The sequence below is a fragment of the Micromonospora sp. DT53 genome, assembly GCF_049841535.1.
GTDB lineage: Bacteria > Actinomycetota > Actinomycetes > Mycobacteriales > Micromonosporaceae > Micromonospora.
This window is the reverse complement of sequence record NZ_JBNCKM010000012.1, coordinates 69,112-110,724: the sequence shown is the minus strand read 5'-3', so window position 1 is coordinate 110,724 and position 41,613 is coordinate 69,112. Positions and strand designations below refer to the sequence as shown.

Sequence of the window (41,613 nt, the reverse complement as noted above, 5' to 3'; positions counted from 1 at the left end):
CCGTACCCCCTGACGCGCGGGTGTCGTCCCGGTGGGGGAGCCCCGCCACCCAGCACCGGCAGACATTGATGACCGTGCGCGCCAAAACTGGTTCGGATGTCGGTTGGTGTGACGGTGGCTGTCCACCAGCGTGTCAGAGGTGTTGCGGCCATGTGGCCGATCAAGATCGGTAAATCCGGGCGAATCCAAGCCTTGTCAATGATCTTAAGGATGTGAATACTTCACTCTCATCCGGCAGGTTTCCCCAGATCGGCCGGGTTGCCCTCGGGTCAGCCGCCCCCGGCCAGACCCGCTCCCCCGCCCAGGAGGTTGTTACATGCGACCCACGAGGTCCTCATTCCGTGTTGCGGCTACAGTCGCCGTTTCCGGAACCCTGGTCGTCGGCTCGCTGATCGGCGCGCCCGCTCAGGCCGCTCCCGCCGCGTCGCCCGACACCGCCGCCGCGATCTCCGCGGAACTCGGCGACCGCTCCGCCGGCTCGTACATCGACGCCAGCGGCAAATCCGTCGTCACGGTGACCGACGCGGCCGCCGCCAGCAAGGCGAGCAAGGCCGGCGCCGCCGTCCGCTACGTCACCCGCGGCGCCGCCGAGCTCAACCGGGCCACGGCCGACCTGGAGCGCTCCGCGAAGATCCCGGGCACCGCCTGGTGGAGCGACCCGGTCACCAACCAGGTCGTCGTCTCCGTCGACAGCACCGTCACCGGGGCCAAGCTGGAGCGGGTCAAGGCCGCCGCCGCGCGGGCCAACGGCGCGGTCCGGGTCGAGGCCGAGGCGGGCGTGCTGAGCACCCGGATCTCGGGCGGCCAGGCCATCTACGCCGGTGGGGGCGGGCGATGCTCGCTCGGCTTCAACGTGCGCAGTGGCAGCACCTACTACTTCCTGACGGCCGGGCACTGCACCAACATCTCGGCCAGCTGGTACTCGAACTCCGCCCAGACCGCGCTGCTCGGCACCCGTACCGGCACCAGCTTCCCGGGCAACGACTACGGCATCGTGCGGCACAACAACTCGGCCAACGCCGCCGGCAACGTCTACCTCTACAACGGCAGCTACCGGGACATCACCGGCGCCGGCAACGCCTCCGTCGGCCAGTCGGTGCAGCGTTCCGGCAGCACCACCGGCCTGCACGGCGGCACGGTGAACGCGACAAACGCCACGGTGAACTACGCCGAGGGCTCGGTCTCCGGTCTGATCCGCACCAACGTCTGCGCCGAGCCGGGCGACAGCGGCGGCTCGCTCTTCGCCGGCGGCACCGCCCTGGGCATGACCTCCGGTGGTAGCGGCAACTGCCGCACCGGTGGCACGACCTACTTCCAGCCGGTCACCGAGGCGCTCAGCCGCTACGGCGTCAGCGTCTTCTGATCCCCGCACCGCTCGCGGGCCGCCGGAACTCCGGCGGCCCGCGTCGCGTTGACGGCCACCGAACGCCGACACCTGGTGAAGCCGACGGCGGTCAGCCGGGACCAGACGGTCTCGGCCGCACCCAGGAAACCAGGACGGCCCCCAGCGGTACGCCCGCCTCGGCGGCCGCCGCCAGCCGCTCTGTCAGCCCGATCCAGGTCCCGTCGGTGACGAGCTCGACGGCGAACCAGCCGACCAGCCCGAGGAGGAGCGCCGCCGCCGCGAGCGCCACCCGGCGTACGGGAGCGGGCGGGTGGCGGTGCTCCCGGTCGAGGGACGGCACCGCTCGACGGGGCACCGCCAGGGCCGGCCAGACGGCCAACGCCCCGAACGCCACACCGGCGGCCACGGCGTGTGTCGTCGAGTCACCGGCCGGGTTCTGCGGGAACGCGACCAGAACCACTGTCGCCAGCCCGCCCAGCGCGAGCAGGGCTCGGCCCGCCGGCGCGGCGCTGACCAGGCCGAGCGCGGTCGTCAGGTGACACAGGCCCAGGCCAGCCAGCCCGATCGTCATGATCCAACGATGGTCCGCACCCGTGGCGGCGAGCGCGCTGATGGTCTGCCGCACCGGGTCGAACCCGTCGGGCTGCGCGGCCTGCGCCAGCGTCCAGCCGCCGATGAGGAACAGCGGTGCGCCACCTGCCGACAGCAGGGCCCAACGGGGAACGGCGGACATCGGGCGATGGTAGCGGTGCGACGAGCGCGGTTCCCGGGCGACAACTCACGGCAGCCGGTCGGGTCGTCCGGGAGCGGGCCCACTCGGTGGTCCGAGGGGATCCGGGGGTACGACGCCGATGGTCGGCAGGTCCGGGCCGACGCGTACGGTGCCGGCGGTCGACCAGGCGAGGTGCGCCCGCCGTGCGGAAAGGACCGCCAGTAGGGGCCAGAGGGAGACCGCCACCGCCGTCACCCGCTCGGCCAGCCCGGTGCGGGACCCACTGGTCACCTCGAACGCGCACCAGCCGAAGAGCGCGAGCAGCACGAGCGTGGTGCTCAGCCCCACCGCCCGGCGGAACGCCCAGGGCGGCTCCGGTCGGCTGGGGTGCTCGGTGTCGTGGCCGCGCGGCAGCCGCAGCGCCGAGCCGGCCGGCCAGAGCACCAGGGCGAGGACGGCCACCGTGGCCGCGATCCCGTGGCTGAGCGAGCCGCCGACCGGCGGCCGGGGGAAGGCGACAAGCGCGATGGTGGCCACGCCACCGATCGCGAGCAGGAAGCGGCTGGGCAGCCCGGCCGCGTGCAGGACGGCGGCGACCGACAGGTAACAGCAGCCGAGCAGCACCAGGGCCACCACCATGATCCACGCGTCGGTGGCGTCCTGCCCCGCCAACTCGCTGATGGTGTCCCGGACCGGGTCGTACCCGACGGGTTGTCGGGCCTCCGCCACCGTCCAGCCGGCCACCAGCAGCACGGGCGCCGCCGCCGCCGTGGCGACGGCCCAGTTCGGTACGGCGCGCATTTCGCCACGTTAACCGGCGTGGCTGCCGGGGGAGTCGGGTTCGCCGGTCCACCCCACCAGCGAATCGTGCCGGCCTGCCGGGTGCCCCGGAGGCGGGGCGGCCACCCCTGACAGAATGCCGGTGAGGACTGTTCCACGATGAGGAGTTGCCAGCCGTGATCCGTACCCACAATGCCGGAAGCCTGCGCGCCGCGGACGCCGGCTCGACGGTGACGCTCGCCGGCTGGGTGGCCCGCCGCCGTGACCACGGCGGGGTCATCTTCGTCGACCTGCGCGACGGCTCCGGTGTTGTCCAGGTGGTGTTCCGTGAGGAAGACGCGCACGCGCTGCGCAACGAGTTCTGCGTGAAGGTCGTCGGCGAGGTGACCCGCCGGCCGGCCGGCAACGAGAACCACGAGCTGCCCACCGGTGAGGTCGAGGTGACAGTCGTCGAGCTGGAGGTGCTCTCCGAGGCGGCGCCGCTGCCGCTGCCGGTGGACGACCAGGTCGAGGCCGGCGACGACATCCGCCTGCGCTACCGCTACCTGGACCTGCGCCGCAGTGGCCCGGCGAACGCGCTGCGGCTGCGTTCGCGCGCCAGTCAGCTCGCCCGGGGCGTGCTGCACGAGCGGGACTTCCTGGAGATCGAGACGCCGACGCTGACCCGCTCGACGCCGGAGGGCGCCCGCGACTTCCTGGTGCCGGTGCGCCTGCAGCCCGGCAGCTGGTACGCGCTGCCGCAGTCGCCGCAGCTGTTCAAGCAGCTGCTGATGGTCGGCGGCATGGAGCGGTACTACCAGATCGCCCGCTGCTACCGCGACGAGGACTTCCGCGCCGACCGGCAGCCGGAGTTCACCCAGCTCGACATCGAGATGTCGTTCGTCACCGAGGACGACGTGATCGACCTCGGTGAGGCGATCGTCTCGACGCTGTGGAAGGACCTGGCCGGGCACGAGATCTCCGGGCCGATCCCGCGGATCACCTGGCACGACGCGATGGCCCGGTACGGCTCGGACAAGCCGGACCTGCGCTACGGCGTCGAGCTGACCGAGCTGACCGAGTACCTGCGCGGCACCGAGTTCCGGGTCTTCGCCGGGGCGATCGACGCGGGCGGTTACGTCGGCGCGGTGGTGATGCCGGGCGGCGCGGCGCAGAGCCGCAAGGAGTTGGACGGCTGGCAGGACTGGGCGAAGGCGCGTGGCGCCCGCGGTCTGGCCTACGTGGTGCTGGACGCCGAGACCGGCGAGGCGCGCGGCCCGGTGGCGAAGAACCTCTCCGCGGAGCATTTGGCCGGGCTCGCCGACACGGTCGGCGCCAAGCCGGGTGACGCGGTGTTCTTCGCCGCGAGCGCCACCACGCGGGAGGCGCAGGAGCTGCTCGGGGCGGCCCGCGTCGAGATCGCCAAGCGGTCCGGCCTGATCGACGAGAGCACCTGGGCGTTCTGCTGGGTGGTCGACGCGCCGATGTTCGAACGCACGGACGAGGGCGGTTGGACGGCCGTGCACCACCCGTTCACCTCGCCGAACGCGGAGTGGGTCGACCGGTTCGAGGAGGCTCCGGACCGGGCCCTGGCGTACGCGTACGACATCGTCTGCAACGGCAACGAGATCGGCGGCGGGTCGATCCGTATCCACCGGGGTGACGTGCAGAAGCGGGTCTTCGACCTGCTCGGCATCACTCCCGAGGAGGCGCAGGACAAGTTCGGCTTCCTGCTGGAGGCGTTCAAGTACGGCGCGCCGCCGCACGGCGGCATCGCGTTCGGCTGGGACCGGGTGTGCATGCTGCTCGCCGGTGCCGACTCCATCCGTGAGGTCATCGCCTTCCCGAAGACCCGGGGCGGCTTCGACCCGCTGACCAGCGCCCCCACCCCGATCACCGCCCAGCAGCGCACCGAGGCCGGCATCGACGCCAAGCCCAAGCCAGCGCCCGCCGCTCACACCGGCACGGCGGGCCCCGCAGCCCCGGTAGCAGACCCGGTCTGACCCCACGCCCCGCCCTTGCTTGGTTGATCAAGAGGTTTGCGTCATCATCGCCCCGCGAGATGACGCAAACCTCTTGATCAATGGTGGGGGAGTGGGCTGGGATGCGGGTTCTTGTTGTCGGGGGTAGTGGGTTACTGGGGCGGGAGGTTTGTCGGCGGGGCGTGAGCGCCGGCTGGTCAGTTGTCGGGACGTTCCACTCCGGTGAGATCGCCGTGCCGGGTGTCGTGGCACGGCGGTTGGACGTGACCGACCGGGCCGCCGTGCGCGCGCTGGTCGGCGAGGTGCGGCCGGACGCCGTGGTCGGCACCCCCTATCGGTACGACGACTGGGCGGTCACCGCCGACGGGGCCGCGTACGTGGCGGTCGCCGCCGCCGAGGTGGGCGCCCGGCTGGTGCACGTGTCCAGTGACGCGCTGCACGCCGGACGGCCCGTGCCGTACGCCGACGACGAACCACCCACACCTGTGCACGCCTACGGTGCCGCCAAGGCCGCCGCCGAGACCGCCGTGCGGGCGATCGACCCGGGCGCGGCCCTGGTGCGGACCTCCCTGATCGTGGGGGAGGGCAGCAAGCAGATCCAGCTCTGCCGGGATGCGCTCGCCGGCCGGGCCACCCTGTTCAGCGACGAACTGCGCTGCCCGATCGACGTCGCCGACCTGGCCGACGCCGTGCTGGAGTTGGTCGCCTCGTCGTACGCCGGTCTGCTCAACGTGGCCGGCCCGGACGCGGTCAGCCGGGCGGAGCTGGGCCTGCTGGTCGCCGAGCGGTACGGCCTGGACGCGGCCGGGCTGAAGACCACGACCAGCGCGGCGAGCGGCCTGGTCCGCCCGCTGGACGTCCGCCTCGACTCCACCCGTGCCGCAGGCCTGCTGCGCACCCGGCTGCGCGGAGTCCGCGAGGTCCTCGCCCCCTGAACGGGCGCGTGCACACTTTCTATGCACAACTATTGTGCATAGAAAGTGTGCAGAGATAGTGTGCAGTCATGGTGAACGACGAAGGCGTCTCGCGGCCGGTGCTGCGTGAAGTGCGGATCGACAAACGGCAGGTCCGGGTGCTGGCGCATCCGCTGCGAATGCGGCTGGTCGGAGCGCTGCGCGTGAAGGGGCCCGCTACCGCGACCACCCTCGCCGAACTGCTCGGCACCAACACCGGCGCAACCAGCTACCACCTGCGACAGCTCGCCGAGGTCGGGCTGGTCATTGAGGATCCCGAACGGGGCAGCGGGCGGCAGCGCTGGTGGCAGGCCGCCCACGACGTCACCAACTGGGAGCCGTCTGACTTCGACGACGACCCCGACGCCCGGGCCGCGATCGAGTGGATCCAGGGCGACCAGGTGCGTCTCCTCGCGGAAACCGCCGACCGCTGGTTCGCCACCCAGCACGAGTGGTCGGCCGCCTGGCGGGACGGATTCGGCATGGGCGACATCTTCATGACCATTCCGCCGGCCCGGCTGGAAGAACTCAAGGCGGAGGTGTGGCAGGTGCTGGAGCGGTACCACCGCGAGGCCGAGCCCGCCGCCTCCACCGACCCGGAGGCCCGCCCGGTGCAGGTGTTCCTGGCTGCCTACCCGTTGCGCGAGGGCCTCCAGTGAGGGCGAGGAGTGAGCCGGGGTTGCGAGCCCCGCAGTCGCGAACCGAGGTGTCGTCGTGAGCGCGAGGAGTGAGCCGGGTTTGCGAGCCCCGCAGTCGCGAACCGAGGTGTCGTCGTGAGCGCGAGGAGTGAGCGGGGTTTGCGAGCCCCGCAGTCGCGAACCGAGGTGTCGTCGTGAGCGCGAGGAGTGAGCGGGGTTTGCGAGCCCCGCAGTCGCGAACGGAGGTGGTGTCGTGAGCGCGCTGACCGTACGCCAGGTTCGCCGTCGTTACCTCACGCTGTACGGCCTGCGCTGGCTGCCCACGGGTCTGATGATCCCGGTGATGATCCTGCTGATGCAGGAGCGCGGCCTGTCGTTGCCGCAGATCGGCCTGGTCTTCACCGCGCAAGGGCTGCTGGTGCTCGCGCTGGAGTTGCCCACCGGCGGGCTCGCCGACGCCCTCGGCCGCCGGCCGGTGCTGCTCGTCGCCGGGGTGCTCAGCCTCGTCTCGCTGACGCTGTTCGCGGTGGCCAACTCGTTCTGGGTGTTCTTCCTGGTCTATGCGGTGCAGGGGATCTACCGGGCACTGGACAGCGGCCCGCTGGAGTCGTGGTACGTCGACGCGACCCTGGCCGCCGACTCGGAGGCCGAGTATGAACGCGGCCTCGGGCACGCCGGGGCCGTCAGCGGCGGGGCCATCGGCGCCGGCGCGCTGCTCAGCGGTGGCCTGGTCGCCCTGGGTTCGATCGGGCCGGTCAGCGCGCTCACAGTGCCCGTGCTGGCCGCGATCGTCGCGCAGGCGGGGGCGCTCGTCGCGCTTGTCGTGCTGCTTGTCGAGGAGCGGCCGGCCACCGGGGTGGCGGCGCTGCGGGCCTCGGTGGTCCAGGCGCCCCGGATGGTCAGCCAGGCGTTCGGGCTGCTGCGCCGTTCCCGGGTGTTGCTGGCGCTGGTGTCGGTGGAACTGTTCTGGGGCTTCGGCATGATCACCTTCGAGTCGCTGCTGCCGGTTCGGCTCGCCGAGGTGATCGGCAACCCGGAACGGGCCGCCGCGCTGCTCGGGCCGGCCAGTTCGGCCGCCTGGCTCGCCTCGGCGGCGGGCGCGGCACTGACCCCCCTGCTGCTGCGCTGGTTCGGCGCCGCGCCGGGCGCGGCCCTGCTGCGTGTCCTCCAGGGCGTGACGGTGGTCGGCATGGGGCTGTTCGCCGGACCGGTCGGCGTGCTGGTGGCCTACCTGGCCTGCTACGCCGTGCACGGTGCGTCCAACCCGCTGCACAGTGGGCTGCTGCACCGGCAGGTCGACGGTCCGTACCGGACCAGCGTGCTCTCGCTGAACTCGATGATGGCGCAGCCGGCCGCCGCGCTCGGTGGGGTGGTGCTCACCGCGCTCGCCGCCGCCACCAGCGTCAGCACCGCGATGGTGGTCGGCGCTGTGGTGTTGGCCGTCGCCGCACCGCTCTACCTGCCCGCCTGGCTGGCCGGCCGCCGAGCCGTCCCGGCCGTCGAGCCGACCGCCGTTCCGGTGCCCGCCGCCGACCGTTGAGGGAAGGCCCCTCGCCTGACTGGCAGCCGGCCGGTCAGGCGAGGCGGATCGAGCTGAGCGGGAGGGTGTTGGTGTAGCCGAGCCGACGGTAGAGCCGCGCCGCACCGACGTTGTGTGTATAGACGCCGAGCGCCACCATGTCGTGGCGGGTCAGCAGCGCCCGGGTCATCCCGGCGGTCAGGGACGCGCCCAGCCCTCGACCGCGCTGGTCGGGGGCGACGGTCAGACCGGCGACGAAGCCGAGTTCACCCTGGCTGCGGTCCGCGCCGCACGCCACCAACCGGTCGCCGGCCCGGATGCCGTACCAGTCGACCACCCGTGGGTCGCCCGGGCGGGAGGTGCTGCTGGGGAACGACTCCTCGACAAGCGCTGCCAGCGCCGGCTGGTCGGCGGCGGTGAGGCGTACCACCTGCTGCTCGTCGCGCTGCTGCGGCGGCGACGTGTCCGTCCAGTGGAAGTCCCAGTCGGTGTGCTCGGCCACCGCCAGCCGGTCGACCAGCAGACCACGATCGTGTCGAGGCAGGTGCACCCGCTGTCCGGGCTGGAGCATCCCGTCGGCGGCGAGCGCGACGCAGATCTCCAGCGCCGGTTCGACCGGGCCGATCGCGCAGCCGGCCGGTCCGAACTCGGGCGGAACCATCCACAGCACGGCGCCGTCGCGCCGGTACCCGCGCGCCGGCGCGGCCCGCCCGAGCGCGTGCCGGGCGAACGGGTGCTGGCCGGCGGCGGCCAGGATGGCGTCCCGGTCCTGGAGCACCTGGTCGTTGATGATCATGCTGTTCAGCCTAGGAGCCGGGGAGCGAACAAGCGCGTCGGGGCCGCCGCGGTGCGGCACCTCTCCACCGTGGAGATTGGCGAGTCGACCGATTGGGTACATCACGCGCCGACCTACTGGGAACCCCCACCGGAGGACCGACATGCTCGCCATTCTCGCGGCCATCGTCTTTGGCTTTGCCCTGCTGCTCGACCTGCTCGACACCAACTTCGGCGCACCCGACCTGTTCAACTGGAACACCCTCGTGCTCATCGGGCTGCTCCTGCTCTCCCTCTACCTGGCCGGCGTGGGCAGCGGCCCGCGCGGCGGTGGCGGCGGCCGTTGGTACCGGGGCCGTCGCCCCGGGCGTGGCTGACCGGAACCGATCACCGGTGGCGGGCCCGCGGCGCGATTCCGGCGTCGTGGGCCCGGCCCGGTACTGTCTTCGTGATGGAGTCCGACGCCCTCTTCTCCCTCGGTGAACCCGCCGGGTCGCGCAGCGCGCCCGCCGGTCCCGCCGGTGTCGACGGCTTCACCGCGGTGGCCGACGATTCGCCCCTGCCCGTCCGGATGCGCCCGGTGACCCTCGACGAGCTGGTCGGGCAGGAGCACCTGCTCGCCCCCGGCGCACCCCTGCGGCAACTGGTCTCCGGCGGGGCTCCGATGTCGGTGATCCTCTGGGGCCCACCGGGCAGCGGCAAGACCACCATCGCGCACCTGGTCGCCGGTGCGACCGACCGCCGTTTCGTCGCCATGTCGGCGCTCTCCGCCGGCGTGAAGGACGTCCGGGCGGTGATCGAGGCGGCTCGCCGCCAGCGCCGGTCCGGCGGCCCACAGACCGTGCTCTTCATCGACGAGGTGCACCGGTTCAGCAAGACCCAACAGGATTCGCTGCTCGCCGCCGTCGAGGACCGTACGGTCACCCTGCTGGCGGCGACCACCGAGAACCCGTACTTCTCGGTCATCTCACCGCTGCTGTCGCGGTGCGTGCTGCTCACCCTGCAACCGTTGGACGACGAGGCGGTGCGGGGCCTGCTGCGCCGCGCGGTCGCCGACAAGCGTGGCCTGGACGGCGCGCTCGCCCTGACCACCGAGGCCGAGGACCACCTGGTCCGGCTGGCCGCCGGTGACGTCCGTAAGGCACTCACCGCCCTGGAGGCGGCGGCGGCCTCCGCCACGGCCCTCGGCGGCGGGCGGATCGACCTGGCCACCGCCGAGCAGGCGGTCGACGTGGCGGCGGTGCGTTACGACCGCGACGGCGACGCCCACTACGACGTGGTCAGCGCCTTCATCAAGAGCATGCGTGGCTCGGACGTGGACGCGGCCGTGCACTGGCTGGCCCGCATGCTGGTCGCCGGTGAGGACGCCCGGTTCATCGCGCGTCGTCTGGTCATCTTCGCCAGCGAGGACGTCGGCATGGCCGATCCCGGGGCGCTCAGCGTCGCGACCGCCGCCGCGCACGCGGTCGAGTACGTCGGGCTGCCCGAGGCGCAGCTCAACCTCGCCCAGGCGGTGATCCACCTGGCCACCGCGCCCAAGTCGAACTCGGCCACCACCGCCATCGGCGCCGCGATCGCCGACGTCCGGGCCGGCCGCGGTGGGTCGGTGCCGCGAGGACTGCGCGACGCGCACTACGCCGGCGCCCGAGGGTTGGGCCACGGGACCGGCTACCGCTACCCGCACGACGACCAGCGCGGCGTGGTCACCCAGCAGTACGTCCCGGACGACCTGGTGGGCACCGACTACTACCAGCCCAGCCCGCACGGCGCGGAGCGGTCGGTGGCCAGCCGGCTGCCGCTGCTACGTCGGATCGTGCGGGGTCTGCCGGCCCCGGCCGCCCGTCCGGAGACGTCGACATCCGGGCCGTCCGTAACGGCGCAGACCGCGCCAACGCTATCCCCGGGGGCCGTCCGGCCGACGACGGGCACGGGTGCCTCCGGCACGATGCAGGACAGCGGCACCGACGCCGCAGGAGAGGGTCAACAGTGAGATCGCGTGGTGGGGACCGCCCGGACGACGAGGGCCCGGACGAGCGGCGCGATCCCCGCGCCAAGACCCGCCGTTGGGGTCGCGGCCGGGCGGCTGAGCCCGAGCCGGCTGAGCCGGTCGCCGGCGAGGAGTTCGGCTGGATCGACGACCTGCGCTCGGCCAAGGAGCAACGTACCGAGCTGGGCCCGGACGGCGCACCCGCGGAGCCGAACCGGCCCCGCGGGGGCATGCCGCCGGCAGACCCCTCCGGGCCGCCGGCACAGCCCACCCCGCGGACGCCGGCAGAGCCGGCAGGTGCGCGCGGCAGTGCGCCGGAGTCCTCGGCGCCGCCGGCCCCGCGCCAGGGGGACCCGGGCGCCGCCGCCCGTCGACAGGTGGACGGTCCCTGGCCGGGGGAGACGCCGCCAGCGGGCCGCCGCCCGGATGACCGGCCACCCGCCGCCGGTCCCGCCGCACCCGGGCAGCCGCCGCGCCGCGGCGTGCAACAGGTGCCCGGCGCCCGTGCTGCCGTACCACAGTCGCCACCCTCCGCTCGCCCGGGCGGGGGTGACCCGGCCGGCCCGCAGGGGCCTCGCCCGGCACCCGAGGCGCCCGGTGGCCCGGCCCGTTCTCGCGGTGCGGCGGCCCCTCCCGGCCCACCCTCGGGCCCTCCGACCACAGGCGCCCCGGCCGGTCGTCGCCCGGACGCCTCCGCTGCGCCGGGCCGTCGTCCGGACGTCGCTGTTCCGCCGGGCCGTCATCAGGACCCCGCCGCACCCGCTGGGCATCCCGACGCGATGCCGCCGCTGCGCCGTCCGGACGCTGGTCCGTCGGGCCGCCGACCCGGCCCGGAGCAGCCGGTCGAGCCCGGCCGTGCCCGGCCGCCCGCCGACGGCACGCCCGCGGGTCGACGCGCCGTCGGCCCGACATCCGACCCGGCGCGGGCCGCCGGAGCAGCGGCCGCCCCCGGGCCGGCCCGCTTCGACGGCGCGCCGGCTGGCGTCGTGCCGCCGGCCGAGGACGGCCTGCGGCCCGACCCCGCCATCGATCGTGACCCGCGTACCGCCCGGCGTCGTCCGGGCCCGGCCGACCCCGGTGCTCCCGAGCCCAGCGGGCGGCGCGACGCCGAGCGTGCCCGTCCGGCAGCCGGCGGGCGTCGCCGCGCCGCCGAGCCGGACGAGCCGGTGGTGCCCCGTTCGGGCAACGCGCCACCCGTGCCCCGCTCGGGCAACGCGCCACCCGTGCCCCGCTCGGGCAACGCGCCACCCATGCCCCGCTCGGGCAACGCGTCGTCGGTGCCCGAGGCGACCGGCGCGCACAGCGGCGCACTGCCCACTGCCGGCCCCACCGCCGGCCCCACCGCGGGCCCCGCCGACGGCACCGGTCGCCGCCGGGTCGTCTCGGGTGAACCGGAACGCCGAACGCCACCCGCCGGCGAGCCCCGCCTGGACCGTCCGGACCGTCCGGAGCGGCCCGCGGACTGGCTCCGCCAGGCCGGCCGCCTGCCACACACCGACCCCGGCCTGCCGGTGGTCGACCGCCGAGACGGCAGCCCGCCGGCCGGGGGTCGCCACCCGGCGCCGGCCACCGGGCCGGCGGACCTCGCCGACCAGGCGTCCGGTCGGCTCGCCGTACCGGACCCGGCTGCGGAGCGCACCGCCGCCCACCGGCCCGCCGGCCCACCGGTCGACCCGGGCGCGGACGCGCCGACCGGTCGTCGCGCCGTCCGGCCCGACGGGTCGGGATCCACCGGCGAGCAGGCACTGCCCTATCCGCCGGCGCCCGGTGAACGGCCCACCCGTGGGCGGGGCGCGGCGGCAGTACCGACTCCGGACCCCACCGGTCGGCGCGGCCGTGCCGTGGCGGGGCCCGGCCCGGACGCACCGCCCACCTCGGACCCGGCCGGCCGCCGACGTCGAACCGAGCCCGGCCAGGAGGGTACGGCCGGCCCCGGTCGACCCGGGCCCGCCGGAGACCAGGGCGACGACCCCTACGCCGGTGGGCGACCCGCCGCCGGTCCCGCGGCTCGGGGCGCGGCCCGCTCCGCCCCACCCGGCCGGGCCCGACCCATCCCCGGCGACGCGCCGGCATCCGGCACCGTGCGCCGTGGCGTTGACGGCCCACCGCGCCCCGGCCCAGGTGTCGACGCGGCACCCCGGGACGCGACGCGTCCGGACGCCCGGGACGCGACCCGCCCGGACGCCCGGGACGCGACGCGTCCGGACGCCCGGGACGCGACGCGTCCGGACGCCCGGGACGCGACGCGTTCGGACGCCCGGGACGCGACGCGTCCGGACGCCCGGGACGCGACGCGTTCGGACGGTCCGGCGCGTGCGGCTGTCCCGCCAGGTGTGGATGGTCCGCCACGTTCACGTCCGGACGGTCCGGCGCGTGCCGCCGTCCGCCCGCCCGGCGCACAGCCACCCACCGACGACCGGACGGTCGGTGAGCCGGGCCCGGCCGGCCCGGCCCGTGGTGGTGCGCCGGTCGGCCGATCGGCGCCGGCAGACCGTGCCGCCGGACGTGCCCTGCCCCCGCATCGCGAGCCCGGTCGTGCCGAGCCCAGCGGTGTCGCGCCCGTGCCGCCACCCGGACGCCCCACCGAGCCCGTTGGCGTGGCTCGCGCCGCCGCCGTGGTGCCCGCCGCGTCCGGCCCGGTCGACAGGTCGGCGCCGGAGCCCTCCGACGGACCGGCGCTGCGTGCGGCCGGTCAGGACGCGTCGGACGACGACGCCGCGCCGGGTGCCCGTTCCGAGGAACGCCGGCAGACCCGTGAACGGCGCCGCCTGCGCGCCGCGGTACTGGTGCTGGTCAGCGTGGTGCTGCTCGGCGCGCTGCCGCTCTTCTTCGGCATCCGGACGCTGAGCCGTGACCCGGTCTTCGACAACCTGGACCAGCTCGGCGTGCCCGGCTGGGCGGCCGCGAAGACTGTCGACGACGTCAGCGGCAGCCGATGGTGCCTGCTCGACTGCCGGCTGCGTGAGCGCACCGTGACCTCGGAGAAGGCGCCCAAGGAGACGGCGCAGGTCTACGAGGACGCGCTGCGCCAGGACGGGTGGCGGCCGTGGAAGGTGAGCCGCTGCCCGGAGCAGCAGACGAAGGGCAGCTACACCTGCTGGCGTCGCGACGAGCTGACCCTGGACCTGTGGGTGCGCGAGCCGACCTGTGTGCCACCGCCGGTCGACGGGGAGCCGGCAGTCACGCCGTCGGCCGACCCGTCCGCCGACCCGTCGGCCGCTGCGACCGAGTGCACCGGCTCGTTGGTGTCGGTGAAGGTGCGCAACGCGATCGACGACGAGCGGACCAGGCCGCAGCCGACCACCGACCCGTCACTGACCGGTGAGGATCCGTTCCCGACGGTCAGCGCGGACCCGCTGGGTGAGCTGACACCCTCACCGTCCTGAGCCGGTCTCCATCACGGACGGTAGGGTCTGGGGCTGGCGGGCACGCCCGCTACCGGTGACAGCCGCCGACTCGGCGACCGGTACGGGTGCCATGGTTGTGCGTTCCGGGGACGTCGGGTCCTGCGGAACTCTGTTTGAGGAGGACAGGCGTGGGCGACATTGGAGCGATCGCGGCGCTGATCGCTGCATCCGCTTTCGCGGTGCTGGTGCTCATCCTGACGCTGCCCATCCTGCGGCTGCGGCACACGGTTGACGCCACCACCCGCATGATCAACGACCTCAACGATCGGACCGCACCGCTGCTCGGCGACGTGAACACCACTGTGAAGAACGTCAACACCGCGCTGGAGCAGGTGCAGACCTCGCTCGACGGTGTGAACCTCCAGCTGGCGAAGGTCGACACCATGACCAGCCACGCGCAGAACGTCACCGCCAACGTCGCCAACCTGGCCACCGTCGTCTCCGCGGCGGCCGCCAACCCGTTGGTCAAGGTGGCCGCGTTCGGCTACGGCGTGCGGAAGGCCGCCGCCGGCCGCCGGCACGCCGAAACCGAGCGCGAGGTACGCGACACCATCAAGCAGCAGCGACGGGCCGCGCGACGCGGCAACAGCTGACCGACCGGCGCACCAGGAGGTAGCGGGACATGAGGCGCTTGTTCTGGCTCGGTATCGGGGTGGCCGTCGGTGTGGTCGTGGTCCGCAAGGCGACCCGGACCGCCCAGTCGTACACGCCGGCGGGCATCGCCAGCTCGCTGACGGAATCCGCTGGCGGGCTCGTCGAGTCGCTGCGTAGTTTCGTGGAGGACGTCCGGGTCGGGATGGCCGAACGCGAGCAGGAGATCCACCACGCGTTCGCCCAGGGCGAGGCGTTCGACGACAAGTTCGCCGACCTGCGGGAAGACCCGCGGATCGGCGATCGAGAAATCTTTCCGGAGGAACACCAGCGATGAAGACGGCGGAGATCAAGCGGCGGTACCTCGCGCACTTCGAGGCGAATGGCCACACCGTGGTGCCGTCCGCTCCGCTGCCCGCCATCAGCGACCCGAACCTGCTGTTCGTCAACGCCGGCATGGTGCAGTTCGTCCCGTACTTCCTGGGTCAGCAGACTCCGGCGTACCAGCGGGCGGTAAGCGTGCAGAAGTGCCTGCGCACCCCGGACATCGACGAGGTCGGCAAGACCAGCCGGCACGGCACGTTCTTCCAGATGAACGGCAACTTCTCCTTCGGCGACTACTTCAAGGCCGGCGCGATCCCGCTGGCCTGGGAGTTGTCCACGAAGCCGATCGCCGAGGGTGGTTACGGGCTGGATCCGGAGCGGATCTGGCCGACGATCTACCTCGACGACGACGAGGCGTACGAGATCTGGCGGTCGGTGGGGGTGCCGGCCGAGCGGATCGTCCGCCGGGGCAAGGCGGACAACTTCTGGTCGATGGGCATTCCCGGGCCGTGCGGTCCGTCGTCGGAGCTGTTCTACGACCGGGGCCCGGAGTACGGCCGCGAGGGCGGCCCGGCGGTCGACGAGGACCGCTACATGGAGTACTGGAACCTTGTCTTCATGCAGTTCGAACGGGGTCCGGGCACGACCAAGGAGGACTACCCGATCCTGGGTGACCTGCCGGCGAAGAACATCGACACCGGCATGGGCCTGGAGCGGATGGCCTCGATCCTGCAGGGTGTGGACAACCTGTACGAGATCGACGAGGTCCGGCCGATCCTGGCCCGGGCGGCCGAGTTGACAGGCAAGCGGTACGGCGCGCACTCCGGGCACGTGGCGAGCGAGTCGCACCCGGACGACGTCCGGCTGCGGGTGATCGCGGATCACGTGCGGACCGCGCTGATGCTGATCGGCGACGGGGTGACCCCGTCCAACGAGGGCCGCGGGTACGTGCTGCGCCGGATCATGCGCCGGGCGATCCGGTCGATCCGGCTGTTGGGCTGGCAGGACCGGGCGTTGCCGGAGTTGCTGCCGGTGGCCCGGGACTGCATGGCGCCGTCGTACCCGGAGCTGGCGACCGACTTCGACCGGATCGCGGATTACGCGTACGCGGAGGAGGAGGCGTTCCTGTCCACCCTGCGGGCCGGCACCACGATCCTGGACACCGCGATCGCGGAGACCCGCACGGCGGGCGGCTCCGCGCTGTCCGGGGCGAAGGCGTTCCAGTTGCACGACACGTACGGCTTCCCGATCGACCTGACCCTGGAGATCGCCGCGGAGCAGGGCCTCACGGTCGACGACGAGGGTTTCCGGCGGCTGATGGCCGACCAGCGGACCCGGGCGAAGGCCGACGCGCAGGCCCGCAAGACGGGGCACACCGACCTGTCGGCGTACCGGTCGGTGCTGGACGCGGGTGGGCCGGTGACGTTCACCGGGTACAGCGAGGTGTCCCGCGAGTCGACGGTGCGGGCGCTGCTCGGCGCCGACGGCCCGCGTCAGGCGGCGACCGAGGGCGACACCATCGAGCTGGTGCTGGACACCACCCCGTTCTACGCCGAGGGCGGTGGTCAGCAGCCCGACCAGGGCATGATCACGGTCGGTGGCGGGCAGGTCGAGGTGCTCGACGTGCAGCAGCCGGTGCCGGGCCTGATCGTGCACCGCGCCCGGGTGATCCGGGGTGAGGTACGCGCCGGTGAGGCCGGCTTCGCCGAGATCGACACGACCCGGCGTCGGGCGATCTCCCGGTCGCACACCGCCACGCACCTGGTGCACCAGACCATGCGGAACTTCCTCGGCGAGTCGGCCACGCAGGCCGGGTCGCTGAACGCCCCGGGTCGGCTCCGGTTCGACTTCAACACCCCGACCGGGGTGTCGCCGAGCGTCCTGCGCGACGTGGAGCAGCAGGTCAACGAGGTGCTCCTGGCCGACCTGGAGGTGCACGCCTTCATCACCTCGTTGGAGGAGGCGCGGCGGATCGGCGCGATGGCGCTCTTCGGCGAGAAGTACGGCGAGGAGGTGCGGGTCGTCGAGGTGGGTGACTACGCCCGGGAGCTGTGTGGCGGCACGCACGTTGCCCGCTCGGCCCAACTCGGCCTCGTGAAGATCCTCTCCGAGTCGTCGATCGGCTCCGGTGTCCGCCGGGTCGAGGCGCTTGTCGGCATGGACGCCTTCGGCTTCCTGGCCAAGGAGCATCTGCTGGTCTCCCGGCTGGCCGAGCTGTACCGGGTGCCCAACGATCAGGTCGCCGACCGGGTGGAGCAGACCGTCACCCAGCTTCGGGACGCCGAGAAGGAGCTGGAGAAGCTGCGCGCCCAGCTGGTGCTGGGTGGCGCCGGGGCGCTCGCGGCGCAGGCCAAGGACGTGCGCGGGGTCGCGTACGTGGGCACCGAGGCGCCGGAGGGCGCGGCCGGCAACGATGTGCGCACCCTGGCCCAGGAGATCCGCGGCAAGATCGACCCGGCGCGGCCGGCGGTCGTGGCGGTGGCGGCGCGGTCGAACGGCAAGGCGTCCCTGGTGGTGGCGGTCAACGCGGCGGCGCGCGGTCGCGGCCTGGCCGCTTCGGATCTGGTGAAGGCGGCGTTCTCCGGGCGTGGCGGTGGCAGCCCCGACCTGGCCCAGGGTGGCGGTCTGCCCGCGGCCGAGGCGCCGAACCTGCTGCTCACCGTCGAGAAGGCGATCGCTGACGCGTGATAGATCATTACTGTGAGTCAGGGCGGGCCATTCGGTCCGCCCTGGTTCGTACCCGACCGGTGGTGACCGTCGGTGGCTGAGTTGACGCGCGGTGTGCGGATCGGTGTGGATGTCGGTCAGGTGCGGGTGGGGATCTCCCGCTCGGATCCGGACGGGATCTTGGCGACGCCGCTTGTCACCCTGGCGCGTGATCTCTCGGCGGCTCCGGACGCGGTGCCGAGCGACCTCGCCGAGCTGGCCGCGTTGGTGGCCGAGCACGAGGCCGTCGGGGTTGTCGTCGGTCTTCCGGTCAATCTCGCCGGCAAGCACGGCCCTGCGGCCGTCCATGTGAAGGCGTACGCTGACCGACTGGTCGATGTGATAGCGCCTGTCCCGGTAACGCTCACTGACGAGAGGATGTCGACCGTGGTCGCTTCTCGTAGGCTTGCCGAGCGTGGCGTCCGAGGTAAACGTCAACGTGCGGTTGTCGATCAGGCGGCCGCGGTGGAGATCCTGCAGAGCTGGCTGGACGCGCAGCGGAGGCGGACGTAATGATCGACGATCTAGATCTTGGGTTCGACGAGCCGGAGCGGGGGGAGAAGGGTCGGCACCGGCGCGGCTTCCGCAAGCGCAAGAGTGGGTCCGGCGGCAGCAGCCGGGGCAAGACATTCCTGGCCCTGCTGATGGCCCTGATCCTGTTGGGTGGCATCGGGGGCGTCGCGTTCTACGGCTTCGACCGCATCCAGAACTACTTCGTCACCCCCGACTACGACGGCAGTGGGGCCGGTGAGATCACCGTCGAGATCAAGAGCGGTGCGCTGATCGCCGACATGGCCGACGCCCTGGTGGCGGCCGACGTGGTGAAGAGCCAGAAGGCCTTCATCGAGGCGGCCGAGGCCAACTCGCGCAGCAAGAACATCCAGCCGGGCACGTACAAGCTGCGTAAGCAGATGAGCGGCGCGAACGCCGTGACGGCGATGCTCGACCTGAAGAACAAGATCGTCAACGGGCTGACCATCCCCGAGGGCCGCACGAGCTTCAACATCTACAAGCTGCTCTCGGAGAAGACCAAGATCCCGGTGAAGGACTTCCAGGCTGCCGCCAAGGACCCGGAAGGGCTCGGCATCCCGGACTGGTGGTTCAAGCGCGACGACGGCAAGAAGGTCGTCAAGTCTGTCGAGGGCTTCCTCTTCCCGGACACCTACGAGATTCCACCGAAGTCCACGGCCGAGAGCATCCTCAAGCTGATGGTGAACCGTTTCCTCTCGGTGAGCGGTGAGATGAAGTTCGCCGACCGGGTGCAGGAGGAGCGCAAGGTCAGTCCGTACGAGGCGCTGATCGTTGCCTCGCTGGCCCAGGCCGAGGCCGGCAACAAGGACGACCTCGGCAAGGTCGCCCGGGTGGCCTACAACCGGGTGTACGGCGAGTTCAACTGCAACTGCCTGGAGATGGACGTCACGGTCAACTACTACCTGGAGTCGATCGGCAAGCCGACCAAGTCGTCCAAGCAGATGACGGCGGCCGAGTTGGACGACCAGAAGAACCCGTACAACCGCAAGCTGCGCGGCATGATCCCCACCCCGATCAACAACCCGGGCAAGCAGGCCCTGGAAGGCGCGATGGACCCGCCGCCGGGCAAGTGGCTCTACTTCGTGGCGATCGACAAGCAGGGCCACTCTGCCTTCGCCGAGACGTACGAGGACCAGAAGCGCAACGAGAACAAGGCCAAGGAGGCCGGCATCATCTGACCGGCTGGGTGCCGCGTGAAGGCTTCCCTCCCATTGCTGGTCAGGGTCGATCCCGACGTGTGGGGGAGAGCGGAGAAATGATGTCGGCCTTGACCGGCGGTGATCGTGTCGACGCGTAGGGCCGCGGTGCTGGGCAAGCCGATCGCGCACTCCCTCTCCCCGGTGATCCACACCGCGGGTTACGTCGCCGCCGGGCTGACCGGGTGGTCGTACACCCGGATCGAGTGCGCGGCGGCGGAGCTGCCGGATCTGGTCGCCGGCCTGGGCCCGGAGTGGGCCGGGTTGTCGGTGACCATGCCGGGCAAGGAGGCGGCGCTCGCCGTGGCCGACGCCGCGTCGCCGGTCGCCGCCGCCGTCGGCGCGGCCAACACGTTGGTACGCCGTCCGGACGGCTCCTGGTACGCGGACAACACCGACGTCGCCGGCATGGTGCGGGTGCTCACCGACGCCGGTGTGACCGCCGGTGCCGCCGTGACGGTGCTCGGTGCCGGCGGGACGGCCCGCGCCGCGCTGGCCGCCGCCGCGCAGCTGGCCTGCTCGTCGGTGACGGTGGTGGCCCGGCGACCGGAGGCGGTCGAGGAGCTGCGCCCGGTGGCGCACGCGGTGGATGTGGCGCTGACGGCCGCCCGATGGGCCGACGCGCCCCGGCAGTTCTCCACCGCCGACGTGGTCGTCTCCACGGTGCCGAAGGGGGTTGCCGACCCGCTGGCCGACGCGGTGGTCTGGCGGTCGGGCGCGGTGTTCTTCGACGCGCTCTACGACCCGTGGCCGACACCGTTGGCGACCGCCGCCGAAGCGGCCGGCTGCCGGATCGTCTCCGGTCTGGATCTGCTGCTGGCTCAGGCGGTCGGGCAGTTCGAGCAGTTCACCGGGGTTGCCGCGCCGAGGGCGGCGATGGCCGCCGCGCTGGCTGCCGCTCGCGCCGGCTGACCTGCCGGACGGGCGGTCCAGAGAAGACCGAGCTCGACCGGGCGACGCGGTGACCGCGGACGGGATCCCGCTGGCCGTCCGACGCGGTCGCATGTAGCGCCGTTGACTCCGCGTACGCCTGCCCGGCATCGTGTACGACACCCCAGCGGGTGCCCCGGCACGGCTTTCTTAGCTGACGGTTAAGACGCGCTTACGGGAAACTGTCCTACCCACGATGTGCCCTGGTCATCGATACGCTGCTCACCGTTATGGACGCAGACACAGGGAGTTTCCTTGACCAGGCACGGACTGCACCGCATCACCCGGTTCCGTTCCGGACCCCGGCGTAAGGCGATTGCCATCGGCGTGCTCGGCGGCTCGGTGGTGGCCGGCATCGTGGCCACCATGATGCCGCTGCTGGCCAGCGACGACCTGTCGATCCGGGCGGCGGCGGACACCACCGCGACAGTCGTGTCGCAGGACGGTGACAACGCGACCAAGAGCACGCTGGCCACCTGTGCGACGCGCTGCGACGGCAACCCGCGCGGTGGCCGCGAGGCGGTCATCGAGTTCGCGGTGACCACGGTGCCGGCCGCCGCCGTCAACATTCGGGCGACGCTGCGGGTGCACGCCTGGCAGCAGTTCGCGGCCACGGTGACGGCGCACGCCTCGCCGCTGAGCGCCCGCGAGTCGCGACCTCCCCTGACGTCGGCCGGTGCCGCGTTGGACAGGGTGACAAGTGTGTCCAAGGGCGTCAACGAGTGGGACGTCTCCAAGCTGGTCACCGGCAACGGCACCTGGACGGTCTCGCTGGCGCAGAGCGGCCTGGAGAGCAGGATCTACTGGGCGTCGGTCGAGAACCGTAACCCGGACCTGCGGCCCAGCCTGCTGATCACCTACGACCTCGGGGCCCGGCCGTCGCCGGTGACGACCACCCGGTCGGCGCCGCCGCCGTCGCCCAGTGCGTCGCCGACCACCGCCGCGCCGAAGCCGTCGCCGACCATCGCCCCGACCCGGACGGCGACGCCGAGCGCCAGCGGCACGCTGCCGTCCGGCAAGTGTGGGTCCGTCTCGAACAAGCTCGTCCCGTCCTGTGGCGCCTGGTGGGGCATGTACTCGCCCGCCGGGGCGGCCGGGGGTTGGGACCACGGCAAGGCCGTCACCGACGTGGAGGCGCAGGTCGGGCGCAAGTTCGACATCGTGCACCGCTACCACGACTTCTCCAACTCCGGCAGTAACGGCGCCTTCCCCGACGCCTACGAGTCGCAGCAGATGCGCGAAGGCCGGCTGATGTTCTTCGCCTGGGAGTCCCGTGACTTCTCCGCCGGCACCACCCTCAAGTGGTCCGATGTCTACGGTGGCAAGCAGGACGAGACCATCGACGCGGTCGCGGGCCGGATCCGGGCCGCCGGCGTGCCGGTGTTCATCGGCTTCGACCACGAGCCGGAGGACGAGCCGAACAAGGGCAGCGACGCCGACTTCGTCCGCGCCTGGCGTTACGTGCACGAGCGGTTCGTCAGCGCCGGCGCGACAAACGCGGTCTGGGTCTGGACGATGATGGGCTGGTCCGGGCACTACTCCCGGTACGCCGGCCTGTACCCCGGTGACCAGTACGTCGATTGGGTCGCCTACGACCCGTACAACTTCCACGTCTGCAACGGCAGCACGGTGTGGAAGAGCCCGAGCACGACTGTCGGTGGCTTCTACGGGTGGTTGGACGACAACGGCATCGGCGCCGGCAAGCCCCGGATGCTCGCCGAGTTCGGCACCAACTTCGACTCCGCGGACCCGGGCGCGAAGCAGCGCTGGTTCCAGGAGTTCCCGGCGGCGCTGAAGGCGCACCCGAAGATCAAGGCGGCGATCTACTTCAACTCGGCCGGCATGACCAGCCGCACGTCGACCTGCGACATGACGATGAACCACGACGCCTCGGCGGTGGCCGGCTTCGCGCAGGCTGGCAAGGACCCGTACCTGCGGCAGCCCACCGGGGGTAGCCGCTGACGACCCAAATGAACTGACAAAACGGCGTTCGCCGGGGGTCGGACAACCGATCCTTCGGCGTTCTGTCGGCTTGCGGATTCATGCACCGCCCAATCGGCGGATTTTGTTAACCAGGCTGGACGAGGCACGCTACCTCGGGTTCTCATCCAATCTGGAGGCGCAGCGTGCCCAAACTCTCGCACTTGTGGCGTTCCGCAGGACGACGTCGTACTCGGGCGGGGATGGTCGCGTTGACGATCATCGCCGCCGCTCTGGGTGTGCCCACGACCGCGTCGGCCGCGGTCGTACCGGTCCCGGTGACGGCGACCCTGGTGTCGGCGAACCCCGCCGACGCGACCCCGCACGCGCGAGACGGTGAGACCCGTGCTTTCGCGCAGGTGGGCAACACGGTCTTCGTCGGCGGCAGCTTCACCCAGCTCCGGCAGACCGCCAGCTCCGCGTGGGTCACGCAGCGTTATCTCTTCGCGTACGACCGGACCACCGGCACCATGTCGACCACCTTCCTGCCGGTGCTCGACGGCGCGGTCAACACGCTGGTCGCCGGCCCCGGCGGCACGCTTATCGTCGGCGGCACCTTCAAGAACGTCAACGGTGTCTCCCGGAAGAACCTGGTGGCGCTCAACCCGTCCACCGGCGCGATCGTCGACAGCTGGGTCGGGCGCTCCGACGGCGGCACGGTCCGTGACCTGGCTCTGGACGGCAACTGGCTGTACGTGGCCGGCGCGTTCAACTGGCTCAACGGCACCGCGCACTCCGGTCTCGGCCGACTCAACGCGACCACCGGCGCGATCGACCCGAGCTTCAGCATCGACGCGACCGTGGGGCGGCACAGCACCACGTCGTACGTCTGGACCATCGACGTGGCGCCGGACGGCGACACCCTGGTCGTCGGCGGCAACTTCACGCTCGTCAACGACCTGCCGCGTAACCAGATCGCGTTGGTCGACGTCTCCGGCACGCCGACGGTGCTCGACTGGAGCACCGACAAGTTCGTCGCGCCGTGCGCGGCGCCGACGACCTTCGTGCACTACGTGCAGGACGTGAAGTTCGGTGGCGACGGCAGTTGGTTCGTGGTCGGCAGCAACGGCGGCGCCGGCTGGCCGACCGCGTACTGCGACGCCCTGGTCCGCTTCGAGACCGCCGCCCGGGGCACCGGCCTGCTCGCCACCTGGGTCGACTTCACCGGGAACGACACCATCACCGCGGTCGAGGTGGCGGACAACGTCATCTACCTGGGCGGGCACTTCCGTTGGGTCAACAACCCGAACGCCAGCGACGCAGCCGGTCCGGGCGCGGTCGACCGGCTCGGCATCGCCGCGGTGAGTCCGGCGACCGGCATGCCGGTGAACTGGAACCCGCGCCGTAGCGGCAGCGCCTCGATGCCGTCGGGCACCAGCAACTGGGGTTCGGCGGTGCCGGTGCTCTGGCGTGGCTCGGACGGCCTCTACTTCGGGCACAACTCCGACGGCATGGGCGAGGAGTACCACGGCCGGCTCGGTATGTTCCCGCTCGCCGGCGGACGCACCTTCACCCCGAAGAACCCGCCGTCGGCCACCACCGGCAACCTCTACCTGGGCACCGCCTCGGGCACCGTGGCGAAGGTGCCGTTCGACGGCACCACGTTGGGCACCGCGGCCAGCGTCAGCCAGCCCGCGTACACGGCGGCCGGCGCGACCTGGCGGGTGGACGACCGGATCTACTGGTCGCACACGGTGGCCGGCACGCCCACCGGTAGCCGGATCGACGTCTCGCTCTTCAACGGGGGCGCGATCGGCTCGCCGTGGGAGGCGTCCGGCTACAACGACTGGTACAACCCGGCGTTGTTGACCGGCGCGTTCTTCCTCGACGGCCGGCTCTACTACACCCGTACCGGTGCCAACAGCCTGTATTACCGCTACTTCGAGATCGACGGCAGCTACCTGGGCGCCACCGAGTTCGCTCTGCCGACCACGGGTGTGACCTGGTCCGCGGTGCGGGGCATGGCCTGGGTGGGTGGCCAGATCGTCTACGGCTCCACCGACGGCGCTCTGCGGAGTGTGCCGTTCGACCCGACGGCCGCGCCGGGCACGGTGGTCAACGGCACCTCGGCGACCGTCATCAGCAGCGCGACGCCCGAGTTGTCCTGGTCTACCCCATCGACGTTCTTCTCCGTACAGTAAGAGTCAACCGTTCGTAACGGAGCATCGGTAGATTGTTCACGTTGGGCCGGTGGCGGGCACCACCGCCGCCGGCCCGCGACGGTGGGGGAGGATCGTTGCTCGGCGCCGCTGGCATCCGAACGAGACGCGTGGCGCGTCTGGTCTTCGCGGTCAAACGCGGCTGGTACAAGCTCCGTTACCGACGGTTGACGCTCGGTCGGGACGTGGAGATCCGTGGTCGGATCCGACTGCGGCGCGGCGTGCGGGTGACCATCGGTGACCGCACCCGTCTGAACAAGCTCGTCCGCTTCGCGGGCCCCGGCGAGGTCCGCGTCGGCGCGGACTGTCTGCTCAACGCCACCTGGATCGGCACCTGGACGTCGGTGACGGTGGGGGACAGGTGCCTCCTGTCGGACTGCGAGCTGCTCGACAACGACTTCCACAACCTGCCCCCCGAGCAGCGGCACGCACCGCCCAGCCCGCTCACCCGGGCCCCGATCGTCCTGGAGGACAACGTCTGGGTCGGTGCGCACGCCCTGGTCCTGAAGGGCGTGCGGGTCGGCCGGGACAGCGTCGTCGGCGCGGCGACGGTGGTCCGCACGGACGTACCACCCGGCGTCGTGGTCGTCGGCAATCCTCAACAGACGGTGAAGAAGTTCCATGACTGATGCAGCGCCCGCCCCCTGGCCCACGGACGGGCCGTCCTCCGGCACCTCGCGTGCCGTGACACTGACCGACCTGCTGCGGGTGCCGCTGCACCGGTTGCGGTTGGTGGCGGCGGTCGCCCTGGTCGGTCTGCTGCTCGCGCTCGGCTACGTGCTGCTGGTGCCGGCGGCGCTGAGCGCGAGCGCCGTGGTCGCGGTCCGGCCGGTGGTGACCGACGCCTTCACCCCCAGCGGCGCGGGCGCCGACCGCGCGGTCAACATGAACGTGGAGAGTGGCATCGCCACCGGCACCGAGGTGGTGCAGCGGCTCGCCGACTCGGCCGGCGGTGACCCGCGGGACATCCGCGACGCGCTCGAGGTCGAGGTGCCCACCGGCGGGCAGATCCTGCGCTTCACCTACCAGGCGGGCGACGCGCACCGGGCCGTGCAGAGCGCCAACATGGCCGCCGAGGCCTACCTGAACGTGCGCCGGACCATGTACGAGCAGCAGCGCGCCGAGATGCTGCGCTCCTACGACGCCAGCATCACCAAGGTCGTCGCCCAGCAGGTCGCGTTGCAGAAGCGGGCGAACACCGCCAAGGACACCGCCGCCGGTGACGCGTTGGTGGCCGAGCTGGCCGGAATCAACAACCAGCTCACCCAGCTCAACGCCGCCCGTACCGAGATCGCGGCGGTCGACGTCAACCCCGGCTGGGTCACCCAGACCGCCGAGAAGGCGCTTGTCACCTCCGCCGGGCACCGGCCGCTCTACCTGGTCGCCGGCCTGCTCGGTGGCGCGCTGGTCGGCGTCGTGCTGGCGTACCTCTGGGAGTCGACCGACCGGCGCGTCCGCTCGGTGGCCGACGGTCGGGAGGCGTCCGGCCTTCCGCTGCTCGGCACGGTGCGTCGACCGGCGTTCCGCGGCAGCCCTCGGGCGGTCGACGCCGACGTCCGGTACGTGGCGATGGCGGTCGCCGAGCGGGTCCGGCAGCCTGCCCGGGTGGCGTTGGTCACCGCTCGGGAGGACGCCACCGCGCTCACCGCCGGGCTCGCGGTGGCGCTCGCCGTCGACGGCCGGGAGGTGTTCGTCGCCGACGACAGCGGCCGGATCGAGCGGCTGCGTGCCATCGTGCTCGCCGACCGGGGGCGGTTGCCCATCGACCCGTCCCGGCCGCTGGTGCCCAAGCCCCGGCCGGCGACCGGCAGCACACCGGCCGCCGGCGCCGCCACGGACGGCACGGCCGCCCGCCGGCCCTCCCCGCACCCGCCCGGCGCCCGCCCGTCCACCGACCCGGACGCCACGCTGACGCTGCCGCGGGTGGCGTCAGCCCGCCCGGAGAACAGTCGCGTCGTCACCCCGGACGAGGTCGTCGTGGGCGTGGGCACCGTCCGGTTCGGCACCTGGCGGCAGGGCGCGGATCACGGGCTGGTCCTGTTCAACGCACCTCCGGCGGAGTCCGACGAGCGTGGCGTGGCCGTGGCCCGGCAGGGCGGCGCGGTGGTGGTCGTCGAACGGGACCGCACCCGGCAGAGCGACCTGCGACGCCTGGTGGAGCGGCTGCGCGCCGCCGGGGTCACCCCGCTGGGCTTCGTGCTCACCCGAAACGGCCGGGCCTGAGCGTGTCGGTGACCCGCGCCCCGGCGACCGAACCACCGCCCGGAGGCGCTCCGCAGGAGGTCGCGCCGGTGCCGGCGTCCGCGCCGCCGCACCTGCCGCTCTGGCCGCTGTCGATGATGTTCGGCCTGGTGCCGCTCTGGTGGCTGTTCGGTGCGTTCTACCTCGGCTGGCCGCTGCTGGGTGCGCTGCTGTTCGCGTTGCTGCTCACCCGGGGGCGCGTGCCGCTGCCACCGGCGGCCGGCATCTGGCTGCTCTTCCTCGCCATCGTGGTGGTCAGCGCCACCCAGCTGTCGTCGCCCGCGTCGCTGCTCACGTTCGCCCTGCGACTGGCGTTCTACCTGACCGCGCTGGTGGTCGGCGTCTACGTCTACGCCGCCGCCCGGGAACGCGCCAGCCTGGTGGCGGTGCTCACCCCGCTGTGCGCGTTCTGGTTCGGGCTGGTGGCGCTGGGCTGGCTCGGGGTGCTGGTGCCCCGGCTGGCCATGACGACCCCGATGGAGGTGCTGCTGCCCGGCGGGGTGGCCGGCACCCCGTTCATCCAGGACATGGTGCACCTCACCACCGCTGAGTACAGCGCCCGTTCGCTCAACCCGATCTACCGCCCGGCCGCGCCGTTCGCGTACACCAACAACTACGGCAGCGCGTACGCCATGACCCTGCCCTGCGTGGTGGCCTTCGCGATGCTGCGCCGGCAGGGTCTGCTGCGCTGGGCGCTGCTGGCGTCGCTGCCGCTGTCGCTGGCGCCGGCGTTCCTCACCCTCAACCGGGCGATGTTCCTCAGCCTCGGCGCCGGGCTGGCGGTGCTCGGGGTACGGGCCAGCCTGCGTGGCAACGTCCGGGTGGCCGCGTCCATCGTCGGGGTGGTGGTGATCGGCGCGTTGGCCACCCTGTTCATTCCGATCACCGAGCTGATCAGCAGACGGGTGGACTCCAGCGACACCAACACCGACCGGCTCTCGCTCTACACCGAGGTGATCCGCCGGGTGCAGGAGTCGCCGTGGTTGGGCTACGGCGCTCCGGTGAACGTCGACACCGTGTCGGCGGCCGCCCCGATCGGCACCCAGGGGCAGTTGTGGATGGTGCTGTTCAGCCATGGCGTACCCGCGCTCATCTGTTTCGTGGCGTGGTTCGTCGCCGCCGCGGTGATCTGCGCGCGGGCGACCTCGGCGGCCGGGCAGTGGCTGGCGGTGGTGCCGGTGGTGTGCCTCGTGCAGATCCCGTTCTACGGCATGGCGAATCAGAACCTGGCTGTCGCGTTCTTCGCGGTCGCCTTCGCGATGGCGTTGACCGAACGCGAACGGCTGACCCGGTTGGCCGGGTCGCCGCCGAAGCCCGCGCGGAAGGCACCGGTGTCCGCGTGACCGCCGCCACCCGACCGCCGGCTGGCGCCGACGAGGGCCGGTCGACGCCCGCCTCCGTCGAGGCCGAGGCCACGCCCTCGCCCGCCGGGGACGCCGGCTCGGCCGAGACCCGCCGCAGCGCGCGTAGCGGCGTGGCCGGACTGCTCGGCGCGGCCACCAGTGGGTTGTTCGGGTTCGTACTGGCCGTCGTGATCACCCGGGGGTATGGCACGGTCGGCGCGGGCGCGTTCTTCGCCGCGATCGGGGTCGTCACCGTGGCCACCGCGATCTGCACGCTCGGCGCGGAGACCGGTCTGATGTGGGCGCTGCCCCGCCGCAGCGTCGGGGTGCGCGGTGACGCGGCCCGGGTGCTCCCGGTGGCGCTGATCCCGCCGCTGCTGACCGGGCTGCTGGTCGCCGGCGTGGGCGTGCTGGCCGCCGACACGCTCGCGCCCCGGCTGTTGCGCGGCTCCGGCGCGAACGGCGACGCGCTGCTCACCGTCACGTTCGCCGCGGTGCCGGTGGTGGTCGCGATGACCCTGCTGCTGGCCGCGCTGCGCTGCGTGCGGCCCATCCGGGCGTACGTCGGGGTGCAGTTCCTGTTGCTGCCGGTTGCCCGCCCGGTGCTGGTCGGTGCCGCCGCGCTGGCGGGTGGTGGCCTGCTCGCCGGCATGACCGGCTGGTTGGTGCCGGCGGCGTTGGCGTTGCTGGCCTGCCTCACCCTCGTCGCCGGCCCGCTCGGGCTGGGCCGGGGCGCGACGCTGCGTCCGCGCCGGGCGGACTGGTCGACGTTCTGGCGCTTCGCGTTGCCCCGGGCCGCCTCGGCGGCCATCGACGCCGGCAGCATGTGGGTGGGCGTGCTGCTCACCTCGGTGCTGGCCGGGCCGGCGGACGCCGGTGTGTTCGGCGCCGTCGGCCGGTACGTGCTGGCCGGTCAGTTGGCCATGCAGGGGCTGCGGGTGGCGGTGTCTCCGCAGCTGTCCCGGCTGCTGGGGCGGGGCGAGCGGGCCGCGGCGGCGGCCGTGCACCGGCAGTTGACCACCTGGGGGCTGGTGCTGTCCTGGCCGGTGTACCTGCTGCTGGCGGTCTTCGCGCTGGCCTTCCTCCAACTGTTCGGGCCGGAGTTCGCCGCCGGTGTGCCGGCGATGACCGTGCTCGCGCTGGCGATGTTGGTCAACACCGGTGTGGGCAACGTGCAGAGCCTGCTGCTGATGGGCGGGCGCAGCGGACTGCACCTGGTCGCCACCGTGGCCGGGTTGACGGTGACCGTCTCGCTGGGCCTCTGGCTGATCCCCCGCTACGGCGCGACGGGCGCGGCGGTGGCCTGGGCGGCCGGTATCGCCACCGAGAACCTCACCGCCGCCGGGTTCGCCCGATCGGTGGTCCGGGAGCCGCTGTTCGACGCCGCGATGGTGCGTGCCGCGGCGACCACGATCGCCGGTGTGGGTGTGGCCGCCGGCGCCGGCGTGCTGGTGGGCGGTCGCGGCCTGCCCGGCCTCGCGGTGGCGCTCGTGGTGCTGCTGGCCGGCTGCGTCGGCATGTTGACGTTGCCCCGGGTGCGCGCCGCCGTCCGGGGGACCATGAGGCAGATCCGTGGGGGGAACGACGCGGCCCCGGCCGCCGAGCCCACCTCGGCATCGACGAGAGGCAGGTGAGGTTCGACGTGGTGTCCATCCGTGACCGGGTCAAGCAGTTGGTTCCGACCCAGGTGACCACCCGGGTGAAGGAGTCGCTTGTCGACTACGGCGTTCGCACCAGCGATCGCCGGCCGCTGCCGGACTTCCTGATCATCGGGACCAAACGGGGTGGCACCACCTCCCTGTGGAACTACCTCATCCAGCACCCGCTGGTGCCCCGGCTGTTCCCCGCCTGGAACACCAAGTCGGCGCACTACTTCGAGGAGCACTGGGGTCGCGGCGAATCCTGGTACCGCTCACACTTCCCGACCGAGCGGCACCGCGAGGCCCTGGCCAAGCGGCACGGCGGGCCGGTCCGCGTCGGTGAGGCCGCGCCGCTGTACATGTTCCACCCACTCGCCGCGCAGCGCGTCGCCGCGCTGATGCCGACGGTGAAACTCATCGTGCTGCTGCGCGACCCGGTGGAGCGGGCGTACTCGCACTGGAAGGAACGCCGCACCCACGGCATCGAACCACTGGACTTCGCCGCCGCGCTGGCGGCCGAGCCGGAGCGCACGGCGGGGGAGCGGGAGCGGTTGATCGCCGAACCGGAGTCGTTCAGCGAGCCGTACGACTGGTACACGTACCGGGCCCGGGGGCGCTATCTGGAGCACCTGGAGCCGTGGCTGGAGCGCTTCGACCGCAAGCAGATCCTCTTCCTGCCCAGCGAGGACCTGTACCGCGACTCCCGCGCGACCTACCGGCGCACCCTGGACTTCCTCGGTCTGCCGGCGTACGACCTGCCCGACTTCAAGGTCTACAACGATCGGCGTTCGGCACCACTGGAGCCGGCGGTGCGCGCCGAGCTGACCGACTACTACCGGCCGTACAACGACGCGTTGCGCCAGCGGCTCGGGCTGGACCTCGACTGGGCGGACCGGGCGGCGTGACGACCCGGGTGGGCCCGGCCGCCGACCCGCGTTCCCGGGTGGACGGCCTGGGTTGGGTGAGTCGTGCGGTGTTCCCGGACGACCGGGTCGGCCTGACCGTGGACGGCGCCCCGCCGGCCGGTCACCAGGCGGTGGCCCGGTATGCGGTGGTGCCGTCGGTCGCCCGGGCCCGCTTCCTGGTGCCGTTGGGCGCGCGCCGGGCCGGGGCGGCGTCCCTGTTGGCGTACAACGCCCTGCGGCCACCGAAGGTGCGCGCGCTGCGGGCGGTGCTCGGCGGGTTGGCCCGGTTCGGTCGGGTGGGGCTCGCGCCCTTTCCGACGTTGACCGTCTCGGTGCCGGCCGGGGTGCCGGCCGCGGAGCTGTTGCTGAGCGAGCGGCTCTCCGCCGACCTGGGCGACACGCCGCTGCTGGCCGCGTTCGGGGTCCGTCCACCCGACCCGAACGGCAAGCCCACCCTGCAACTCTTCAGCGCCGACGGGCGCCCGCGTGGCTACGCGAAGATCGGCTGGAACGACGCGACACGTGCGTTGGTCAGCGCGGAGGCGGCGGCGCTGCGGGCGTTGCGCGCGGTGGTCGGCGTCGCCGACCACCCGACGCCGCCGAGGCTGCTCACCGAGACGTCGTGGGCGGGCCAGGTGGTCGCGGTGATCGAGCCGTTGCCCCCGGGTGTACGCGGTGTGCCGGTGGACGATCCACCACGGATCGCGGCGCTGCTCGCGGTCGCCCGGCGTGGCGGTCCGGCGGGAGCACCTCGACCGCTTGTCGACTCGACATTCCTGCTCCGGCTGGCTGAGCAGGCCGGCCGGGCGGCCGCGACCGAGCCGGCCGGTGCGCGGGCGGTCGCCGCGGTCTCCGCGCTGGCCCGCCGGCACGGCGACACCAGCGTCGAGTTTGGTCACTGGCATGGTGACTGGGTGCCCTGGAACCTGGGCTGGCACGCCGGCCGGTTGGTCGCCTGGGACTGGGAGCACAGCGGGCCGGACGTGCCGGTCGGCTTCGACCTGGCACACGACGCGTTCCAGCGGGCGCTCGTGCTGCGGGGGGAGCCGGCCGACGTCGCCGCGTCGGCAGTCGACGGGTATCTGAGCCGGCACGGCGATCGGCTCGGCCTCGACGCGGCACAGCGCCGGCTCGTCGCCGACGCGTACCTGGTGGAGATGTGGTTGCGGACGTGGCGGCTGGCCGACGCGGGCGCGGGCTGGAACGCCGCGCTGCATCCCGCACTCTTGGATGTCATCGAGAAAAGACATAGCGGTTGATCGGGAGGAATCGCGGCGGCGACGGCGTGCCGCAGAGTAACCACAAAATCGCAGGTGGTGATGACGATCGATGGACCTCGGACGTTCGGCGCACCGATCCGCCTGCTGCGGAGATCGCCACCTCGGCCGGTCGCGCTATTCAACGACCGGGAATCGTGTGATCTGCTTCTGCCTGGCGTGAACCGAAATTCCAAGCGAACTTGTGGGGAGTCGCGTGGACACGAACAACGACGACAGTGGGGCGCCGGTGCTGCTGCTGGTCGGCTCCAGCGGCGGCCATCTGGCCCAACTACTGGCCCTGCGGCCCTGGTACGAACAGTGGCGGCGCTGCTGGGTCACCTTCGACACCCCGGAGGCGGTGTCGCTGCTGGCCGGCGAGGACCTGGTGCCGGCGCACCACCCGACCACCCGTAACGTGCCGAACCTGCTGCGCAACGCGCTGCTGGCCTGGCGGGTGCTGCGGGCACGGCGGGTCGCCGCCGTGGTCACCACCGGCGCCGGGGTGGCGGTGCCGTTCGTGGTGCTGGCCCGGCTCCGGCGCATCCCGACCGTCTACATCGAGGTGTACGACCGGATCGACACCCCGACGTTGACCGCTCGGCTCTGCCGGCCGTTCCTGTCCGCGATGCTGGTGCAGTGGGACGAGCAGCGCCGGCAGTACCCCGAGGCGACAGTCGTCGGGACGCTGCTGTGACCGGGGAGACGGGCACCGCCCGACGTCCGCAACCCGGGCCGGGCACCGAGGCGGCCCGCCTGCCTCGCCAGCGCGACAGCTCGGCGGTCGCCCAGCTCCGACTGCTGGTCGCGGTGGGCACCGACAAACACCCCTTCGACCGGCTCGTCGACTGGTTGACGCAGTGGCACGCGCAGGCCGCCGGCCCGATCGGGCTGACCCTGCAGCACGGGCACACGAACGCGCCCCAGCTGCCCGGCGCGGTGCCGTTCCTCGGTCACGACGCGTTGCAACAGGCGATGATCGATGCGGACCTGGTGGTCTGCCACGGCGGTCCGGCGACCATCCTGGAGGCCCGCCGGCACGGCCACCTGCCGATCGTGGTGCCCCGCGATCCGGCGCGCGGCGAGCACGTCGACAACCATCAGCTCCTCTTCGCCCGCCGGCTCGGCGCCGCCGGGCTGGTGGCGCTCTGCGAGACCCGGGAGGCGCTGCACGACGCGTTGGCCGCCGGGGTGGCCGACCCCTCCCGGTACGCGGTGGCCGCCGACCCGGAGGCACACGAGGCACGACGGGCGGCGGTGGCCCGGGTCGGGCAGATCGTCGACGACCTGGTGGCCCGTTCGACCCCGCGCCCACCCCGGTGGCGGGCCTGGTCCCGGCCGCGTCCGGGTATGAAGGAGACTCGATGACCGAGCAGCCGAGCGTCAGCGTCGTGGTGCCCACCCGGGACCGCCCCGAGCTGCTGCGGGCCGCGGTGCGCGCGATCCTGGCCCAGGACTACCCGGGCCCGATCGAGGTCGTCGTGGTGTTCGACCAGTCCGAGCCGGACGAGTCGCTGACCGAGCTGGGCAGCGGCCCGACCCGCGCGGTACGGGTGGTCAGCAACGTCCGTACCGCCGGGTTGGCCGGTGCCCGCAACAGCGGCACCCTCGCGGCGGAGGGTGAGCTTGTCGCGTTCTGCGACGACGACGACGAGTGGCTGCCCGGCAAGCTGGCCCCCCAGGTCGACGCGCTGGCCGCCGACCCGGCCGCCGAGTTCGTCTGCTGCGGCATCCGCGTCACCTACGACGGGCACAGCGTCGACCGGGTGCTCGACAAGGACCGGATCACCCTGGACGACCTGCTTCGCGACCGGATGACCGAGCTGCACCCGTCGACCTTCCTGATCCGTGCCAGCGCTCTGCGCAACGGGTTCGGGTTGGTCGACGAGGAGATCCCGGGCAGCTACGCGGAGGACTACGAGTTCCTGCTCCGGGCCGCGCGCAGCGCGCCGCTGATCAATCTGCGGACGCCGTCGGTGCTGGTCCGTTGGCACAAGCGCTCGTACTTCGCGCAGCGCTGGGACACCATCTCCGAGGCGTTGCAGTGGTTGTTGCGGCGCTATCCGGAGTTCGCCAGCCAACCGGCCGGCGAGGCTCGGGTGGCCGGGCAGATCGCGTTCGCCCAGGCCGCCTCCGGTGACCGTCGGGGCGCGCTGCGCTGGGCCCGGCGCACCCTGCGGAGCAACCCCCGCGAGCCGCGCGCCTACCTGGCCCTCGCCGTCGCCGGTCGGGTGGTCCGGGCCGACGCGGTGCTGCGCACCCTGCACAAGCGCGGTCGAGGGATCTGAGCCGCCGCCCGCGCGAGCGGGCGGCGGCGTCCGCTGGGCGGGACGCCCCGGGGAGCGCGCCGGGTCGGTGGCCCGCCGTGACAGACTGATCGCTGTGTTGCGTTGGCTGACTGCAGGTGAATCGCACGGTCCCGCCCTCGTCGCGATGTTGGAGGGGGTGCCGGCCGGCATCGAGGTGACCACCACCGAGATCGCCGACGAGCTGGCCCGTCGGCGGCTGGGCTATGGCCGGGGCGCCCGGATGGCGTTCGAACGGGACGAGGTCGAGCTGCTCGGCGGCCTGCGGCACGGTGTCACCCTGGGCAGCCCGGTGGCGATCCGGGTCGGCAACTCCGAGTGGCCGAAGTGGCAGACCGTGATGGCCGCCGATCCGGTCGACCCCGACGAGCTGGCCCGGCAGGCCCGCAACGCCCCGCTGACCCGTCCCCGCCCGGGCCACGCGGATCTGGCCGGCATGCAGAAGTACGGCCACACCGACGCCCGGCCGATCCTGGAACGTGCCAGCGCACGGGAGACCGCCGCCCGGGTGGCCGTCGGCACGGTCGCCAAGGCGTTGATCCGTCAGGCGCTCGGCATCGAGATCGTCTCGCACGTCATCGAGTTGGGCCCGGTGGCCGCGAAGCCCGGGCTGCGTCCGACGCCGTCCGACGCGGCCCGGATCGACGCCGACCCGCTGCGCTGCCTCGACCCGGAGGCCAGCGCCCTGATGGTCGCCGAGGTCGACGCCGCGAAGAAGGCCGCGGACACCCTCGGTGGCGTGGTCGAGGTGCTGGCGTACGGGGTGCCGCCGGGGCTGGGCAGCCACGTGCAGTGGGACCGCAAGCTCGACGCCCGTCTGGCCACCGCGCTGATGTCCATTCAGGCGATCAAGGGCGTGGAGATCGGCGACGGTTGGCAGCAGGCCCGGTCCCGCGGCTCGGAGGCGCACGACGAGATCATCCCGTCGGCGACAGGCGTCCGTCGGGTCACCGACCGGGCCGGTGGGCTGGAGGGTGGCATCACCACAGGTGAGCCGCTGCGGGTCCGCGCCGCGATGAAGCCGATCTCCTCGCTGAACCGGGCGCTGGCCACCGTGGACGTCACCACCGGCGAGGCGGCCACCGCGATCAACCAGCGCTCCGACGTCTGCGCGGTGCCCGCCGCGGCGGTGGTCGCCGAGGCGATGGTGGCGCTGGTGCTCGCCGAGGCGGCCACCGAGAAGTTCGGCGGGGACTCGATCGCCGAGATCCGCCGCAACCTGGCCGGCTACCTCGATGCGCTGGTCATCCGCTGATGGCACCTGTCGTCGTGCTGGTCGGCGCGCCCGGCTGCGGCAAGACCACTGTCGGGCGGGCGCTCGCCGCCACCCTCGGTGTGGAGTTCCGCGACACCGATGCCGACATCGAGCAGATGGCCGGGAAGCCGATCCCGGAGATCTTCATCGACGAGGGTGAGCCGCACTTCCGTACCCTGGAGCGGGCGGCCGTGGCCGCGGCGCTGGCCGCCGGCACGGGCGTGCTCGCCCTCGGCGGCGGCGCGGTGCTGGCCGAGGAGACCCGGGCCGCCCTGATCGGGCACCGGGTGGTGCACCTGTCGGTCGAGCTGCCCGACGCGGTGCGGCGGGTCGGGCTCGGCGCCGGCCGGCCGCTGCTGGCGATCAACCCGCGGGCCACCCTCAAGCATCTGCTGGACCAGCGCCGGCCGCTCTACGCCGAGGTGGCCACCGAGACGGTGGTCACCGACGGCCGGGCCCCGGCGCAGGTCGTCGCCGACATCGCCGCCCTGCTGCCGCGCTGACGCCGCCACCCTGCCGCGCCGATCCTGCACCTGCTGCCCCGGCCTCAGGGGCGCTCGGCAACCGGAACCGCAAGATCGGCGCAGTGGGGTGGGCGTCAGCCGCGGGCGATCAGGTCCAGGACGTCGGTCAGCGCCTTCGGTTCGCTGAGCATCGGCCAGTGCCCGGTGGGCAGCTCGTGCAGTTGGCCGTCGGCCAGTCCGGTGAAGAACGGATGCTCCTCACTGATCATCTGCCGCACCACGCTGAGGGGGAAGGTGCTGGCGACCAGGGCGGTCGGCGCCGGGCGACCACCGGTGCGTCGGACCGGGTCGGTGGCGGCCCGCAGCGGCTGCGGGGTGGCCCGGGCGCGCAGCAGCGCGAGCGTCGGCTCGTCCAGGCCGGCCAGGTTGGTCGGGTCGGCGGCCGGGTCCCAGGCCGGCGGTGGCAGGAGGTGCCCGGTGCCGATGGCGGCGCGCAGCCGTTGCTGCTCCTCCGGCGGCACCGTGTCGAACTGCGCCGTGCCGTCCGGCAACGGCCCACTCTCCACGTAGACGACCCGGGCGATCCGATCCGGAACGCGGTCCGCCGCCTGGGCGACGGGCATGCCGCCGCCCGAGTGCCCGACCAGCAGCACGTCGCGCAGGTCCTCGACCTCGAGCAGCCGGACGATGTCGGTGGTGTGCGTGTCCAGGCTGACGTCCGGCCCGGCCAGGTGGTCGCGCTCGGCCACCCCGGTCAGTGTCATCGGATAGACCTCGTGCCCCTGCGACCGCAGCGCGACAGTCACGTCCCGCCACGCCCAGGCACCCAGCCAGAATCCCGGCACCAGCACGAATGTCGCCATCTGTCGCTCCTTCTCTCGGTTACCGACAGACCGTACGATCGAATCCGGGCAGGATCCGCCCGGTTTGGAGGAGTGGCCCGTGTCACATCCCGCGGGCCGGGTGCTGGCTCTGCTCGAACTGCTGCAGACCCGGCACCGGTCGACCGCCGCCGACCTCGCCGGCCAACTCGGGGTGGACGAGCGGACCGTGCGCCGATACGCGAGCACGCTCGTCGAGCTGGGCATCCCCGTCACCGCCGACCGGGGCCGCTACGGCGGCTACCGGCTGCACTCCGGTTACAAGCTGCCGCCGTTGATGCTCACCGACGACGAGGCGGTGGCCGTGCTGCTCGGCCTCGTCGTCGCCGAACGGGTCGGGCTCGCCACCGAGCAACCCGCCACCGCCACCGCGCTGGCGAAGATCCGCCGAGTGCTGCCGGCGGCGCTCGCCGACCGGCTCGCCGCCGTCCAGGAGCATCTGGGCTTCACCCTGCGTCGCGCCGATCCGGAACGCGGACCGGCGTCGGGCACCCTGCTCGCGCTGGCCTCGGCCACCCGGCACCGGCAGCGGGTGGCACTGGACTACCGCTCCTGGCGGGGCGAGCAGTCGCACCGCGAGCTCGACCCGTACGGCCTGGTCTTCCACTCCGGCCGTTGGTACGTCACCGGCCACGACCACCGGCGCGGAGAGGTCCGCACCTTTCGACTGGACCGGATCGGCGCGGTGACGCCCGGGGTGGCGACGTTCACCGTGCCGGACGGCTTCGAGGCGGTGGCCTGGGTGACCCGGTCGTTGGCCGGCGTGCCGTACGCGCACGAGGTGGAGGTCGTACTGGAGACCGACCTGGTCGCCGCCCGCCGCCGCATCCCGCCCAGCGTGGCCGATTTGACCGCCACCTCCGACGGGGTGCTGCTGCGGGCCCGAGCGGAGAGCCTGCCCGGTATGGCGGCGCTGCTCGCCGGGCTGGGCTGTCCCTTCACCGTGCGCCATCCGGACGCGCTGCGCGTCGCGGTGGCCGAGCACGCCCGCCGGTTGGCGGGATGGGCTACCCGGCCAGCAGGTGGACAGCCGCCCTCGCCGCGCCTTCCGCTGGACTAGGCTGCCGGCGATGGACGAGGTGACCCGGATTCCGGTCGGCGGCGAGCGGCCGTACGACGTCTTGGTGGGACGTGACCTGCTGGGCGCGCTGCCTGGCCTGCTGCCCGGCGCGACCCGGGTGGCGGTGCTGCACGCGCCTCCGCTCAAGGCCCTCGCGGACGCGCTCGGTGAGCGCCTGCGCGCCGCCGGCGTCGAGCCACTGCCGATCGAGGTGCCCGACGCCGAGTCGGGCAAGCACATCGACGTGGCCTCCGCCTGCTGGGACCGGCTCGGGGCGGCGGGCTTCACCCGTACCGACGCGGTGGTCGGGGTGGGCGGCGGCGCGGTGACCGACCTGGCCGGCTTCGTCGCGGCCTGCTGGTTGCGGGGGGTGCGCTGGGTGCCGGTGGCGACCTCGCTGCTGGGCATGGTCGACGCCGCGGTGGGCGGCAAGACGGGCATCAACACGGCCGCCGGCAAGAACCTGGTGGGCGCGTTCCACCCGCCGGTCGGGGTGTTGGCCGACCTGGCCACTCTGGACAGCCTGCCCGCGGTCGACCTGGCGGCCGGCCTGGCCGAGGTCGTGAAGTGCGGTTTCATCGCCGACCCGACGATCCTGGATCTCGTCGAGGACGACCCGCGGGCCGCCACCGACCCTCGTGGGCCGGTGAGCCGGGAGCTGATCGAGCGGGCGATCCGGGTCAAGGCCGACGTGGTCTCCGGCGACCTGCGCGAGTCGGGCGTGCGGGAGGTGCTCAACTACGGTCACACCCTGGCCCACGCCATCGAGCAGAACGAGGGCTACCGCTGGCGGCACGGCCACGCCGTGGCGGTCGGTCTGGTGTACGCGGCCACGCTGGCCCGCCTCGCCGGGCGACTGGACGCGTCGACCGCCGAGCGGCACCGGGTCACGTTGAGCGCGCTGGGCCTGCCGGTGAGCTACCCGGCCGACGCCTGGCCGCAGTTGTTGGCCGCGATGCGGGTGGACAAGAAGGCCCGGGGCAGCCGGCTGCGCTTCGTGGTGCTCGACGGGCTGGCCCGCCCGGCGATGCTGGAGGGCCCGAACGACGCGGTGTTGGAGGCCGCCTACCGCGAGGTGGCCAGCCCGTGAAGGTCTACGTCCTGAACGGGCCGAACCTGGGTCGGCTGGGCACCCGCGAGCCCGACGTGTACGGCGCGACCACCTACGCGGACCTGGTGGCCCTCTGTGAGACCACAGGTCGCGAGCTGGGGCTGGAGGTGACGGTCCGGCAGACCGACGCGGAGCACGAGCTGCTCGGTTGGCTGCACACGGCGGCCGACGAGGGTGCCGCGGTGGTGCTCAACCCGGCCGCCTGGTCGCACTACTCGTACGCGGTGCGGGACGCCTGCGCCATGCTGAGGGGGCCGCTGGTGGAGGTGCACATCTCCAACATCCACACCCGCGAGGAGTTCCGGCACCATTCGGTGGTGTCGGCGGTGGCGACCGGGGTGATCTGCGGTTTGGGCATCGATGGGTATCGTCTCGCTCTGCACCACCTGGCCGCCCGAGGCGGCTGACCAACGCCTCCGCGCTTCGGCTACCTCGCGCCGCAGTGGGCCTGTCCACACGGCAATCTGTGGTAACTCACTGAACGTAATCATAAACTCCGGTCACTGATCGTTACCCAGCGACTCTCGCGGCGGTGGAGCATGCGGCCTGGTCGCAACCTTTGCTCTGCTTCAACGGGCGCAACAGTGTGGTGAGCTGCGGCTATGTGCGCCGTACCGAATCGGGGTTGCTGTCAGCCCGACACGGTGCGTGACTGTTGCGTGGGTTGAAGCAGAGCAAAGGGCCCGAGCAGGGGGTCGGCGGCGACCTGGACGTGACGGTCCGTTACTGTTGTGGGTGTCGATGCCGTCGTCGCCGGCCCCGCCGAAGTAGGGCGGTCAGCAGGTCTCGGCGCAGCTAGTAGACTCGTAAGGTCTGTCCGCCAATTGATGATCAAGGCAGGAAATGGCCTCCACCAACGACCTCAAAAACGGCCTGGTACTCAACCTGGACGGCGAGCTTTGGGCCGTCGTCGAGTTCCAGCACGTCAAGCCCGGTAAGGGTGGTGCCTTCGTGCGCACCACGCTGAAGAACGTGCTGTCCGGGAAGGTGGTCGACAAGACCTTCAACGCGGGCACCAAGGTCGAAACCGCGACCGTTGACAAGCGCACGATGCAATACCTGTACGCCGACGGCGAGGACTTCGTCTTCATGGATCTGGAGACCTTCGACCAGATCACCGTGCCCGGTGGCACCGTCGGTGAGGCAGCCAACTACCTGCTGCCGGAGGCGGAGGCGACAGTCGCCCAGCACGAGGGTGTGCCGCTCTACATCGAGTTGCCCACCAGCGTCGTGCTGGAGGTCACCTACACCGAGCCGGGCCTGCAGGGCGACCGTTCGACCGGCGGCACCAAGCCGGCGACCGTGGAGACCGGCGCCACCGTGCCGGTCCCACTGTTCATCACCACCGGCGAGAAGATCAAGGTCGACACCCGCGACGGCCGTTACCTCGGCCGCGCCTGATGGCTGAGGGTTCCAAGCAGCAGATGCCGGCGCGCCGTAAGGCGCGCAAGCGGGCGCTGGATGTCCTTTACGAGGCCGACCTACGGGACAAGCCTCCGGTGGAGGTGCTCGCTGGCTACGTGCAGCGCATCGAGCAGCCCCGACCGGAGCATCTGGGCTACGCGGTGGGCCTGGTCGAGGGTGTCGCCGAGCACCTCGACCGGATCGACGAGCTGATCGCCAGCTACGCCGAGGGTTGGACGTTGGAGCGGATGCCGGTCGTCGACCGTAATCTGGCCCGGATCGCCGTCTACGAGTTGCTCTACGTCGACGAGATCGACGACGCGGTGGCGATCAGCGAGGCCGTGGAGCTGGCCCGGCAGATGTCGACAGACGATTCGCCGCGCTTCCTCAACGGGGTGCTCGGCCGGATCGCCGAGTACGCCACCCGCTGAGCGTCCCCACCGAACGCCGCAACACGATAGGGCCCGTGCCGGTTGGCACGGGCCCTTTCGGTGAGGCGGTGGATCAGGTGAAGCGGCAGATCAGGAGGCGAAGAACGCCCGGGGGTCGGCCACCAGCACGCCGTGCTCGGTGAGCCGCTCGATCAGACCCGACGGTGAGGCGTCGTAGACGATCGCGAGCGCCCGCAGGTCGTCGGCGCGGATGGAGAGCACCCGGCCGTTGTAGTCGCCGCGCTGCTGCTGAATGGCGCGGGCGTAGCGGGCGACGTAGGCCAGGTCCTCGGAGGCCTCGTCGTAGAGCCGCTCCAGGTCCAGGACAATCTTGCTGGTGGGCTCGTGACGGACGCCACTGCCGTCAGGCAGCAGCTCCGAGACGGGTACGCGGTAGAACTCGGCCAACTCGGCCAGACGGGACACCGTCACGGCCCGGTCGCCACGCTCGTACGAGCCGACCACCACGGCCTTCCACCGCCCGTTCGACTTCTCCTCCACACCCTGCAGGGAGAGACCCTGCTGCTGGCGGATGGAGCGCAGGCGGGCGCCCAGAGACTTGGCGTATTCAGAGGGCATTCGGACACTCCCAGTGCTGCTCGGGGTTCTCCCGTCGATCGCTACGGAGCGTGACGGTACGGGGAATGGGACACGTGGTCAAGTGGTCGTGACCCTACCGTTGGGGAGCGTCCGGGAAGTTATCCCCTTTTCCGGTGCCTGATCGGGTGGTCAGCGGCCGCCGTCCATCGGCCCGGTGACCACTGGTAACGTGGCGGAAGCCCCGGCCCAGGTCCGCTGCGCGGTCCGGCCGGAGGTGCCCGAC

At 72.5% G+C, this 41,613-nt stretch carries 37 protein-coding genes; 32 read left to right on the top strand and 5 right to left on the bottom strand.

Translation table 11 applies throughout. The annotated features are described in order from the left end of the window. Positions 1-316: 316 nt before the first annotated feature. Positions 317-1,363: a S1 family peptidase gene (locus tag ACLQ3B_RS30250; RefSeq protein WP_425784087.1), complete on the top strand. Its 1,047-nt coding sequence runs from the start codon at positions 317-319 to the stop codon at positions 1,361-1,363. 91 nt (positions 1,364-1,454) lie between these two features. Here ACLQ3B_RS30250 and ACLQ3B_RS30245 read toward each other — a convergent pair whose 3' ends face one another. Together ACLQ3B_RS30245 and ACLQ3B_RS30240 are read right to left on the bottom strand one after the other, a co-directional pair. Continuing rightward, positions 1,455-2,078: a DUF998 domain-containing protein gene (locus tag ACLQ3B_RS30245; protein ID WP_425784086.1), complete on the bottom strand. Its 624-nt coding sequence runs from the start codon at positions 2,076-2,078 to the stop codon at positions 1,455-1,457. 45 nt (positions 2,079-2,123) lie between these two features. Further along, complete coding sequence (locus ACLQ3B_RS30240; protein WP_425784085.1) at positions 2,124-2,858, bottom strand: DUF998 domain-containing protein; 735 nt, start codon at positions 2,856-2,858, stop codon at positions 2,124-2,126. A 155-nt stretch (positions 2,859-3,013) separates the two neighbouring features. On the opposite strand from ACLQ3B_RS30240, the gene aspS reads away from it, so the two are divergent. The 4 genes from aspS (at position 3,014) to ACLQ3B_RS30220 (ending at position 7,929) form a co-directional block, all read left to right on the top strand. Further along, the gene (aspS, locus tag ACLQ3B_RS30235) at positions 3,014-4,819 is read left to right on the top strand and encodes an aspartate--tRNA ligase (protein WP_425784084.1); all 1,806 of its coding nucleotides are present in this window, start codon (positions 3,014-3,016) and stop codon (positions 4,817-4,819) included. 101 nt (positions 4,820-4,920) lie between these two features. Further along, a complete protein-coding gene (locus ACLQ3B_RS30230) occupies positions 4,921-5,733 on the top strand; it encodes a sugar nucleotide-binding protein (RefSeq protein WP_425784083.1) in 813 nt (270 codons plus the stop codon). A gap of 68 nt (positions 5,734-5,801) precedes the next feature. After that, a complete protein-coding gene (locus tag ACLQ3B_RS30225) occupies positions 5,802-6,410 on the top strand; it encodes an ArsR/SmtB family transcription factor (protein WP_425784082.1) in 609 nt (202 codons plus the stop codon). 232 nt (positions 6,411-6,642) lie between these two features. Then, the gene (locus tag ACLQ3B_RS30220; RefSeq protein ID WP_425784081.1) at positions 6,643-7,929 is read left to right on the top strand and encodes an MFS transporter; all 1,287 of its coding nucleotides are present in this window, start codon (positions 6,643-6,645) and stop codon (positions 7,927-7,929) included. Between the two features lie 34 nt (positions 7,930-7,963). Here ACLQ3B_RS30220 and ACLQ3B_RS30215 read toward each other — a convergent pair whose 3' ends face one another. After that, positions 7,964-8,704 carry a GNAT family N-acetyltransferase gene (locus tag ACLQ3B_RS30215; protein ID WP_425784080.1) on the bottom strand — a complete coding sequence of 247 codons (741 nt, stop codon included), beginning with the start codon at positions 8,702-8,704 and terminating at the stop codon, positions 7,964-7,966. Positions 8,705-8,846: 142 nt separating this feature from the next. Here ACLQ3B_RS30215 and ACLQ3B_RS30210 point away from each other — a divergent pair, with 142 nt between their 5' ends. From ACLQ3B_RS30210 to ACLQ3B_RS30105, 22 genes are all read left to right on the top strand, one after another. Next, positions 8,847-9,059 (top strand): hypothetical protein, encoded by a 213-nt coding sequence (locus ACLQ3B_RS30210; protein WP_334506565.1) that lies wholly within the window; start codon positions 8,847-8,849, stop codon positions 9,057-9,059. A 74-nt stretch (positions 9,060-9,133) separates the two neighbouring features. Next, positions 9,134-10,672 (top strand): replication-associated recombination protein A, encoded by a 1,539-nt coding sequence (locus tag ACLQ3B_RS30205; protein WP_425784079.1) that lies wholly within the window; start codon positions 9,134-9,136, stop codon positions 10,670-10,672. 2,675 nt (positions 10,673-13,347) lie between these two features. Continuing rightward, positions 13,348-14,055, top strand: a complete 708-nt coding sequence (locus ACLQ3B_RS30200) for a hypothetical protein (RefSeq protein ID WP_425784237.1) — start codon at positions 13,348-13,350, stop codon at positions 14,053-14,055. A 149-nt stretch (positions 14,056-14,204) separates the two neighbouring features. Then, complete coding sequence (locus ACLQ3B_RS30195; protein WP_112677951.1) at positions 14,205-14,669, top strand: DUF948 domain-containing protein; 465 nt, start codon at positions 14,205-14,207, stop codon at positions 14,667-14,669. Positions 14,670-14,698: 29 nt separating this feature from the next. Continuing rightward, on the top strand, positions 14,699-15,004 hold the full coding sequence (locus ACLQ3B_RS30190; protein WP_124823093.1) for a hypothetical protein: 306 nt from the start codon (positions 14,699-14,701) through the stop codon (positions 15,002-15,004). Further along, complete coding sequence (gene alaS / locus ACLQ3B_RS30185; RefSeq protein WP_425784078.1) at positions 15,001-17,679, top strand: alanine--tRNA ligase; 2,679 nt, start codon at positions 15,001-15,003, stop codon at positions 17,677-17,679. Before ACLQ3B_RS30190 ends, alaS begins: the two co-directional genes overlap by 4 nt. Before the next feature lie 72 nt (positions 17,680-17,751). Beyond that, the gene (gene ruvX, locus ACLQ3B_RS30180; protein ID WP_425784077.1) at positions 17,752-18,210 is read left to right on the top strand and encodes a Holliday junction resolvase RuvX; all 459 of its coding nucleotides are present in this window, start codon (positions 17,752-17,754) and stop codon (positions 18,208-18,210) included. Then, a complete protein-coding gene (gene mltG / locus ACLQ3B_RS30175; RefSeq protein WP_425784076.1) occupies positions 18,210-19,406 on the top strand; it encodes an endolytic transglycosylase MltG in 1,197 nt (398 codons plus the stop codon). The genes ruvX and mltG overlap by 1 nt, the downstream gene beginning before the upstream one ends. A 102-nt stretch (positions 19,407-19,508) precedes the next feature. Then, a complete protein-coding gene (locus ACLQ3B_RS30170) occupies positions 19,509-20,336 on the top strand; it encodes a shikimate dehydrogenase (RefSeq protein WP_425784236.1) in 828 nt (275 codons plus the stop codon). 273 nt (positions 20,337-20,609) lie between these two features. Then, complete coding sequence (locus ACLQ3B_RS30165; protein ID WP_425784075.1) at positions 20,610-22,316, top strand: glycoside hydrolase; 1,707 nt, start codon at positions 20,610-20,612, stop codon at positions 22,314-22,316. Between the two features lie 221 nt (positions 22,317-22,537). Further along, positions 22,538-24,475, top strand: coding sequence for a hypothetical protein (locus ACLQ3B_RS30160; RefSeq protein WP_425784074.1), 1,938 nt, complete (start codon positions 22,538-22,540; stop codon positions 24,473-24,475). Positions 24,476-24,603: 128 nt separating this feature from the next. After that, entirely contained in the window at positions 24,604-25,122 is a 519-nt protein-coding gene (locus ACLQ3B_RS30155) for an acyltransferase (RefSeq protein ID WP_425784073.1), read from the top strand. Continuing rightward, entirely contained in the window at positions 25,115-26,716 is a 1,602-nt protein-coding gene (locus ACLQ3B_RS30150; RefSeq protein WP_425784072.1) for a lipopolysaccharide biosynthesis protein, read from the top strand. Before ACLQ3B_RS30155 ends, ACLQ3B_RS30150 begins: the two co-directional genes overlap by 8 nt. Positions 26,717-26,784: 68 nt before the next feature. Beyond that, on the top strand, positions 26,785-28,077 hold the full coding sequence (locus ACLQ3B_RS30145; protein WP_425784235.1) for an O-antigen ligase family protein: 1,293 nt from the start codon (positions 26,785-26,787) through the stop codon (positions 28,075-28,077). Beyond that, entirely contained in the window at positions 28,074-29,711 is a 1,638-nt protein-coding gene (locus ACLQ3B_RS30140; protein WP_425784071.1) for a lipopolysaccharide biosynthesis protein, read from the top strand. The genes ACLQ3B_RS30145 and ACLQ3B_RS30140 overlap by 4 nt, the downstream gene beginning before the upstream one ends. Before the next feature lie 8 nt (positions 29,712-29,719). After that, on the top strand, positions 29,720-30,622 hold the full coding sequence (locus tag ACLQ3B_RS30135; RefSeq protein ID WP_425784234.1) for a sulfotransferase domain-containing protein: 903 nt from the start codon (positions 29,720-29,722) through the stop codon (positions 30,620-30,622). Beyond that, on the top strand, positions 30,619-31,881 hold the full coding sequence (locus ACLQ3B_RS30130; protein ID WP_425784070.1) for a hypothetical protein: 1,263 nt from the start codon (positions 30,619-30,621) through the stop codon (positions 31,879-31,881). Before ACLQ3B_RS30135 ends, ACLQ3B_RS30130 begins: the two co-directional genes overlap by 4 nt. A gap of 214 nt (positions 31,882-32,095) precedes the next feature. Then, positions 32,096-32,575 carry a UDP-N-acetylglucosamine--LPS N-acetylglucosamine transferase gene (locus tag ACLQ3B_RS30125; RefSeq protein WP_124821238.1) on the top strand — a complete coding sequence of 160 codons (480 nt, stop codon included), beginning with the start codon at positions 32,096-32,098 and terminating at the stop codon, positions 32,573-32,575. Continuing rightward, positions 32,572-33,246, top strand: a complete 675-nt coding sequence (locus ACLQ3B_RS30120) for a glycosyltransferase (RefSeq protein ID WP_425784069.1) — start codon at positions 32,572-32,574, stop codon at positions 33,244-33,246. Before ACLQ3B_RS30125 ends, ACLQ3B_RS30120 begins: the two co-directional genes overlap by 4 nt. Beyond that, a complete protein-coding gene (locus tag ACLQ3B_RS30115; RefSeq protein WP_425784068.1) occupies positions 33,243-34,166 on the top strand; it encodes a glycosyltransferase family 2 protein in 924 nt (307 codons plus the stop codon). Before ACLQ3B_RS30120 ends, ACLQ3B_RS30115 begins: the two co-directional genes overlap by 4 nt. 94 nt (positions 34,167-34,260) lie before the next feature. Continuing rightward, complete coding sequence (gene aroC / locus ACLQ3B_RS30110) at positions 34,261-35,439, top strand: chorismate synthase (RefSeq protein ID WP_196927281.1); 1,179 nt, start codon at positions 34,261-34,263, stop codon at positions 35,437-35,439. Further along, positions 35,439-35,942, top strand: coding sequence for a shikimate kinase (locus tag ACLQ3B_RS30105; protein WP_425784067.1), 504 nt, complete (start codon positions 35,439-35,441; stop codon positions 35,940-35,942). Before aroC ends, ACLQ3B_RS30105 begins: the two co-directional genes overlap by 1 nt. Before the next feature lie 95 nt (positions 35,943-36,037). Here the strand turns inward: ACLQ3B_RS30105 and ACLQ3B_RS30100 are convergent, their stop codons facing one another. After that, the gene (locus ACLQ3B_RS30100; RefSeq protein ID WP_425784066.1) at positions 36,038-36,766 is read right to left on the bottom strand and encodes an alpha/beta fold hydrolase; all 729 of its coding nucleotides are present in this window, start codon (positions 36,764-36,766) and stop codon (positions 36,038-36,040) included. A gap of 79 nt (positions 36,767-36,845) precedes the next feature. Between ACLQ3B_RS30100 and ACLQ3B_RS30095 the strand changes: the two genes are divergently transcribed. The 5 genes from ACLQ3B_RS30095 (at position 36,846) to nusB (ending at position 40,790) form a co-directional block, all read left to right on the top strand. After that, complete coding sequence (locus ACLQ3B_RS30095) at positions 36,846-37,844, top strand: helix-turn-helix transcriptional regulator (protein WP_425784065.1); 999 nt, start codon at positions 36,846-36,848, stop codon at positions 37,842-37,844. Positions 37,845-37,854: 10 nt separating this feature from the next. After that, complete coding sequence (aroB, locus tag ACLQ3B_RS30090) at positions 37,855-38,934, top strand: 3-dehydroquinate synthase (protein ID WP_425784064.1); 1,080 nt, start codon at positions 37,855-37,857, stop codon at positions 38,932-38,934. Next, positions 38,931-39,362 (top strand): type II 3-dehydroquinate dehydratase, encoded by a 432-nt coding sequence (gene aroQ, locus ACLQ3B_RS30085; protein ID WP_425784063.1) that lies wholly within the window; start codon positions 38,931-38,933, stop codon positions 39,360-39,362. The genes aroB and aroQ overlap by 4 nt, the downstream gene beginning before the upstream one ends. Positions 39,363-39,798: 436 nt before the next feature. Then, entirely contained in the window at positions 39,799-40,356 is a 558-nt protein-coding gene (efp, locus tag ACLQ3B_RS30080) for an elongation factor P (protein ID WP_007458344.1), read from the top strand. Between the two features lie 23 nt (positions 40,357-40,379). After that, the gene (gene nusB / locus ACLQ3B_RS30075) at positions 40,380-40,790 is read left to right on the top strand and encodes a transcription antitermination factor NusB (protein ID WP_208641306.1); all 411 of its coding nucleotides are present in this window, start codon (positions 40,380-40,382) and stop codon (positions 40,788-40,790) included. 90 nt (positions 40,791-40,880) lie between these two features. On the opposite strand, the gene ACLQ3B_RS30070 is transcribed toward nusB, so the two are convergent. Next, positions 40,881-41,369, bottom strand: a complete 489-nt coding sequence (locus ACLQ3B_RS30070) for a transcriptional regulator BldD (RefSeq protein ID WP_007458348.1) — start codon at positions 41,367-41,369, stop codon at positions 40,881-40,883. Between the last annotated feature and the right edge of the window lie 244 nt (positions 41,370-41,613).

Bases quoted from the DNA above. Each gene is read 5' to 3' on its own strand.
- ACLQ3B_RS30250 (WP_425784087.1), top strand. From the start codon at position 317: ATGCGACCCACGAGGTCCTCATTCCGTGTTGCGGCTACAGTCGCCGTT.
- ACLQ3B_RS30245 (WP_425784086.1), bottom strand. From the start codon at position 2,078: ATGTCCGCCGTTCCCCGTTGGGCCCTGCTGTCGGCAGGTGGCGCACCG.
- ACLQ3B_RS30240 (WP_425784085.1), bottom strand. From the start codon at position 2,858: ATGCGCGCCGTACCGAACTGGGCCGTCGCCACGGCGGCGGCGGCGCCC.
- ACLQ3B_RS30230 (WP_425784083.1), top strand. From the start codon at position 4,921: ATGCGGGTTCTTGTTGTCGGGGGTAGTGGGTTACTGGGGCGGGAGGTT.
- ACLQ3B_RS30225 (WP_425784082.1), top strand. From the start codon at position 5,802: ATGGTGAACGACGAAGGCGTCTCGCGGCCGGTGCTGCGTGAAGTGCGG.
- ACLQ3B_RS30215 (WP_425784080.1), bottom strand. From the start codon at position 8,704: ATGATCATCAACGACCAGGTGCTCCAGGACCGGGACGCCATCCTGGCC.
- ACLQ3B_RS30210 (WP_334506565.1), top strand. From the start codon at position 8,847: ATGCTCGCCATTCTCGCGGCCATCGTCTTTGGCTTTGCCCTGCTGCTC.
- ACLQ3B_RS30205 (WP_425784079.1), top strand. From the start codon at position 9,134: ATGGAGTCCGACGCCCTCTTCTCCCTCGGTGAACCCGCCGGGTCGCGC.
- ACLQ3B_RS30190 (WP_124823093.1), top strand. From the start codon at position 14,699: ATGAGGCGCTTGTTCTGGCTCGGTATCGGGGTGGCCGTCGGTGTGGTC.
- alaS (WP_425784078.1), top strand. From the start codon at position 15,001: ATGAAGACGGCGGAGATCAAGCGGCGGTACCTCGCGCACTTCGAGGCG.
- mltG (WP_425784076.1), top strand. From the start codon at position 18,210: ATGATCGACGATCTAGATCTTGGGTTCGACGAGCCGGAGCGGGGGGAG.
- ACLQ3B_RS30160 (WP_425784074.1), top strand. From the start codon at position 22,538: ATGGTCGCGTTGACGATCATCGCCGCCGCTCTGGGTGTGCCCACGACC.
- ACLQ3B_RS30150 (WP_425784072.1), top strand. From the start codon at position 25,115: ATGACTGATGCAGCGCCCGCCCCCTGGCCCACGGACGGGCCGTCCTCC.
- ACLQ3B_RS30115 (WP_425784068.1), top strand. From the start codon at position 33,243: ATGACCGAGCAGCCGAGCGTCAGCGTCGTGGTGCCCACCCGGGACCGC.
- ACLQ3B_RS30105 (WP_425784067.1), top strand. From the start codon at position 35,439: ATGGCACCTGTCGTCGTGCTGGTCGGCGCGCCCGGCTGCGGCAAGACC.
- ACLQ3B_RS30100 (WP_425784066.1), bottom strand. From the start codon at position 36,766: ATGGCGACATTCGTGCTGGTGCCGGGATTCTGGCTGGGTGCCTGGGCG.
- aroB (WP_425784064.1), top strand. From the start codon at position 37,855: ATGGACGAGGTGACCCGGATTCCGGTCGGCGGCGAGCGGCCGTACGAC.
- efp (WP_007458344.1), top strand. From the start codon at position 39,799: ATGGCCTCCACCAACGACCTCAAAAACGGCCTGGTACTCAACCTGGAC.
- nusB (WP_208641306.1), top strand. From the start codon at position 40,380: ATGCCGGCGCGCCGTAAGGCGCGCAAGCGGGCGCTGGATGTCCTTTAC.
- ACLQ3B_RS30070 (WP_007458348.1), bottom strand. From the start codon at position 41,369: ATGCCCTCTGAATACGCCAAGTCTCTGGGCGCCCGCCTGCGCTCCATC.